This window comes from Microcoleus sp. B3-D2, from assembly GCF_036705345.1.
Classification (GTDB): Bacteria; Cyanobacteriota; Cyanobacteriia; order Cyanobacteriales; family Microcoleaceae; genus Microcoleus.
The window spans coordinates 57,672-115,342 of sequence record NZ_JAUBUG010000005.1; the positions used below are offsets into that span (position 1 = coordinate 57,672).

45 protein-coding genes and 1 riboswitch (2 of these 46 cut by a window edge) are annotated in these 57,671 nt (G+C 45.9%); of the genes, 32 read left to right on the forward strand and 13 right to left on the reverse strand.

The window, feature by feature from the left end; all coding sequences use genetic code 11:
• Positions 1-226: the beginning of a magnesium transporter gene (mgtE, locus tag QUB14_RS03360; RefSeq protein WP_333215185.1), read on the reverse strand. 1,175 nt of this gene lie to the left of the window's left edge; 226 of the gene's 1,401 nt are visible here — the first part of the coding sequence; the start codon lies at positions 224-226; the stop codon falls past the left edge of the window.
• A gap of 400 nt (positions 227-626) precedes the next feature.
• A complete protein-coding gene (locus QUB14_RS03365) occupies positions 627-857 on the reverse strand; it encodes a hypothetical protein (RefSeq protein ID WP_333215183.1) in 231 nt (76 codons plus the stop codon).
• A 569-nt stretch (positions 858-1,426) separates the two neighbouring features.
• Between QUB14_RS03365 and QUB14_RS03370 the strand changes: the two genes are divergently transcribed.
• From QUB14_RS03370 to QUB14_RS03385, 4 genes are all read left to right on the forward strand, one after another.
• A complete protein-coding gene (locus tag QUB14_RS03370) occupies positions 1,427-6,913 on the forward strand; it encodes a PAS domain S-box protein (RefSeq protein WP_333215181.1) in 5,487 nt (1,828 codons plus the stop codon).
• 126 nt (positions 6,914-7,039) lie between these two features.
• Entirely contained in the window at positions 7,040-10,135 is a 3,096-nt protein-coding gene (locus QUB14_RS03375) for a response regulator (RefSeq protein ID WP_333215180.1), read from the forward strand.
• Between the two features lie 9 nt (positions 10,136-10,144).
• A complete protein-coding gene (locus tag QUB14_RS03380; protein WP_333215178.1) occupies positions 10,145-11,119 on the forward strand; it encodes a diguanylate cyclase in 975 nt (324 codons plus the stop codon).
• Positions 11,120-11,468: 349 nt separating this feature from the next.
• Positions 11,469-12,098: a macro domain-containing protein gene (locus QUB14_RS03385; protein ID WP_333215176.1), complete on the forward strand. Its 630-nt coding sequence runs from the start codon at positions 11,469-11,471 to the stop codon at positions 12,096-12,098.
• Positions 12,099-12,203: 105 nt separating this feature from the next.
• Here the strand turns inward: QUB14_RS03385 and QUB14_RS03390 are convergent, their stop codons facing one another.
• Positions 12,204-13,433, reverse strand: a complete 1,230-nt coding sequence (locus QUB14_RS03390; RefSeq protein WP_333215174.1) for a transposase — start codon at positions 13,431-13,433, stop codon at positions 12,204-12,206.
• Positions 13,434-13,513: 80 nt separating this feature from the next.
• Here QUB14_RS03390 and tnpA point away from each other — a divergent pair, with 80 nt between their 5' ends.
• From tnpA to QUB14_RS03425, 7 genes are all read left to right on the forward strand, one after another.
• Entirely contained in the window at positions 13,514-13,927 is a 414-nt protein-coding gene (gene tnpA, locus QUB14_RS03395; RefSeq protein ID WP_333215172.1) for an IS200/IS605 family transposase, read from the forward strand.
• A gap of 428 nt (positions 13,928-14,355) precedes the next feature.
• Entirely contained in the window at positions 14,356-14,943 is a 588-nt protein-coding gene (locus tag QUB14_RS03400) for a hypothetical protein (RefSeq protein WP_333215170.1), read from the forward strand.
• A gap of 300 nt (positions 14,944-15,243) precedes the next feature.
• A complete protein-coding gene (aspS, locus tag QUB14_RS03405) occupies positions 15,244-17,037 on the forward strand; it encodes an aspartate--tRNA ligase (RefSeq protein ID WP_333215168.1) in 1,794 nt (597 codons plus the stop codon).
• Positions 17,038-17,154: 117 nt separating this feature from the next.
• Positions 17,155-17,442 carry a hypothetical protein gene (locus QUB14_RS03410; RefSeq protein ID WP_333215166.1) on the forward strand — a complete coding sequence of 96 codons (288 nt, stop codon included), beginning with the start codon at positions 17,155-17,157 and terminating at the stop codon, positions 17,440-17,442.
• Positions 17,432-17,842, forward strand: a complete 411-nt coding sequence (locus QUB14_RS03415) for a putative toxin-antitoxin system toxin component, PIN family (RefSeq protein WP_333215164.1) — start codon at positions 17,432-17,434, stop codon at positions 17,840-17,842. Before QUB14_RS03410 ends, QUB14_RS03415 begins: the two co-directional genes overlap by 11 nt.
• Before the next feature lie 176 nt (positions 17,843-18,018).
• Positions 18,019-19,131 carry an AAA family ATPase gene (locus QUB14_RS03420; RefSeq protein ID WP_333215162.1) on the forward strand — a complete coding sequence of 371 codons (1,113 nt, stop codon included), beginning with the start codon at positions 18,019-18,021 and terminating at the stop codon, positions 19,129-19,131.
• A complete protein-coding gene (locus QUB14_RS03425; RefSeq protein WP_333215160.1) occupies positions 19,128-19,934 on the forward strand; it encodes a DUF3226 domain-containing protein in 807 nt (268 codons plus the stop codon). Before QUB14_RS03420 ends, QUB14_RS03425 begins: the two co-directional genes overlap by 4 nt.
• Positions 19,935-19,977: 43 nt before the next feature.
• Here QUB14_RS03425 and QUB14_RS03430 read toward each other — a convergent pair whose 3' ends face one another.
• Positions 19,978-20,211 carry a hypothetical protein gene (locus QUB14_RS03430; RefSeq protein WP_190733091.1) on the reverse strand — a complete coding sequence of 78 codons (234 nt, stop codon included), beginning with the start codon at positions 20,209-20,211 and terminating at the stop codon, positions 19,978-19,980.
• A 140-nt stretch (positions 20,212-20,351) separates the two neighbouring features.
• Between QUB14_RS03430 and QUB14_RS03435 the strand changes: the two genes are divergently transcribed.
• From QUB14_RS03435 to QUB14_RS03455, 5 genes are all read left to right on the forward strand, one after another.
• The gene (locus QUB14_RS03435) at positions 20,352-20,564 is read left to right on the forward strand and encodes a ribbon-helix-helix domain-containing protein (RefSeq protein ID WP_242719200.1); all 213 of its coding nucleotides are present in this window, start codon (positions 20,352-20,354) and stop codon (positions 20,562-20,564) included.
• 525 nt (positions 20,565-21,089) lie between these two features.
• Positions 21,090-22,280, forward strand: coding sequence for a M20 family metallopeptidase (locus QUB14_RS03440; RefSeq protein ID WP_333215158.1), 1,191 nt, complete (start codon positions 21,090-21,092; stop codon positions 22,278-22,280).
• 131 nt (positions 22,281-22,411) lie between these two features.
• Positions 22,412-23,791 carry an ATP-binding protein gene (locus tag QUB14_RS03445; RefSeq protein WP_333215156.1) on the forward strand — a complete coding sequence of 460 codons (1,380 nt, stop codon included), beginning with the start codon at positions 22,412-22,414 and terminating at the stop codon, positions 23,789-23,791.
• Positions 23,792-23,795: 4 nt separating this feature from the next.
• Positions 23,796-28,613, forward strand: coding sequence for an eIF2A-related protein (locus QUB14_RS03450; RefSeq protein ID WP_333215154.1), 4,818 nt, complete (start codon positions 23,796-23,798; stop codon positions 28,611-28,613).
• A gap of 432 nt (positions 28,614-29,045) precedes the next feature.
• The gene (locus QUB14_RS03455; protein ID WP_333215152.1) at positions 29,046-30,701 is read left to right on the forward strand and encodes a SpoIID/LytB domain-containing protein; all 1,656 of its coding nucleotides are present in this window, start codon (positions 29,046-29,048) and stop codon (positions 30,699-30,701) included.
• A 348-nt stretch (positions 30,702-31,049) separates the two neighbouring features.
• Here QUB14_RS03455 and QUB14_RS03460 read toward each other — a convergent pair whose 3' ends face one another.
• Complete coding sequence (locus tag QUB14_RS03460) at positions 31,050-31,349, reverse strand: ferredoxin (protein ID WP_190663602.1); 300 nt, start codon at positions 31,347-31,349, stop codon at positions 31,050-31,052.
• 525 nt (positions 31,350-31,874) lie between these two features.
• Between QUB14_RS03460 and QUB14_RS03465 the strand changes: the two genes are divergently transcribed.
• The 7 genes from QUB14_RS03465 to QUB14_RS03495 all read left to right on the forward strand — a co-directional run bounded on the left by QUB14_RS03465 (position 31,875) and on the right by QUB14_RS03495 (position 37,815).
• Positions 31,875-32,888 carry a Gfo/Idh/MocA family oxidoreductase gene (locus tag QUB14_RS03465; protein ID WP_333215151.1) on the forward strand — a complete coding sequence of 338 codons (1,014 nt, stop codon included), beginning with the start codon at positions 31,875-31,877 and terminating at the stop codon, positions 32,886-32,888.
• Between the two features lie 128 nt (positions 32,889-33,016).
• Positions 33,017-33,925 (forward strand): DMT family transporter, encoded by a 909-nt coding sequence (locus QUB14_RS03470; RefSeq protein ID WP_333215149.1) that lies wholly within the window; start codon positions 33,017-33,019, stop codon positions 33,923-33,925.
• Between the two features lie 152 nt (positions 33,926-34,077).
• Positions 34,078-34,509 carry a pyridoxamine 5'-phosphate oxidase family protein gene (locus tag QUB14_RS03475; RefSeq protein ID WP_333215148.1) on the forward strand — a complete coding sequence of 144 codons (432 nt, stop codon included), beginning with the start codon at positions 34,078-34,080 and terminating at the stop codon, positions 34,507-34,509.
• A gap of 155 nt (positions 34,510-34,664) precedes the next feature.
• Positions 34,665-35,648: an aldo/keto reductase gene (locus QUB14_RS03480; protein WP_333215145.1), complete on the forward strand. Its 984-nt coding sequence runs from the start codon at positions 34,665-34,667 to the stop codon at positions 35,646-35,648.
• Between the two features lie 62 nt (positions 35,649-35,710).
• The gene (locus QUB14_RS03485) at positions 35,711-36,343 is read left to right on the forward strand and encodes a glutathione S-transferase family protein (protein WP_333215143.1); all 633 of its coding nucleotides are present in this window, start codon (positions 35,711-35,713) and stop codon (positions 36,341-36,343) included.
• A gap of 141 nt (positions 36,344-36,484) precedes the next feature.
• Positions 36,485-36,616 carry a hypothetical protein gene (locus tag QUB14_RS03490; protein ID WP_333215141.1) on the forward strand — a complete coding sequence of 44 codons (132 nt, stop codon included), beginning with the start codon at positions 36,485-36,487 and terminating at the stop codon, positions 36,614-36,616.
• Positions 36,617-36,921: 305 nt separating this feature from the next.
• Positions 36,922-37,815, forward strand: a complete 894-nt coding sequence (locus QUB14_RS03495; RefSeq protein WP_333215139.1) for a hypothetical protein — start codon at positions 36,922-36,924, stop codon at positions 37,813-37,815.
• A gap of 156 nt (positions 37,816-37,971) precedes the next feature.
• Here the strand turns inward: QUB14_RS03495 and psbA (QUB14_RS03500) are convergent, their stop codons facing one another.
• From psbA (QUB14_RS03500) to cobG, 4 genes are all read right to left on the reverse strand, one after another.
• The gene (gene psbA, locus QUB14_RS03500) at positions 37,972-39,054 is read right to left on the reverse strand and encodes a photosystem II q(b) protein (RefSeq protein ID WP_006631664.1); all 1,083 of its coding nucleotides are present in this window, start codon (positions 39,052-39,054) and stop codon (positions 37,972-37,974) included.
• A 228-nt stretch (positions 39,055-39,282) separates the two neighbouring features.
• Positions 39,283-39,993, reverse strand: coding sequence for a precorrin-2 C(20)-methyltransferase (locus tag QUB14_RS03505; protein WP_333215137.1), 711 nt, complete (start codon positions 39,991-39,993; stop codon positions 39,283-39,285).
• Entirely contained in the window at positions 39,990-40,619 is a 630-nt protein-coding gene (locus QUB14_RS03510; protein ID WP_333215135.1) for a precorrin-8X methylmutase, read from the reverse strand. Before QUB14_RS03510 ends, QUB14_RS03505 begins: the two co-directional genes overlap by 4 nt.
• Positions 40,620-40,773: 154 nt before the next feature.
• A complete protein-coding gene (gene cobG / locus QUB14_RS03515; protein WP_333215133.1) occupies positions 40,774-42,291 on the reverse strand; it encodes a precorrin-3B synthase in 1,518 nt (505 codons plus the stop codon).
• 8 nt (positions 42,292-42,299) lie between these two features.
• Positions 42,300-42,379, reverse strand: a riboswitch (adenosylcobalamin-variant (AdoCbl-variant) riboswitch).
• 209 nt (positions 42,380-42,588) lie between these two features.
• On the opposite strand from cobG, the gene psbA (QUB14_RS03520) reads away from it, so the two are divergent.
• The 4 genes from psbA (QUB14_RS03520) (at position 42,589) to QUB14_RS03535 (ending at position 46,141) form a co-directional block, all read left to right on the forward strand.
• Complete coding sequence (psbA, locus tag QUB14_RS03520; protein ID WP_006631664.1) at positions 42,589-43,671, forward strand: photosystem II q(b) protein; 1,083 nt, start codon at positions 42,589-42,591, stop codon at positions 43,669-43,671.
• A 399-nt stretch (positions 43,672-44,070) separates the two neighbouring features.
• Entirely contained in the window at positions 44,071-45,339 is a 1,269-nt protein-coding gene (cbiE, locus tag QUB14_RS03525) for a precorrin-6y C5,15-methyltransferase (decarboxylating) subunit CbiE (RefSeq protein ID WP_333215131.1), read from the forward strand.
• A gap of 63 nt (positions 45,340-45,402) precedes the next feature.
• Entirely contained in the window at positions 45,403-45,747 is a 345-nt protein-coding gene (locus tag QUB14_RS03530; protein WP_333215129.1) for a hypothetical protein, read from the forward strand.
• Between the two features lie 4 nt (positions 45,748-45,751).
• A complete protein-coding gene (locus QUB14_RS03535) occupies positions 45,752-46,141 on the forward strand; it encodes a hypothetical protein (protein ID WP_333215127.1) in 390 nt (129 codons plus the stop codon).
• Between the two features lie 28 nt (positions 46,142-46,169).
• On the opposite strand, the gene QUB14_RS03540 is transcribed toward QUB14_RS03535, so the two are convergent.
• From QUB14_RS03540 to QUB14_RS03550, 3 genes are all read right to left on the reverse strand, one after another.
• Positions 46,170-49,595 (reverse strand): DNA methyltransferase, encoded by a 3,426-nt coding sequence (locus QUB14_RS03540; protein ID WP_333215125.1) that lies wholly within the window; start codon positions 49,593-49,595, stop codon positions 46,170-46,172.
• 312 nt (positions 49,596-49,907) lie between these two features.
• Positions 49,908-52,628 (reverse strand): cyanophycin synthetase, encoded by a 2,721-nt coding sequence (cphA, locus tag QUB14_RS03545; RefSeq protein ID WP_333215123.1) that lies wholly within the window; start codon positions 52,626-52,628, stop codon positions 49,908-49,910.
• A 338-nt stretch (positions 52,629-52,966) separates the two neighbouring features.
• Positions 52,967-53,860 carry a cyanophycinase gene (locus QUB14_RS03550; protein ID WP_006635870.1) on the reverse strand — a complete coding sequence of 298 codons (894 nt, stop codon included), beginning with the start codon at positions 53,858-53,860 and terminating at the stop codon, positions 52,967-52,969.
• Between the two features lie 333 nt (positions 53,861-54,193).
• On the opposite strand from QUB14_RS03550, the gene trmD reads away from it, so the two are divergent.
• Positions 54,194-54,889, forward strand: coding sequence for a tRNA (guanosine(37)-N1)-methyltransferase TrmD (trmD, locus tag QUB14_RS03555; protein WP_333215121.1), 696 nt, complete (start codon positions 54,194-54,196; stop codon positions 54,887-54,889).
• A 33-nt stretch (positions 54,890-54,922) separates the two neighbouring features.
• Here the strand turns inward: trmD and QUB14_RS03560 are convergent, their stop codons facing one another.
• Complete coding sequence (locus tag QUB14_RS03560) at positions 54,923-55,150, reverse strand: hypothetical protein (protein ID WP_333215119.1); 228 nt, start codon at positions 55,148-55,150, stop codon at positions 54,923-54,925.
• A gap of 280 nt (positions 55,151-55,430) precedes the next feature.
• Between QUB14_RS03560 and ispF the strand changes: the two genes are divergently transcribed.
• From ispF to QUB14_RS03580, 4 genes are all read left to right on the forward strand, one after another.
• Positions 55,431-55,910: a 2-C-methyl-D-erythritol 2,4-cyclodiphosphate synthase gene (gene ispF, locus QUB14_RS03565; RefSeq protein ID WP_333215266.1), complete on the forward strand. Its 480-nt coding sequence runs from the start codon at positions 55,431-55,433 to the stop codon at positions 55,908-55,910.
• A gap of 68 nt (positions 55,911-55,978) precedes the next feature.
• Positions 55,979-56,527, forward strand: coding sequence for a hypothetical protein (locus tag QUB14_RS03570; RefSeq protein ID WP_333215117.1), 549 nt, complete (start codon positions 55,979-55,981; stop codon positions 56,525-56,527).
• Positions 56,505-57,077: a PIN domain-containing protein gene (locus tag QUB14_RS03575; protein ID WP_333215116.1), complete on the forward strand. Its 573-nt coding sequence runs from the start codon at positions 56,505-56,507 to the stop codon at positions 57,075-57,077. Before QUB14_RS03570 ends, QUB14_RS03575 begins: the two co-directional genes overlap by 23 nt.
• Before the next feature lie 40 nt (positions 57,078-57,117).
• Positions 57,118-57,671: the beginning of an ABC transporter substrate-binding protein gene (locus QUB14_RS03580; RefSeq protein ID WP_333215113.1), read on the forward strand. The gene runs 1,207 nt beyond the window's last position; the window shows 554 of its 1,761 coding nt (coding positions 1-554); the start codon lies at positions 57,118-57,120; its stop codon lies off the right edge, out of view.

A 57,671-nucleotide genomic window follows, 5' to 3' on the forward strand; every position in this document is an offset into this window, starting at 1 on the left:
CTTCGTCTTTGGAAAGCAAGCGGAAAGCTATTACTTGCATGGTTTCTGGCAGGCCTTCGATAGCTTCAGCTATGTCTGCTTCCTGCACCGGGTGCAAAATCGCTTTTGCTCCTTTAAAGTCTCCTTCTTCCAACAGGGCCCTTAACTGCGATCGAACTAATTCCCGGAGTTCTTTTCGCGCGTAGGTGGGTAGAGAAGACGATTGATAATTTTTTTCTGTTGTCACTGATGACCCTCCTAAACCTGTGCTGCGCGCCTTCCTGAATCCAGTTTAGAGCCTATTGACGCCACTGGTTGCAGTGGCGATCGCACTTGCCCTGACAATATCCGCAGCTTATATGAAATCCGGCTTAAATACCCCTTTGTTTCTTAGTCGCTCTCAGCGAGGACGAAAGTTTGACTCTTGAGCGATTTCCATCGTCGAGTCGGAGCAAAGGGTTTTTAACGCGGATTTAGTATTACCCCTCTCCATCGGGTGCGCGCGAAGCACCTTAGCCGAGTGGGTATTAAATACATTTATCTCGATCGGCGACACTCCTTGGTAGGAAAGGAGAATTGCGCCCGCTCACTTTTTCCAACAGGTTCGTCGAACTTTGATTGCGAATAAAATTATTGACTGTTTCTTTCTATTCAGTGTCGCTTACTGGCAAGATTATGCCGTAGGAAATGCAGGTTAAAGGCTGCTGCTGTATAATAGAATATTGGCTTTGAGTTACACCCTGTCTCAGCGCTTCTGGGACTAACAGCATCCTGTCGCTGGCGAAGGCATCGGTTGTTCCGGATACCGCATCTTTTACACCCGACTGTCGGCCCGTGATACCTTCATAAATTGCCTCCGAATAGTGTAGAATTTTCAAAAAACAGAGGTGACATTACAAGGTTTGTAACAATGTGCCTATTGTGGGATAAACATTCTTGGCGCTCTTAGTTTTATTACGGAATGTTTAAATTTGTATCTTTTTCTTAACCCTTTTATATTATTTACCAAATATTTATTTTTTTCTCTAGGGTCTTGTTATGGTTGCTTCAAGCGAACTTACAGCACTTTGCAACAAGAGTGAAATACCCTTAGTTATAAAAATAGCTCTGTATGACCCACTGCCCCTGCTGCTCGAATCAAATGCTGCGTCACGTTGGCCAGCATCAAATCTACTGGTTTTGTCGCCAATGTTGGCAAACAATACCTATTTACAATCTGAACAGATCTAGCTCATCGCCCTATATAAATATAGTTAAAGGGCTAGGGGTTAAGAAACAACATTCTTTACCGATGCAATTTAACAGCTCAACTTAGGGGGTATAAAGTTTAGAGATGGCCTTATTATTAACTGGATTTCCGGTAAAACCTTAGTTTTATTGCATCATTAAATTACCCAAGTATATCCCAAAAAATTGAAGAGATCTCTATTCATTTCTCGCTTAATTTATGGTAATCCCTCGACGCAACGTAATTATAAGTTTAGGCCAAACACCACTTAAACGATTGCTACCTCTTTTGCTGGGTGTGGTGGCCTCTGTTGCTGTTTTATTTACGTGGCAACAGCTAACCATCAACGGACAAATCCACATCGAGCAGTTAATTCAGCAGGAAGCCAATGCGATTCAGTCCCAACTGAGCGAAGGATTATCAATTCGGGTGTTGACACTTCGGCAAATGGCGAATCGCTGGGAAGCTAATGGCGGTACACCAAAGGCTCTTTGGGAAGCCGATGCTGAGGCTTATGTAAAGGATTTCTACGGTTATCAGGCGATCGCATTAGTCGATCCATCATTTAAAGTGCGATGGGTTGCGCCCCTGGCAGGGAATGAGGCAGCGCAAAACCTAGATTTTAATCGGGAACTGCGTTGCAAAATTACTTTGCAAGTAGCTCGTGATTTGCGTCAGCCTATCTTAAGTCGCAATATTTCACTTGTTCAAGGGGGTGAAGGGTTTCTAGCAAGTTTTCCTTTATTTGTAGGTAATCAATTTGAGGGGTTTATTGTCGGAGTTTTTCAGTTTCAAACTCTATTTGACAGTATTTTAAAAGTGTCACACGGGTACAAGGTGGCTATCTATGCTGGCACAAATTTGATCTACGGTCAAGAGATTTTATCTCACTATTTACAGCCTAAAACAGTTGTAGTGAAAGCCTATAGTGTAGACTGGCGAATAGATGTTTATCCAACTTTAGAGTTACTAGAAAGAAACTTTTATTTGCCAATAGTTGTGTTAATAGGTGGCTTAATTTTAGTTGGGTTGCTTATGTTGGTCGTGTATCTCGCACAAGTTAGTTATTCCGAAGTCGATAACTTCAAAAAATCCAATCGCCAGTTGCAATGGGAAATTCACCAGCGACAACAGGCAGAAATGGCGATCGCTCGACTAGCTGCGATCGTTGAATCTTCGGAAGATGCCATTCTCAGTAAAGATTTAGAGGGTGTAGTTACAAGTTGGAATGTAGGAGCAGAAACAATTTTTGGCTATACAGCCGTCGAAATAGTAGGGCAATCAGGGACAAAACTGATTCCCGCAGACTATCGAGATGAGGAAAACGAAGTTCTCACCAAAATCCAGCGAGGAGAACGCATCGAACACTACGATACAAAGAGGCTGAGGAAAGATGGAACATTAATCGATGTCTCGATGAGTGTCTCCCCCATTAAAGATAAAACAGGGAATATCATTGGAGCCTCAAAGATTGCTCGGAATATTGCTGACCGCAAACAAGCAGAAGCAGCACTACGTCAAAGTGAAGAACGCTGGGAACTGGCTGTACGCGGTAATAACGACGGCATTTGGGATTGGAATGTTCAAACCAACGAAGTCTTCTTCTCTAGTCGCTCGAAGGAAATATTGGGCTATGAAGAGAAGGAAATTCAAAATAGTGTAGATGAATGGAGAAATCGGGTACATCCCGATGATTTGGGATGGGTAATGCAAGCCGTTCAAGACCATTTTGCCAAGAAAACTCCTTTCTATCTCACAGAACATCGTATTCGCTGCAAAGATGGTTCCTACAAATGGATTCTCGATCGCGGTCAGGCACTTTGGGATAATGCAGGTAAGGTAATTCGGATGGCTGGGTCTCACAGCGACATTACGGAGCGCAAGCAAGCTGAAGTTGCTTTACAGGTAAGCGAAGCCAGATATCGGCAATTGATCGATAACTTAAATGCGGGTTTTGTGATTCATGCGACAGATACCAGCATCCAATTATGTAATGAAACGGCGGGTGAATTACTAGGGCTTTCAATGGATCAAATGCTGGGAAAAACCGCGATATCTCCGGCCTGGCATTTTGTGCGGGAAGATGGCAGCGTTCTGCCCCTACAGGAATATCCGGTCAATCAGGTTTTATCCACTGGAAGTTCCCGGAAAAATTATCTATTAGGAATTAAAAAAGACATTGATAGTTGTGTTTGGGTATTAGTTAATGCCTACCCCGAGATCGATAAAAACGGTCAAATTACACAAGTTGTAGTTACCTTTATTGATATTACTAAGCGCAAAAAAGTAGAGCAGGAAATCCAAACAACTCGCAATTTCTTACAAGCACTGTTGGATCATCTACCGGTGGCAATTTTTGTTAAGGACGCAGAGCCTAAACGATTTGGCAGATTTCAGTTTTGGAATAAAACCAGCGAACGGTTATTTGGCATCTCATCCGAACAAGCGATCGGCAAAAGCTGTTATGATTTTTTCCCAATAGAACAGGCTATATTTTTTGACCAAAAGGATAGAGAAGCCTTTGAGAAAGGTAAAACTGAGGATATTCTCGAAGAAGTTATTGACAGTCATAGTCTGGGTCAACGTTGGCTGCATACTGTGAAGATTCCCATTTACGACGAGCAGCATCAGCCCCAGTACCTACTTTGTTTTTCAGAAGATATCACCGATCGCAAACACGCAGAAGCAGAGCGTAAAGAAATGAGTGAGGTGATGCAAAATGCGGTGTCCGGCATTTCCAAACTGGATGTACAAGGGCGTTATCTCTATGTGAATAAAGCTTATGCTGACATGACAGGCTATCACCCAGAAGAAATGATCGGGATGTCCTGGGAAAATACGATACATCCCGAGGACTTGAAAAAACTGATGACCCTCTATTGGCAGATGGTGAAAGAGGGCAGAGTGGAAGTTGAAATGAAAGGAATTCGTAAAGACGGTTCGGTTTTTTACAAACAAATGGTGATGATTTCAACTTACGACGAACAGCAGCAATTTTTGGGGCATTACTGCTTCATGAAAGATATTAGCGATCGCAAAAAAGCCGAAGTTGCACTCGAACAGGAACTTCGGCGAAGTAAAGGCTTTTTCAACACTTCCCTGGACGGTGTTGTTATCATGGATCGGCTCGGAAAAATAGTCGATTTTAGCCCGAGTTTTGCGCGGATGCTGGGCTACACCCTGGAAGAAACCATGAATCTTAATGTCTTTGATTGGGATGCTCAATGGACGAAGGAAGAACTACAAGTTATGTTAACAAAAGAGAAAAATCTTCCTCTGTTTGAGACGCGACATCGGCGTAAGGATGGTTCGGAGTATGACGTGGAAATTAGCTGGAGCCGGGTGGAATTAGAAGGTGAGATGATGCACTTGTGTATTTGCCGGGATATCAGCGATCGCAAACGGAACGAAGCCGAACGCCAACAAGCAGAACAGGCACTCCGAGAGAGTGAAACTCGCTTCCAAGCCTTTATGAATCACAGCCCTGCCCCTGCCTGGATTACCGATGGAAATGGTGTAATGCTCTATGCCAGCCAGACTTATCTCAATACCTTCGAGTTACCCACTGAGGATCTGATTGGAAAATCGATTTTTGAACTTTACCCCGTCGCCATTGCCCAACAATTTTTAGACAATATCCAAACGGTTGCTCAAACCAACGAGCTAATGGAAACGATTGAGATTGCGTCCCGTCGAGATGGAACCCTGGGTGAGTTTCTGGTTTACAAATTTCTCATCCCCGACTTATCTGGGCAAATGCTAGTAGGTGGTGTGGCGATCGATGTGACGCGACAGCATCAAGCGGAAACCGCTTTACAACGGAGTGAGGAACGCTTAATGCTGGCACTAGAAGCCTCTGGAGATGGACTATGGGATTGGAAAATTGAAACTGGAGAAGTTTACATTAATTCCTACTACCAGGAAATGCTGGGTTACAAGCCGGGTGAATTGGTGATGGATGTGAACGTCTGGAACCAGATCATTCATCCTGATGATAAATTCTGGGTTTTGGAGTCTCTGAATAGTCACTTGCAAGATAGCTCAGTTAAGTATGCCTTTGACTATCGTGTGCGTTGCAAGTCAGGTGAGTGGAAGTGGATCGCTAACTACGGGAAAGTCGTTGCCTACAATGAAGATGGTAAGCCTTTACGAATGATTGGAACGCACAAAGACATCAGCAATCGCAAACGGAAAGAACTGGCACTGCTGCACGCAATGGAAGCAGCAGAAGCAGCGAACTTGGCAAAAAGTACCTTCCTAGCCAATATGAGCCATGAATTACGCACTCCTCTCAACGTAATTCTAGGATTTGCCCAGGTGATGACCCATGACCCCTCTTTAACTTGCAAGCAAAAAGAAGACCTGCAAACAATTCGGCGGAGTGGGGAGCACCTCTTGAGTTTGATTAACGATGTGTTGGATCTTTCCAAAATTGAATCGGGACACTTCACAGTGGAAGAAAGCGGATTTGACTTAATTTCGCTGCTGCATTCCCTCCGAAATATGTTGGCGGAACGAGCAAGTTCTAAAGGACTTGACCTTTGTTTCGAGATTGCGCCAGAAGTTCCCCAATTTATTATTGCCGATGCTCAAAAACTGCGCCAAGTTTTGCTCAATCTCCTGAGTAATGCCATCAAATTTACCGATCGGGGAAGCATTAGTTTGCAAGTCAGCATTAAGGCGGACGGTACAGGGGCATTAACCACTACTCGGCCGATTCTCCAGTTTGTAGTCGCTGACACAGGTGTAGGGATTGCATCGGTCGAACTCAATACTATCTTCGATGCGTTTGTGCAAGCCCAAGCTGGGAAGCGATCGATCGGCGGTACCGGGTTAGGTCTAACCATCAGCCGCAAATTGTTGGAACTCATGGGCGGAAAAATTTCTGTCAGCAGCACTGTGGGACAGGGGAGTACCTTCACCTTTACCCTTCCCGTCAGCCCCATCAGTGGAGTTAATGTTACACCCGAAGAGAATAATCGCCTGGTGATTGGGCTGGCTCCCAGTCAACTGGATCATCGCATTTTGGTGGTTGACGATCAAGCAGAAAATCGCTTGCTAATGGTCAGATTACTGACACAATTAGGATTAGAGGTAAAAGAAGCTACCAACGGACAACAAGCGGTGCAGATTTGGCAACAATGGCAACCCGACCTAACCTGGATGGACATTCGGATGCCCGTGTTAGATGGATACGAGGCTACGAAGCAAATTCGGGCAATGGAAGACGGACACAACAGTATCATTATTGCACTTACGGCCCAGGCGTCGCAGAGCGATCGCGCCCTCGCCTTAGCTGCTGGCTGCAACGACTACATCAGCAAGCCCTTCCGGGAACAGACCCTATTTCTTAAGATGGCGGAATACCTAAGTTTAGAGTATGTATATGAGGAAGAGGAAACAAAAAAGGGGGAACGGGGAACAGATTGTTTTCCTTCTTACCTCTGTTCTGTTTCCCCTGGGGTTTCAGATTCCCTCGATCCAACGCTTCTGGCGACATTACCAAAAGTATGGGTGGTTCAGTTGGAAGATGCTGCTTTATGTGGGGATGATGTTGCGATCGTTGAACTGGTAGCTCAACTTTCCTCAGACCTCGCTCAATTCGGTACTCATCTGACGGAACTCGCCAATCAGTATCAATTTGAGAAAATCATTAATCTAATTCAAGGTAATTTCCCCAGTGGAATTCCTCCATTGGATTTATAAGCTGTTGTGCAGTTAAACGTTTGATTAGGACTAGGGAATTAGGAACAGCACACAAGAATACAATCGAGTTATTCGTAATTCTTGAACAAAACCTCCTTAATTTATATTGAAAATTACTGCTCTAAAATGCCTCATAAAATTACCAAAGTCTCCGAAATCACTCCTTTAAATTTAACAAATTTAGAGGAATGCACTGAAGAATCAGTGTATGCTCCCGGTCATATTCAGCCCCACGGAATCGTTTTATTGCTGCAAGAAAACAGCCTCAATATTTTACAAGCTAGCGAAAATGTAGAACTGTTTTTTGGCATTTGTGCCCAAGAATTGCTAGGTCAGCCATTGCCAGATTTATGGGGTCACGATCGAGTACAAGAAATTGTCAGGCATCTCAATGAAGAACAACTCAACATTCATAATACTTTTGATATAAAAATATGTCTAAAAGATGGCAAAATTCAAACATTTAGAAGCACACTGCATCAACTACCAGATGAGTTGATTCTGGAGCTAGAACCCCAATTGACTATTGAAAATGATCGTTCAATCGATTTTTATCATCATCTGCAAACAGTTATCCTCAACTTTCGCAGTGCGATCGATATTTCGGATTTAGCTCAAACCATTGCTAGAGAAGTGAAAGCCATGACCGGGTTCGATCGCGTGATGATCTATCGTTTTGAAGCAGATGAGCATGGGGTGGTGATTGCTGAAGAGAAAGAAAGCTATCTAGAAAGCTACCTGGGATTGCATTACCCGGCGAGCGATATTCCCGTACCCGCCCGCAAATTGTTTTACCGCAATTGGATACGCCAAATTCCCAATATCAATTACACTCCGGCCAGCCTAATTCCTACCAACCATCCCGTAACCGATACACCCCAGGATCTAAGTGCTTGTGTGTTAAGGGGAGTATCTCCCTACCACATTGAATATTTGCAGAATATGGGAGTTGCTGGGACACTGACGATTTCGTTAATTGACGATCGGCGCCTGTGGGGATTAATTGCCTGTCACCATTACAGCCCGCGATTGGTCGATTACGAAACTCGCAAAACCTGTGAATTTTTAGGACAATTTGCCTCGATCGAACTGGTACATCAGCAAGAGCGAGAATTGAACGTTTACCGAGCGCAGGCGAAAACTATTCAGGATCAACTTCAGCAGGCATTCCGGCGAGATTCTAATTTTATCGAACAAGTATTGACCGAAAATGCTTCTCAACTGCTAGATTTAGTTCATGCTCAGGGAGCTGCTATTCTGCTCGATGGTGGTCTGACATTGGTGGGTAAAACACCATCTGAAGCTGAGGTTGGCGAGCTCGTGCAGTGGTTGCTGCAACAGAACAAAGAACGAGTGTTTGCAACAGCTTCTTTGTCTCAGTTGTATCCCCAAGCCAAGCAATTTAAGGATCGAGCTAGCGGTGTTTTAGCAATCTCAATCTTGCTATGCTACGCCATACAAAAGTCATACCACATCCTGTGGTTCCGACCCGAACAAATTCAAACCGTAAACTGGGCGGGTAATCCACATGATGCTGTGTCGATCGACGAAATTGGAAAAATGCACCTGTGTCCCCGCAAATCCTTTGAACTGTGGCAAGAGACAGTGCGGGAGATGTCTTCTCCGTGGCAGATTGCAGAGTTAGAAGCGGCCGCCGAAATGAGACATATCCTCATGCTGGCGGTGTTAGAATTTTCGCAAGCTGCCCTAGAACACGCTGCAGAAAGGGCAGCAATAGCCAACCGTGCCAAAAGCCAGTTCCTTGCCAACATGAGCCACGAGCTCAGAACGCCACTCAACGCCATTCTGGGATTTACCCAGCTTATGAACCACAGCCCCTATATCCCAGAAGAATTTCAAGAGCATTTAGGGATTATTACCCGTAGTGGAGAACACTTGCTGACATTGATCGACGATGTTTTGCAAATGTCTAGGATTGAAGCAGGGCAAATGGTACTGAGTCGAAGCTGTTTTAATCTGCATCGACTGCTAGGTTCTATTAACGAGATGTTCACCATCAAAGCGCCTGAGAAAGGGTTACATTTGAGCAGCGAGTGGGATGCTACTGTCCCCCGTTATGTCTGTGGCGATCAAGCAAAACTTCGCCAAATTTTGATTAATCTGCTTGGGAACGCGATCAAATTTACAACAACAGGAAGCATAGTGCTGCGCGGACGAGCTTTTTCATCAGATGATATATCATCCGGTACAAATCGCGATCGCGCCACTAATCAACCCGATATTCAACGAACTATTACCCTGTGTCTCGAAGTTGAGGATACCGGATCTGGCATTTCTCCCTCAGATTTAGAATCAATTTTTGACGCTTTCAGGCAAAGCAATCGCGATCGTCACGATCGAGGAACAGGTTTAGGACTGTCTATCAGTCGTGAGTTTGCGCGTCTGATGGGAGGCGATATCACCGTGGGAAGCACCCTAGATCAAGGCTCGACTTTTACCTGCCAAGTCGTTTTGGAACTACCAGAGTCCGTTGATTTAGAGGAACCTGAAATTAGCGATCGGATTATCGGGCTCGAACCTGGACAAGCTATCTCCCGAATTCTAGTAGTAGAAGACGTTCTAGAAAATCGGCAACTGCTGGTGACACTGCTGAAGTCAGTTGGGTTTGATGTGTGTGCGGTGGAAAATGGGGTAGAGGCGATCGCTCGTTGGCAAACATGGCACCCTGACCTGATTTTGATGGACATTCAAATGCCTGTCATGGATGGTTATGAAGCGACGAGACAGATTCGAGCGCAACAGTCATTAGTCATTAGTCATGAGTCATCAGCAGACAACTCAGGGCAAATGTCACAGGACAAAAGACAAATTACACGCATCATTGCCCTCACTGCCTATGCTTTTGAAGACGATCGTATCGCCAGCCTGCAAGTCGGTTGCGATGACTACATTGCCAAGCCGTTTAATGAAGACACACTTTTCGACAAAATAGCTCATCACTTGGGCGTCCGCTACTGCTACGCCGAAAAAGTTCCGCCAGACTCATCAGCTTCGCCACCAAAGATATTTACTCCAGACTTGAAAACCATGCCAACCACGTGGATTGCAGAAGTTCATGAAGCAGCACTAGATCTTAGTGATAATAAGCTTTATGAACTTATCGCTCAAATTCCCAAGGAGAAACAAGATTTCATCGCGGCGATGACATCTCTGGTCGATAACTTTCAGCTTGAAGCGATCGCAACTCTCACCCAGATTTAGGAAGAAGACATGACAACTCTATTCAAACTTGCGGCCCAAACGAATATTCTCATCGTGGACGATACCCCAGACAATCTGCGCTTGTTAGCCAAAATTCTAGAGTCACAGGGCTATATTGTCCGTAAAGCGCTCAACGGCAGAATGGCACTCCAAGGTATTCATCGCGAGCCACCGAGTCTGATTTTACTGGACATCAATATGCCGGAGATGAATGGGTACGAAGTCTGCCAAAAGTTAAAAGCATCGGAAGCGAGTGCTCAGATCCCGGTTATTTTTATCAGTGCGCTTGAACGAGTGGAAAACAAGGTACTAGCCTTTGAACTGGGTGGTGTAGACTATATTACCAAACCGTTTCAAGACCAGGAAGTGCTGATGCGAGTAAAAAATCAATTACTCATCCAACAGCAACGCCAACAACTGCTCGAACAAAACCAACGTTTAGAACACGAAATCCAAGAACGTCTGAGAGCAGAAGCAGAAGTAAGGCAGCTATCTGTGACCGATGAATTAACTGGATTATATAACCGACGAGGCTTCTTTTTACTAGCCAATCAACAATTAAGAATTGCTCGACGCACGCAAACATCCTATTTTATTTTGTTCGCTGATTTAGATGGTTTGAAAAAGATTAACGACACTTTAGGACACGAAATGGGAGATAGAGTAATCGTTGACGCAGCTCAAATATTGAAGCAAACCTTTCGTGAGGCGGATATTGTGGCTCGACTGGGAGGAGATGAATTTGCTTTATTTATTCCTAACTTTTCGGGTGATTCATCTAGTAATTTTCATGGTCGGCTGCAAGAAAATATAGATCGCTTTAATCAACAGTCCGAGCGAGCTTATATATCAATAAGTCTTGGTGTGGAGTTTGGGGATTTAAACAATGAAGTTTTATTAGAACAATTGCTGGCAAAGGCTGACAAACTAATGTACGAGCATAAACGCACCAAACGCTGTTTAAATCCTCAACCGTTCTTTTGAGAACAGCGATATAGGAGCGCCATAAGCATTATTTATTAAACGTGAGTTCAAGCGAGAAAGAGTAAACTGAAAACAAGATAGGGAAACAGCTTGCAGACTTTAGCCCCTCAGCCGGAAAACACGATGCAGTACACATCATCACACCTAAACCTGACAGGGTAGCAACCCCGTTAAAAGCTCTGCCTGTATTAGCTTAAGGGTGTGTGCGCTCAAAAAATGTCGTAGCTATTGAACATTTGCTAGTTGAAATCGAGATGAATTTTAAATTCAGCCGACTTATGTAAAGTATTGTAGGATTAAATTGGCGATCGCTCTAGCTGTTGGCAATTAAAATTAAGAGAGAGTATTTATGCAAATTGTGCTGGCTACCTTAGACGATGGTTTAGTTAGAGCGTGGCAAAGCACTTGCGGCAATATGGAAAATGTAAAGATACATCACGGTTCAATATTTGATGTGAAATGCGATGCTATTGTTAGTCCGGGGAATAGTTTTGGTTTCATGGACGACGGCTTAGAGTTAGAAATTTCGGAATATTTTGGAGGGCAGGTTCTTGAACGCTTGCAAAAACTAATTCAGGCTCGACATCACGGCGAACTCTTAGTAGGAAGGGCAGAAATTGTAGACACCGATCATGATGAAATTCCCTATTTAATAGCTGCACCCATTATGCGCGTCCCCACAGTTTTAAGAGAAACAGTAAATGTTTATCTAGCAACCCGCGCTATTTTGACGCTGGTAAAATTTGGCTCAGTCCCCGATGGAACGCCAGTCAAACATATCATTGAAACTATCGCTATTCCCGGCATGGGTACGGGAATTGGCAAAGTGCCGCCGCATATCTGTGCCAATCAAATGAAAGTTGCGCTCGAAGAGGTGCTCTTATCTCAGTACGAATTTCCTCAATCTTTACTGCACGCTCAAAGATGTCACCACTTGTTATATACGGACGAGAGCGAAGATTTGCAGTTGGAAAAGTGAAACTATTAAAGTGACCCGTTTTATTGTGTTGAGAAACCAAGTTTATGGGTGTGTGTTTTTTTAGGTAGAGAGACTTATCACAAATTTAAGTGCGGTGACATACTCCTACACCAACTGAGTACAGTATCGTGTAGGCTTCTCAGCGACTCCAGCTATTGCTTCGGACATTGACTGAGCTTTAATGACGGGATGACCCACCGCCTTATTCTTGATTACGATAGCTGCATTATGATCGCGGTCAAGACTACACCCACAATGGGGGCAGTCATGCCATCTTTCATGCAGCTTTTTCGGTACTTTTTCGCCGCAACTAGAGCAATATTGTGAAGTATTGTAGGCACTTACTGGGATTACCAACAAACCAGCATTTACAGCTTTATTTGTTAGAATCGACAGAAAGCTTGACCACCCAGCATCCAACACAGATTTAGCTAATTTTGTACGAGCAAGTCCTTTAACATTCAAGTCTTCAACCGCAACAAGATCATATTTTTTCAACAGCTCGTTAGCGGTCTTGAAGTGAAAGTCTTTACGCTTGTCTGCTACTTTCTTGTGACATCTTCCCAGTTGCTTAACTGCTTTCTGTCTTCGGTTGCTGCTTTTCTTGCGACGCGAGACTCGCTTCTGAATAGTTCGCAGACGTTTCCCCGCATTGCGGTAATGTTGAGGAATTGCCACAGTCTCGCCTTCTGATGTTGTCAAAAAATTCTTCAGCCCAACATCAATTCCAGTAATCTTGTTTGAATTAAAATCCGGTTTAACTTCAGGGACTGTTGAATCTTCCAAGCTGAGAGTTACATAATACCCATCAGCTTTTTTGGTAATAGAGACGGTTTTGATCTTGAATCCATCAGGTATGCAACGGTGCAAAACAACTTTAACTTTTCCGAGCATCGGCAAGTTGATTAAGTTTTTCTGTAAACAGCCATCTTTAACTTGAGGATAAGTAAACGTGCGATAACGACTGCGTGGTTTAAATCGAGGTCTACCGCTACGCTTTCCACTGCTGTCACCTTTTAGAAAACGATCAAAAGTTACCTTGACTCGCTTAACTACATCTTGAAGGACTTGAGAGTAAATCTCAGCATACCAAGGGTGAGTTTTTTTGAGTTGAGGTAACGTCTTTTTTTGATCGTAGTATTGTGGGTTGTCGCGCAGTTGAGGTAAGTGGCAAACTAGCGGACACGCATTGATGGGAGAACGGTTTTGCTCGTACCAATTGAATCGATCAGCCAACAAATAATTGTACTGTGCACATAACATTGACAGCCATCTGTCAATTTCAATGGCTTGTAACTTTGTTGGACGTAATCGATACTGGTAAGAAGTTCTCATTCCTTTGTCAATATTAGAGCGTAGTCAGTACATATCAATTAGTGTTACTGTACCAGAACACGTTATTTAGTGTCAATGGTATGAGTCAAGATTTTATCCATAAAGCCAGAGGTGTTTCCGACCTCAAGTGTCATTTAGTGTTGACCACCAAGTATCGGCGGAAAGTTCTGACGGATTTAATGCTGACAAGACTTGAGGAGATTTTTAAGGATCTCATGGAAAAGTGGGAAGGAAGATTGGTAGAATTCAATGGTGAACGCGACCACGTACATTTACTACTTCAGTACACTCCGCAAACTGAGCCAAGCAAACTTATAAACAACCTCAAGACTGTATCTAGTCGGTACTTGCGGAAAGAGTTTGTGACTGAAGTTGAAAAAGTCTACTGGAAGGATGTTTTCTGGACGAATGGATATTTTATTGTCTCCTGTGGTGGCGTGACTGGGGAGCAATTAAAAAAGTATATTGAAGGACAAAATAGACCCGTTGAATAAAGAATTTGGTTGTCTCGTCATCCACCCGCCCACCGCTCAAAACATAGTTTTGAATTGCTTGACGGGTGGAATCCTCACCTCACGCGCCTTTCATCCCACACTAATCGAAGCGATATAGTGTGGGGATTCCCGTCTGTTTAGCTAAACCGTACCTGCAACTTGGCGGTACCCTACACACGAGAGCAACTTTGGTAGATATAATATAATAAAACTGAGGTCATTCCAACTAGGTAAGCGCGGATACAAAAGTTGATAAAGCTGGAACAAGAATTGCCTAGTTTTTATTAAATGCCAGAAGTCTTTCTGGCGCTACACCTACAAAGTCTGTATAAAAGACCACAATTCCTTCTGGTGCTACACCTACAAAGTCTGCATCCAGGGACTGTGAGATTTTTTGAAAATGTTTACTACCACAGGAGAAGATTGATATGACAGATCCAAAAGTAACCGAGGAACCAATTTTAGAGGCAACTCTCGAAACGACGGCGATCGTCAAAAAAGAGATGCCAGACGCGACTGATGAGGCGATCGCAGAAACTGCGGCGCTGTTTGAAGCAATTAAAAAACGCGCCACCGCCGAAGTGCAAGCAGCGGGCGAACTCACCCGCGAAGCTTATTTAAAAGCTGTGAATAAGGCCTCCGGGGCGATCGAAGAAAATAAGGATCTCGCCCACGAGAGATTCACAGAAGCAGTCAGGCTGATTAAGAAAGAAACTGAGAAAAATTGGCTGGTGGTAGATGCGATTAAAACGCGGGCGCAAGCGCAGGTGCAAGATGCAGGCGAAGTCAGTCGCGAAGCTTATTTGAAAGCAGTGCGACAAGCGCGAGAAGCGGTGGAACAAAATAAATTGATCGAACGCGATCGCATCGAACAAGCTGTTGACCACATTCACACGGAAGCTGAAAAGAATTGGCACCTTATTGTGAAGCAAATTGAGTCGATCGGCACTCGCTTGACGGATGCGGCTAAGTCTGCATGGAACGCGCTGACGGCGTTTTTTGACAAGAAGGATTAAACTTAGATATGACACCATTTTAAAGAACAGGCAAGATGCCTGTTCCACAAAGATTGAATTTTCTTGTGGAACAGGCATCTTGCCTGTTGATATTTAAAGAACAGGCATCTTGCCTGTTCCACAAAGATTGAATTTTCTTGTGAAACAGGCATCTTGGCTGTTGATATTTAAAGAACAGGCAAGATGCCTGTTCCACAAAGGTTGAATTTTCTTGTGGAACAGGCATCTTGCGTTCATAAAAGGTTTTGACACTAAGCGCTATAATCAAAAAGCTTTATTTTTAGTCCATAACCCCCAACCATGAGAACTTACTACTGCGGCGAACTGCGAAGCAAACACATCGGAGAGACTGTCACCCTTTACGGCTGGGTGGATCGCCGCCGCGATCATGGCGGGGTGATTTTTCTGGATGTGCGCGATCGATCGGGTATTGTGCAAATTGTCAGCGATCCTGAACGCACCCCCGATTCATATCACGGGGCTGAGGCTTTACGCAGCGAATACGTGCTTAAAATTACGGGTAGAGTCAGCAGCCGCCCCGAAGACTCCCTCAACCCGAAATTGCCTACGGGTGAGGTGGAAATTTACGCTGACGAAATTGAATTGTTGAATGCGGTTCGCAAACAGTTACCGTTTCAGGTGGCGACGGCGGAAAATGAAAGCGTGCGGGAAGATTTGCGGCTGAAATATCGCTATTTGGACTTGCGGCGCGATCGTATGAGTCGCAATTTGCAGCTTCGCCACCAAGTTGTGAAAGCTATGCGCCGCCATTTGGAAGATGTGGGAGGTTTTATTGAAGTTGAAACACCGATTTTAACGCGATCGACTCCTGAAGGTGCGAGAGATTATTTAGTGCCCAGCCGCGTCAACTTGGGCGATTGGTACGCTTTGCCGCAGTCGCCGCAGTTGTTCAAACAATTGTTAATGGTTTCGGGTTTGGACAGATATTATCAAATTGCCCGCTGTTTCCGCGATGAAGATTTGCGCGCAGACAGACAGCCAGAATTCACACAATTAGACATGGAAATGAGTTTCATGTCTTTAGAAGAAATTATCGAATTAAACGAAGGTTTAGTCTCCCAGATTTTCCAAAGTGTCAAAGGCGTAGAAGTGCCTCGTCCTTTTCCGCGCTTGACTTACGCGGAAGCAATGGATCGCTATGGTAGCGACAAACCAGACACTCGCTTCGGTATGGAATTAGTTGATGTTTCCGATTTGATGAAAGATTCGGGATTTAAGGTATTTTCCGGGGCGGTTGCTGCGGGCGGAATTGTGAAAGTTTTGCCGATTCCGGGCGGGAATGATGCGATTTCTAACGTGCGGATTAAACCGGGTCCAAAAGGCGATTTGTTTAAGGAAGCCAGCGACGCCGGTGCGAAGGGATTGGCTTACATTCGGGTGCGGGATAATGGCGAAATTGATACGATCGGCGCAATTAAGGATAATCTGACGGAAGCGCAAAAACAGGAATTGCTCGATCGCACGGGCGCGCAACCAGGTCATTTGTTGTTATTCGCAGCGGCTGATGTGACAACTGTCAATAAGACTTTGGATAGATTGCGTTTGTTTGTCGGTAACGAATTGGGATTGATTGACAAAGACAAGATGAATCTGCTGTGGGTGACAGATTTCCCGATGTTTGAATGGAACGCTGACGAGAAGCGTTTGGAAGCATTGCATCACCCGTTTACTGCGCCGCATCCCGACGATATTAACGATTTGAAAACTGCGAGAGCTCAAGCTTACGATTTGGTGTTAAACGGTACAGAAATCGGTGGTGGTTCTCTGCGGATTTATCAGCGGGAAGTTCAGGAAAAGGTGTTTGACGCGATCGGCTTATCGACTGAGGAAGCTTACAATAAGTTTGGCTTTTTGTTGGATGCGTTTGAGTATGGAACTCCGCCCCACGGAGGCATTGCTTACGGTTTGGATCGGTTGGTGATGCTGTTGGCTGGTGAGGAATCTATTCGCGATGTGATTGCGTTTCCGAAGACGCAGCAGGCGGGTTGTTTGCTGACGAATGCGCCGGCTGGGGTGGATGAGAAGCAGTTGAAGGAGTTGCAAGTGCGATCGACTTATACGCCGAAGTCATAAGTATGTAGAATACCTTGACCATTCTCAATAATCCTTTCAGGGCGGGCTCGCGTGCCCACCGCGAAAATTCATCTGTTGTGGAACAGGCATCTTGCCTGTTCTTGAGAATGGTGCAAGATGTGTGATAAAATAGAGTTAGAAAAAAATGTTTTCGTATTAACACTTTTTTTAACGGCTATGGCAATAATTACGATTCAAGTTGATGAAAATATTAAGACAGCGTTTGAAGAAGCTAGTCCTAAGACTCAGCAAGAGTTAAGTTTGATTATTCAATTGTTTTTTAGAGAAAATTTACACAATAAAACTTTAACGCAGGTTATGGCAGAAATTTCGGATCGGGCCATGCAGCGAGGCTTAACGCCTGAAATTTTACAAGACATTTTAGCAGATAATAATGACGAATAGATTTGTCATTGATACGAATGTTTTAATCAGTGCTTTACTGTTTAAAACCTCAGTCCCATTTCGGGCGATTGAGTTGGCAGAAACAAAAGGAATAATTTTATATTCTGAAACGACTTTAAATGAATTAGAGCAAGTTTTAAATCGTAAAAAGTTTAAGAAGTATCTTTCTTTGGAAGATCGCCAAGTATTTTTACTGAAATTTATCAGTTCATCCCAATTAGTTTCTATTACAGAAAACATCACTGTTTGTCGAGATGAAAAAGATAATAAGTTTTTAGAGTTGGCTGTTAGTGGTAATGCCAATGTAATTGTTACGGGTGATTTGGATTTATTGGTATTAACTCCTTTTCAAGCAGTCGAAATTGTTACTCCCGATATGTTTATTGAGAGATTTAGTTAATGCCATAATTACATGGCACGTCTTTAGACTAAAAACACTATAATTATCATAGATGTCATTGCGTTTCCGAAGACGCAGCAAGTGTGCTGTTTATTGGCGAATGCGCCGTCTGATGTGGATGAGAAGCAGTTGAAGGAGTTGCAAGTGCGATCGACTTATACGCCCAAGTCATAATTATGAAACACCTTGACAATTTAACCATTCATCGGTTCCGAGGCCTGCGAGATTTGCACTTGCACGACTTGGGCCAAATCAACATATTGGTTGGTGGGAATAACTCAGGTAAAACCAGCGTTTTAGAGGCGATATCAACCTATTGTCGCCCCTTAGATCCGCTGGAATGGCTAAACACATCGTGGCGCAGAGAGATTAAATCTTCCCGCAAACCCCAGCTAGATGCTCTTAGATGGCTGTTTCCTCAAAACAGTGAAGTCTCTCATGTCCATGTCTACGAAGGAGAAACTTATGTTTCAAGTACTGGCGATTTTCCTGTAACAGAATTGAGAGCAATTTACCGAGAGTTTGAAGGAGTTTCGGAGTTAGGCGAGGGAGAAAATAGCTCAGAATCTCAACTAGAAATTGAGGAAATAGAATTTGACAATATTCTCCGAGGTGCTGAGTTAGAACTCAAAGTAGCAACAACTTTTAGCCCTGATGAATTATCACTAAGTTTTGAAATTTGGGAAAATCAGCGTTTTGTTAACAGAAAAAATCGCTCGACGGCGGTACTACCAATTGATACAGTAACACCGTTTTCTCACAGAATAGAACAGTTACAAATTAGCTTGCTGTCAGAAGTTATTTTGTTGGGTATTAAGCCCGAAGTAATAAAATTACTGCAACAGATGGATTCAGAAATTACTGATTTAGTAATTTTGTCGCAAACTGGCAAACGTCCCAGCCTCTACATCGATCACAAACGTGTAGGTATTTCGCCGCTTAGTGCTTTTGGTGATGGAGTGCGGCGTTTGCTGTTCATTGCTTTAACACTGGTAAAAGTGGAGGGTGGCGTTTTATTAATTGACGAGATAGAAACAGCAATTCATACGGTCGCACTTGGCAGTTCCTTTGCTTGGATTGTGGATTGGTGTCAGCGATTAGACGTGCAGTTATTTGCAACTACCCACAGTTTAGAAGCAATTGATGCGATGTTGGAGGCTAGCAATTCCGAGACAGATTTAGTTCTTTATCGTTTGGAAAAAAAGGAGTCACAAACTAAAGCAATCAGACTTGAACGGGAAAGACTGCACAGATTGCGGGAGGATTTAGGTCTGGAGGTTCGCGTGTGAGATATGCCATTATTGGAGTAGAAGGCCCACACGATCAGGCCTTTGTCGGCAAGGTTCTCAAGCTTTTGGGTTTTAAAGATTTTCGGGAAGAGTGGGATAAATTGGATAAGTTGACAAGATTGGATATGTCAAAAGAATTGGAGAGTAAATTCGATAAATTCTGGCACAAATTTATTCCTAAGTATCCCAAACAAGGAAGCTTGTACAAACGTCTTAATATGCCTTCTATTCTGTTCACAGAGAGCCTATCGGTAGCAATTTATGAAGGCGAAGGAAGCAATATTGTGACTAATTTGGATGACATTTTGTCTGCTAATTCTGAGTATCAAACAAACTTGGCAGCCTTCGGGATAGTTGCCGATTGTGACAAATCAACTCCCGATCGCATTGTCGCAACATATTCTAACAAATTCCGCAGTTATTTTCCTAATTTTCCAGTTAACCCTGGTGTTGTAGATACTAATAGCCCGCGTACAGGAATATATATTTTGCCAGACAATCAGCAGCAAGGTGTTTTAGATACTTTACTGTGCGAGTGCGGACAGATAGCTTATCCCGCGTACATGGAGAAAGCTAGTTCATATCTAAATCAGTTCTCACAATCAGATATAAAAGCTTTAAAATGGAAAAATTTCGATCGAGAAAAAGCTTTACTTGCTACTGTTGTCAGCGTTCTCAAACCTGGGAAGACTAATACAACAAGTATTGCTGATAATAATTGGGTCAGCGAACAGACAAAGAAGCAGGTTCCTGCTTTGGCAAATTTTATTGAGTTTTTGAGACAACTTTTGGAAGTGAGTTAATGGACGATCGCACTTTTTCAATTCATACGATCGCCCTCAACAATTACTCTTTCCAGTAACGGGTTAAAATCCGAATCACCTCACCCGCTAGAGGCGATGGTAGAGGCGGGCTCCATTCCCCAACTTCTGCAAAACCTAAAACGTGCAACAGATTAACGATGCTGTCTACCGCTTTGGGAACGCCACACAACAGCAAACGAATCGGTTGCTTACCTTGAGGTACATCAGGAATTTCTTCCCGGAGCAGTTCTGGAACTGATTTCGGCGGTGATATCATAGAGTTTCCTCCTAAATATGGGAGTTGAAGCCCCCACCGAACGATTGCAACTCTGACCGGTGGGGGTTTTGTGTTTGACTATTTACACGGTATCACACCGAGTGTCACCGTGCAAGAGGCGTACAAAGAAAGTACGATCGATGTATGAAGTAAATTCCCAGTTGCCTAACTTGCCAGCAAAAAACCTAAAACGAGTCACCAGCTACGTTCCTCCAAACGCCTACAACGTCTTGGAAGATTGGGCCAAGAAAGAAGACCGGACAGTCAGCAATCTCGTCAGTCGGATTGTCTCTCAAGCTGTAGATGCTTACTTGGCTAAAAAGACTACAGAAGATGAACCCAGCAGCAATTAACCTTTGAGCTCTACGCTAATGGGTCATTCTCAACTGCCAACCTGTCGGGCAGTTTATTTTGTGTTGGAGTTGGGTTTTCTTTTTCCTCTAACCCGAAACCCGATCCAAAGGGTCAAATTCAGCAACCTGTTTTTGACCAAGAGAGGTAATTGCTAAGACTAAAACACTTAACGTAAAGCCTAAAATCGCATAACTCGGTAGTGAAAAAATAGTTACTTTAAACAAATAAGGCAATTCCCCCCCTTCCAGTTCCACCGCTTTCCTAGAAACACGAAAATGAGATTACAACCAGAGATTCTCTACTGAAAATCAGCATTTGAACCTAAAATTTTGAGTTTTGTTCGCGGTTTCTGCCTCTCTTTTATCTCTTTTATATGCGAATATAAAAAAATATTATTCACAAACGGAATAGGATTGCTATCTAAAAGCCCGATCGCACTTTTGCGCCTTGTAACCCTGTTCACCCCCAAACATATGCGTTACCCTAGTTGACTACAACTTGTACCGCACTCCCCAACTAAATTCATGCTTTCCCGCATCAAAGAAGTAGCCGCCACCCTAGCACCCCGCTTAATCGAAATTCGCCGCCACATCCACTCCCACCCCGAACTCAGCGGCCAAGAATATCAAACCGCCGCCTACGTAGCCGGAGTTCTCGCATCCAGCGGAGTCCGCGCCATCGAAGGAATCGGCAAAACAGGAGTTATCGGCGAACTCAAAGGCACCAGCAGCGAGTCCCGGTGGCTGGCAATTCGCACCGATATGGACGCTTTGCCGATTCAAGAACGCACAAACTTAGATTTTGCCTCCCGCAACGAGGGAGTCATGCACGCCTGCGGCCACGACATCCACACCACCGTCGGTTTGGGCGCAGCCATGATATTGTCTCAGCTAGAGGAAAAAATGCCCGGTCACGTCCGCTTCTTGTTTCAGCCGGCGGAAGAGATTGCCCAAGGTGCTCAATGGATGATTAAAGACGGGGCGATGCAAGATGTTGACGGCATCCTCGGAGTGCACGTTTTCCCGACGATTCCCGGCGGTTGCATCGGTATCCGCCACGGGGCCCTGACGGCGGCGGCAGATGACATAGAATTGATTGTGATGGGCGAATCCGGCCACGGTGCGCGCCCCCACGAGGCGATCGACGCAATTTGGATTGCTTCTCAGATAATTACCACTTTGCAGCAGGCAATTAGCCGCACGCAAAATCCTTTGAGGCCGCTGGTTTTGACGATCGGGCAAATTAACGGCGGACGAGCGCCGAACGTGATTGCCGATCGAGTAAAATTGCTGGGAACCGTGCGATCGCTGCATCCGGAAACCCACGAAAAACTGCCGGCTTGGATCGAACAAATTGTTTCTAGCGTCTGCGCGACTTACGGCGCTAAGTACGAACTCACCTACAAGCGCGGCGTGCCCGGAGTCCAAAACGACCCAAAACTCACGCAATTAGTCGAAACTGCGGCTTTAGAAGCTTTAGGTCGATCGCGCGTCCAGATTTTACCAGAACCATCCCTCGGCGCGGAAGATTTTTCGATGTACTTAGAACACGCACCGGGAACCATGTTTCGCTTAGGAGTGGGACTGACTGACAAACCGAACTATCCCCTCCATCACCCGCAATTTGAGGTCGATGAAGCCTCCATTGTGACCGGCGCTGTCACCTTAGCCTATGCCGCCTACCAATATTGGAAACAGCATCCAGGTTCACACTAATAGTCTTCGACGTATGGGTGGTCAGCTAACTAACCGTAGGGTGCTTAGCCGGAAAATTGTTTTGTCTCTGGTAATAACATTCAGCCCTGACCCACCCTACAATAACTACAAAAACTAATTTATAAAATTTTATGAATCTAGATTTCGATCGATTCTGCGACGCCTGCAACCCCAGTCACTCCCTGATATTGGGCAATGCCGAAGATCAGCGCTACTACATTGATTTTGCTGAGGTGCGCGGCGGAAAAGTTATTAACATACTCAAACGGACAATTACCCGTCTGGCACGAGATAAACCGACTTGCCAATTGTTTACCGGACATATTGGTTGTGGCAAGTCTACTGAATTGTCGCGACTGGAAAAAGAGTTGACAGATGAGGGGTTTCATGTAGTTTACTTCGAGTCAACACAAGATCTCGATGAAATGGATCTCGATTTGACGGATATCATGTTAGCGATCGCACGGCGAGTCACGCAAAGCTTGGAAGAGGGCAAAATTTCCTTGCAGCCCCAGCGCTTTAAAGAATTCTTAAAAAATAGTTGGAATTTTTTACAAACCCCTGTGACTTTAGAAGCTGAAGGAGAACTTTTTGGTAGCAAATATAAGGGCAATACAGACGGGAATCTGGAAGTTTCTCTGCCTTTAGGTATCGCCAAAATTACTGCCAAAACCAAAAGTGATCCCGACTTGCGCTCTAAACTGAGACAGTACATGGAACCGCAAGCTAATAAAATGTTAGAACTGATTAATCAAGAAATAATTGATGTAGCAATTAATCAGCTAAAGCAGCGGGGTAAAAAAGGATTGGTGGTGATTGTTGACAACTTAGACAGGATAGTCTCTCGACCCAATGCAGCGGGGCGACTGTTGCCAGAATATATTTTTATTGACCGGGGCGATCAGTTGCGGCAACTGAATTGCCATTTAGTTTATACCCTGCCGTTGGGATTGATTTTTGGTAATGAAAGTGAAATTTTGAAAAATCGCTTGGGGGGCGGAGTTGACCCAAAAATTTTGCCAATGGTACCAGTAAAGAAGAGAGACGGCAGCGAATGTGTTGAGGGGATGAATTTGCTGCGGCGCATGGTGATGTCGCGGGCTTTCCCTGATGTGTCGCCAGAGAAATATATCACATTAATTGCCGAAGTTTTTGACAGTCCTGAAACTTTAGATGAATTGTGCCGAGTCAGCGGAGGTCATCTGCGAAACTTGATGGGGATGCTGTTTGGTTGCTTGCAGCAAGATGACCCTCCTATTTCGCAAGATGTGTTGAAATCAGTGATTCGCAGTTCCCGCGACAGTCTGAGGAATGGCATTGATAATGATGAGTGGGAGTTACTCTTTAAGGTGGTGAAAGAACAAAGCATTAATGGAGATAAAGAATACCAAGATTTGCTGCGAAACCTGTGGGCTTTTGAATATGTAGACACTCAAGGAAATTGGTTTGCGTTGAATCCGCTGTTGATGGAAACTGACAAATTCAAGCTGTGGCAGCAGCAAAATTCGTGAGATCATGGTAAACTCAAATCTAGCGGAAGATATTGCAGCAGAAAATGAGCGCTCGCTATCTACTTTGGTACGGACTATCTCCCGCTTTCAAGGAAAGTTTTCTTTAACTATAGTGCGCTGCAATTATGCTAGCTTGCGTTATGCAATGCTGGAAAAACTGCGCGATCGCTCGACTGTTCAATATCAAGAATTAGTCCTCGAACCTGCTACCCAAACACTTTATCAAACCATTCTCAATGCCGTCCAAGAGCAACCGCCGAAAGCTTTAATAATTGTCGGTATCGAATCGGTGGTTGCTCTTGATGACCTGTTAGCGGGGGCTAATAGAGCGCGAGATCAATTCAAGCAAGATTTTGCTTTTCCTTTAATATTATGGGTTACGGATTTCGTACTGTCTAAATTCAGTCGATCGGCGAATGATTTGAAGTCTTGGGCTCCTCCTCCAATTCAGTTTACCATGCCGCCCTATGATTTGATGATTTTTTTGCGACAAAAAGCAGGTCAAGCTTTTGGTGATGTTGAGAATTTCAAATTAGATGACTGTGAAATTGAGTCGTTGGAGAATGATTTGCTAAATGTAGCATTAGGCCAGGAATTGCAAGCGAGTTGGCAATTTATTCAGGGTTTAGTTGAATATCTGAAAAATAAAATAGATTCAGCACTCCAATATTATCATCAAAGTTTGACATTTTGGCAGCAAAATCACCCGTTAGAAAGACAAGGAATTGTCTGCCAGAAAATTGCTCAAGCTTACAACCGCAAAGCTGAATTGCACCGGGCAGGAAATCAAGGTTATTGGCAAGAAGCTAGAAAGTATTTACAGCAATCTCAGGAGAGCTTTGAGCAAGCACAGCGACATGATTTAGCTGCGAAATGTATTAGCCAACTTGGCGAAGTGCTGCGACTTTTACAAGCTTGGGAAGAGTTGCAAAGTTTAGCTGAAAAAGCCTTAGAAATTCACGAAATTTACGGCACTCCGAGTCAAGTAGCTGAAGATTACGGCTTTTTGGCTGAGGTGGCGCTGCAACAATCTCAGTGGGAAAAAGCTTGCGAATCGGCTAACTTAGCATTGTCGGTTTTGGCAGAAGCAGGAATCAATAAAAAAGAGACTGGTTTGTATCTGCTACTTTTGGCAAAAGGGCAGCGAAATCTTATCCCCTGTTCGACAGTTAACCCCCCCCAGCCCGCCCTTGCTAAGGGGGGGAGTGAGTCTGTATTTTCCCCTCTTGAGATTATAGAAACTTTAACACAAGCGAAAGTAATTACCCAGCCTCAAGATGATGTGCAGCTTTATCTGAGGATTTTAGAAGAGTTGAGAACTCTGTATTTTGAGCAAGGCGAATATTTAAAAGCCTTTTACATTAAACTCGAACAACAAGCAGTTAAGAGCAAATATGGATTGCAAGCTTTTATTGGTGCAGGTCGCTTGCAGTCGCCGCAACAAACAATTGATATCGGTTTAGAATCCGGTCTGTCAAAAGCTGAAATTGTTGAGGAAATTGAAGCCGCTTCCGGGCGGGCGCAGGATATTAAACGGATAATTCAACGGATAGGTAGAGATGATTGCAAGCTGACAATTATTCACGGACAGTCTGGAGTAGGAAAAAGTTCGATTATTCAAGCGGGGTTAGTTCCGGCACTGCAATTCACCACTTTTAAAGCGCGGGACTTATTGCCTGTTTTATTGCACTCTTATCACGATTGGGCGAGGAATTGCGGTCAGTGTTTGCGATCGGGAATTAAAAAAATAAAAGGTGAGAGTTTATCTACTCCTATTGATACGCCGACAGCTATTCTGGAACAGTTACGACTGAATCAAAATCGCAATTTATTGACGGTACTAATCTTTGACCAGTTTGAGGAATTTTTCTTTGCTTATCCAGACCAAACTAGCCGGAGAGAGTTATATAATTTTTTGGCTGAGTGTTTAAATATTTTTAATCTAAAAATTATCCTGTCGCTGCGAGAAGATTATCTTTTCTACTTGTTCGAGTTCAATCGCGCCACCAATTTATTAATTATCAATAACGATATTCTTACGCAAAATATCTGCTATTACTTGGGTAATTTTTCGCTCCCCGATGCTAAAACTGTTCTCCAAACTTTAACAAAACGCTCTCAACTTGACTTATCCGAAGATTTGGTAAACGCGCTGGTAGAAGATTTAGCAGGTGAAGTGCGCGAAGTGCGGCCGATTGAGTTGCAAATTGTGGGAACGCAACTAGAAAAACAGCAGATTACTCGACTGAGTGAATATCAGCAACTTGGCAATCAGGCTAAGCTTAAACTGGTTGAGGAATTTTTAGCAGAAGTTATCGCCGACTGCGGGCAGGAAAATAAAGATATTGCCGAACTTGTGTTGTACTTGCTGACGGATGAAAACAACACTCGTCCTCAGAAAAATCTGGCTGAGTTAGCAGCACATTTAGGAACTGAGTCAGAAAGATTAGAGTTAGTTATCGAGATTGTCGTTAAATCTGGATTGGTGTTAGAAGTGCCAGCAACTCCGATTGAACGTTACCAACTTGTCCACGATTATTTAGTGCCTTTTATCCGCAAACAGCGCGGTGCGGAATTACTCGAATTACGCCAAAAACTCAAGCAGACTGAAACTGAAAATCAGATATTAGCAGAGGCGCGGCAGAAAGCAGAACAGTTGTCAGCAGCAGCAAAGCGACAAGTTAAATGGCTAACTACTGGTGCAACGATATTTAGCATTAGCTTAATTGGCGCTGTCACCGCAATGGGAGTAGCTTGGCAGCAAGTGGACAAGGCACAGAAATTGACAAAATTAGAGCGGGCTGCAAGTGATGCTTTGAGAATGTTTGAATCTGGCAATAATCAAATAGATGCTTTAATCTCAGCGGTGAAGACTGGGAAAGAACTTAAATCTACAGTCAAAGACGTTCGTTCCCTTGCAGATTACCCGATATCTACTCCCCAGATGGCCCTCAACCAGATTCTCGACAACATCCGAGAACAAAATCGGTTTAGAGGACATCAAGCAGAGGTATTGAGTGTCAGTTTTAGTCCCGACGGTAAATACATCGCTACGGCATCAAAGGACACAACAGCAAGGTTGTGGGACATCAAAGGTAAGTTGATACAAGAATTTAAAGGACATCAAATTTGGGTATTTAGTGTCAGTTTTAGTCCCGACGGCAAATACATCGCTACGGCATCAGGGGAAAAAACAGTAAGGTTGTGGGATTTGACAGGCAAGCCGATTAAGAAATTTAAAGGATATCCACATGGCGGATTGAATGGGGTAACAAGTGTTAGTTTTAGTCCAGACGGCAAATACATCGCTACGGGATCAGCGGACAAAACAGCAAGGTTATGGGATTTAACAGGCAAGCTGATCAAGGAATTTAAAGGGCATCAGGATTTGGTATGGAGTGTCAGTTTTAGTCCAGACGGCAAATACATCGCTACGGGATCATGGGACAAAACAACAAGGTTGTGGGATTTAACAGGCAAGCTAATACAAGAATTTAAAGGACATCAAGATAGGGTATGGAGTGTCAGTTTTAGTCCAGACGGCAAATACATAGCTACGGGCTCAAGGGACAAAACAGCAAGGTTGTGGGATTTAACAGGCAAGCTAATACAAGAATTTAAAGGGCATCAAAATGGGGTATCAAGTGTCAGTTTTAGTCCAGACAGCAAATACATCGCTACGGCATCAGGGGAAAAAACAGTAAGGTTGTGGGATTTAACAGGCAAGTTGATACAAGAATTTAAAGGACATCAGGATTTGGTATGGGGTGTCAGTTGGAGTCCCGATGGCAAATACATCGCTACCGCATCGTACAATACAGCAAGGTTATGGCATTTAACAGGTAAGCTGATACAAAAATTTAAAGGACATAAAAGTTGGGTATCAAGTGTCAGCTTTAGTCCAGACGGCAAATACATCGCTACGGCATCATACGACAAAACAGCAAGGTTGTGGGATGTCAAACGCAATCTAATACAAGAATTTAAAGGAGATCAAGATTCGGTATCGAGTGTAAGTTTTAGTCCCGACGGCAAATACATTGCTACGGCATCATCGGACAATACAGCCCGGTTGTGGGATTTAACAGGCAAGCTAATACAAGAATTTAAAGGACATCAAGGTTGGGTAAGGAGTGTCAGTTTTAGTCCAGACGGCAAATACATAGCTACGGGATCATGGGATAATACAGCAAGGTTATGGGATTTAACAGGTAAGCTGATACAAAAATTTAAAGGACATCAAGGTTGGGTAACAAGTGTCAGTTTTAGTCCTGATGGCAAATACATCGCTACGGCATCAAATGACAATACAGCAAGGTTATGGGATGTTAAAGGCAAGTTAATCCAAGAATTTAAAGGACACCAAGATCCGGTAACAAGTGTCAGTTTTAGTCCCGACGGCAAATACATCGCTACGGCATCATTAGACAAAACAGCAAGGTTGTGGGATTTAAAAAAAGGCAAGCTAATACAAGAATTTAAAGGACATCAAGGTTGGGTATCAAGTGTCAGTTTTAGTCCAGACGGCAAATACATAGCTACGGCCTCAAGGGACAAAACAGCCCGGTTGTGGGATGTAACAGGCAAGTTGATACAAGAATTTAAAGGACATCAAGATGGGATATTGAGTGTCAGTTTTAGTCCTGACGGCAAATACATCGCTACAGCATCAGAGGACAAAACAGCCCGGTTGTGGCGAATCAGAAGTTTAGATGAAATGCTGGTGCAAGGCTGCGATTGGCTGCACGACTATTTGCAGAATAATGCTGATGAAAGCGAGAAACACCTCTGCGATGGGATTAGTGCTCAGAAAAATGATTAGCCAATCAGTCGGTAGGTGCAAATAAACCTGACCGTGTAACAGAATGTAAAGCGATCGCAACTTTTGCGATTCCTGCGTTTGATATCAAATCCGGTAGCATCGGAATTAATATTACCCACAGCCAGGACACCGCCTCTGCCTTTCGTCGTGTCAACTTAAGCTTTTTGTCCGCCAGTCCTCCCGCCCACCCGGCAGTCCGCCAGGGAATAAATTCCCTGTCTAATAGCGAAAGTCCTCTAAAAGAGGACTAATGAATTATTCAGTCCTCTTTTAGAGGACTTTCGCTTTGAGGCAGGGGTTTCAACCCCTGTCGGACTATCGGTTTAACGAACCAAACCACCTTATCTTCCGGAATCCCGCTCTAGCAGCCGCCAAATGTGCTAACGTACAATCAAAAATCCCCAAATTTCAACTATCGGGAGATAGATAACTGTGTCCGCTCAAGCACCTCCAACTCCCAATTACAAATGGTTTAGCTGCGTTTATAGCACTGTTTTCACCGCCTTGTGCCTGTTGCCCATTTTCAGCGCTGCGGGATACGCCCAAACTCCCCAAAATAGACCGATCAAAATCGGCGTGGTGCAGCGGTTTGGCACAAAAGCAACCGACAAACTGACGCTGAAAGCATTACCGGGCGACAGCTTAACATTGCGTTACAAAACTCCTCAAGGCATAGAAACCAAAACGGCTGCCAGCGTCAAGTTAGAAATAGCCCCGAAACCTCTGGAATCGCCCTTAGTAGAAGAACGAGTTGTTCTGAGCTCCCACCGCAGTTTCGAGAGTGCGGAAGATAGCGCCAATCAGTGGCGCGCCCAGGGAATAGAAGTAGAAATTGCTCAACCTTTGCGCTGGCAAGTTTGGGCAAAAAGAGATGTTTATAACTCTCCTTTGGTGCGGCGCTGGCTGTTGCAAAGTTTGCAAGCTCAAGGGAACAAAACAGCTTTTTTGGATTCCAAAGTTTTAAAACAAATACCCCAGGCATTTTGGGTTTTAAATGGCTTTCGTTTCAACCGCAATGAGTTGGATGTGACGGCGGGGAAAAATGTGATTGAGGTATTGGAACAAACTACCCAAGAGGCGACAGCTACTGAACCAGAAAAAGCAATTCAAGAAACTCACCGTTATGGCGGCAGTTTGCACCTGCAAAAAAATGCTTACGGCACTTATACTTTGGTGAATGAAGTGCTGACGGAAACTTATTTGCGGGGTGTTGTTCCTCACGAAATTGGGGCTTTTTCGCCTTACGCTGCGATTGTCGCTCAAACTATTTTAGCCAGAACTTACGCCCTGAGAAATTTGCGCCGGTTTGCTGTGGATAATTATGAGTTGTGCGCTGATGTTAACTGTCAAGTTTATAAGGGTTTGACCGAGGTTTACCCGCAAAGTGATAAGGCGATCGCCCAAACGAGCGGTTTGGTGCTAACTTACGAAAATCAGCTAGTAGACGCGCTTTATTCCGCGTCTAGCGGCGGCGTGACAGCCTCTTTTAACGATGTGTGGCAGGGCGCGGAACGTCCATATTTGCGATCGATCGTAGATTCGCCTAATAATATTTGGGATTTGTCCAAGCAGAGTTTGTCTGACGAAAACAACCTCCGCCGCTTTCTCAGTTTGGAAAAAGGGTTTAATGAGGAAAAAGAAGATACTTTTCGGTGGCGCGAACCAGCTTCTTTGACAGCGATTGGTGGATTTCTCAAACAGTATCTTCAGAAGAAACAGCACCCGCTGGCTAATCTTAAAACTGTCACTCAAGTGGAAGTGGTGGAAAGGTCGGCCGCAGGTCGAGTTTTGAAAATGAAGGTTCAAACTGACTTGGGCCCCATCGATATCGACAAAGACGAGATTCGCAATGCTTTTTACCCCCCGATCAGCACGCTTTTTTACTTAGAACCAATTTACAATCCAGACCAAACTCTCAACGGTTATGCTTTTGTCGGAGGCGGTTTCGGGCACGGGGTGGGAATGAGTCAGACTGGTTCTTACAATTTGGCTAATTTGGGCTGGAACGGATCTCAAATTCTGGGCTTTTATTTTCCCGGCGCTCAAGTTGTGCCGCTCAGCGATAACATTACATTTTGGCGCGAATAGTCGAGCGCAGTCTGTCTAAGACTCGGCGATTTAAATCATCGCCACTACACAAACTTTCGTCCGCGCAACGCGAGACTAAATATTAGCCGTAAAACTTTTAGATTTTAGACTTGGGATTCTAGATTGGTTTCACAGTTAATCTAAAATCTGCCATCTAAAATCTAAAATTATTTGGTCAGCTATCTGCTCCAACAGCTATGAATTCATAGCTGGGAGTGACAGACTGCTGGCGGCTTGGTTGCAATGTTAGACACAGAAACCCGGTTTCTTAACATAATTGCCGTATTTCAGCTTAATTCTGGAAACGAGAAACCGGGTTTCTTAGGGTATCACGCAGAGCGTCCTTTCTTAGTAGAGCGCTTCTTCTTGGTGAGTTTCGATCGTACAGTCAGACTTGGGATAGGCTACGCAAGTGAGGACAAATCCGGCCTCGATTTGGTCGTCGTCCAAGAAAGATTGGTCGGATTGGTCAACTTCGCCTTTGGTGATTTTGCCGGCGCAGGTGGAGCAAGCTCCAGCGCGGCAAGAGTAGGGGAGGTCGAGTCCTGCTTCTTCAGCAGCATCAAGAATGTAAGTATCGTCATCAACGTCAATGGTCTGGTTAATTCCTTCGGCTTCGCTGATGAGGGTAACTTTGTAAGTTGCCATGCACTAAATCCTCTCAAAAATTCAACAAGATTGATAATTTTTCCTAATACAAACTTCAACGCTCTATTAGCTTTGAGGTTAGGTCTTAGGTTCGTTCCCTCTATGATAGTAGGGGATAGAAGGGAGGTTGACACACTTATTTACAAAACATTTGAATGGGATTAGTTATAACTTTTTCTAATTTCATCTTGATTACTTATACCTATCTTGGGTTCAGCCTTGTGATACTGTTGCGGCAAGACTTGCGCTAAATAATCCGCTTTCTAGGAAAAATCCTGTTTTGAGCCCTACAGCACAAAAACCGGGTTTTTGGTATGCGGTGTGTCGATGGAGTTTCAGCAAAACTTGCTGCAAGGCAAGTCCCAGCAGGCGGTGAAATGTATAGTTAGATCGCATCAAGACTTGGGTGTTGAAGGCTCGATCGAATAAATCGCACCGCAACCACAGCTTAAAATCGGGGCGATAGAACCCTAAAGCCCTGCACGGCAAGTCTGTAACTATCTAAAATCTTAAATCTCAAATCCCATGACTAATATTGATACTCGCTTTGGTTTTTCGGTTAATTCTCCAATTCGCGTGGGCATTGTGGGTACTGGTTTTGCCGCTAAGTTGAGGGTCGAGACAATTCAAGCTGATGGGCGATCGCACTTAGTAGCGGTTGCTGGTCACAGCCCAGAGAAAACCGCAGCATTTTGTCAAGGGTTCGGGGCAGAAGCTGCGGTTTCTTGGCGCAAGCTGGTAGAAAGAGACGATTTAGATTTGGTTATTGTCTGTACGGTGAACCGGGATCACGGGGCGATCGTCCTGGCAGCCCTAGAAAATGACAAGCACGTTGTGGTGGAATATCCTCTATCTTTAGACGTATCTGAAGCAGAAAGGGCGATCGAACTTGCCACCCAAAAGCAAAAACTCCTCCACATCGAACACATCGAACTGTTAGGCGGTTTGCACCAAGCAATCAAAGAATCTTTGCCATTAATCGGTAAAGTTTTTTACGCCCGCTACCTTACTATTACTCCTCAACATCCAGCCGCGCAGCGGTGGACTTATCAACATTCCCTCTTTGGCTTTCCGTTAGTTGGTGCAATTTCGCGACTGCACCGATTTACCGATTTGTTCGGAGAAGTAACAAGCGTTAACTGTCAAGCTCAATTTTGGGACACTCAGCCGGATTTCTACAAAGCTTGTTTGTGCAACGCACAGTTGCGCTTTGCCAATGGCATTGTGGCTGAAGCTGTTTATGGAAAAGGAGAGACTTTTTGGCAGTCGGAAAACATTTTTACCATCTACGGAGAAGCAGGAACGCTGGTTTTTACTCCTGAATCCGGTCAATTAATTCAGGGAGAAAATCGGCAGAACATCAAAGTAGGGACGCGGCGCGGTTTGTTTGCCAAAGACACCGATATGGTGTTGGAATATTTGTCAAACGGTACGCCTTTGTACGTGAATAATGCTAGTAGCTTGTACGCTTTGAAAGTGGGCGATGCTGCGAGGCGATCGAGCGAAACCGGGCAAAATGTGGCGCTAAGGAGTGCGTAAGTCCTCGAATACTTCCTTTATCTATTAGCCGGCGCAGGCGGACGAGAGTTTGACTTGCAGAGCGGTTTCAACCACCTCTTTCATAAAGGAGGTAAAGAACTTTTAACTCGCTCTATATTGGAGAGTCAATGAAATCCTACTGGGAAAATCTTCACTTAAATTCAGAAACTATCGGCTTAATCTACGGTTTTTTGGGTGTAGTTGGATTTAGCTTGACATTACCGGCAACCAGAGCCGCTGTGATAGATTTAGACCCGCTTTTTGTAGGTTTAGGACGCGGATTAGTAGCAGCTATACTAGCAGCCTTTACTCTGCGGATAACGCATCAACCCATTCCATCAAAACAGCAACTTGGGAGTTTATTAGTTGTCGGATTGGGAGTTGTTCTGGGATTTCCGGTACTATCGGCTTGGGCAATGCAGCAAGTACCCGCCGCCCACGGTGCTGTGGTGTTAGGAGTGTTGCCTTTAGCAACAGCGATAGCGGGGTTTTTACGAGCTGGCGAGCGCCCTGATTTCCGCTTTTGGATTGCGAGCTTTGTCGGTAGTACAACCGTTGTTATTTTTGGAATTATTAGTGGCGCTGGCCAGCTTCATCCCGCAGATTTAGCTTTGTTTGGAGCTGTAATTGCTGCTGCTTTGGGCTATGCTGAAGGTGGGCGATTAGCTTTGAGTTTAGGTGGATGGCAAGTGATCTGCTGGGCATTGGTGATTGTAGCTCCTTTTGAGGTTTTGCCAACAATATTTGTGGTATTAAAACAAGGGTTGACAGCTTCACCAATAGCGTGGTTAGGTTTTGCTTATGTGAGTGTTGTTAGTCAATTTATCGCATTTTTTGCCTGGTATCATGGTATGGCAATTGGTGGAGTTGCACGGATAGGTCAAATTCAGTTATTGCAACCATTTTTGACGCTCCTGGCTTCGGCAATTCTGCTTAGTGAGACTTTGGAGCCGATCGCCCTAGTCACTGCCTGTTTGGTTGTTGCTAGCGTAGCTGCGGGTAAAAAAGCATCAATTAAGCGGGCAGAAGATTTGTGAGGCGATCGCCTTCTGAACACGCTGCTGACTCCAATCATTGACTTGCACATATCGATTCCATCTAACGACAGATGTAAAGCGTGGATTATTTGTGTTCAATACTAGCAATCAACTGAATTTTTAAGAGAAAAGTAATGTTAGATATTGATGAAATGAGTTTAAAAGAAATACATGAGCTGCTACACCAAGTAGGATACGGTCATCTGGGCTGCATACACGAAGGCAAACCCTACGTGATGCCAATGAGTTATTATCTCGAAGATTCGGACATCTACCTGTTTACAACCGAAGGAATGAAGACTCATGACATAGAGGCGAATCCAGAAATCTGTCTACAGGTTGAAGAAATAAATGATGCGCTTCATTGGCGCAGCGTGATTGTGAATGGTCGAGCCTCCCGCCTCACAGTTGAGGAAGACATCGATCGGGCAATGCACTTGATCAAAGAGCGCAATCCAACGCTCTCACCTGCTATCAATCGAACCTGGATTGATGCTCAGGGACGTTCAGAAGTGATCGCAATCTACCGCATCGACGTGAGTGAAATGAGCGGACGCACGACTGATGGAGTCAGCAGTCGCTAAGAACCGAGATAGCTCAAACGTTCTAGCAGGAATGAACTTAATGCGATCGTCATTGATGCAGATGCCATTGTTATTGAGCAACCCGGTGATTTTGATGTCAATGAAATGATCGTCCGTCCCCCAAAGCAAGAACTTTAGAGTCATAGGAAAACATCATGAAACAGCGAAAACTTGGCAATCAAGGATTAGTAGTCTCGGAACTAGGACTGGGCTGTATGGGGATGTCCGAGTTCTACGGCATAGCCGATGAGTCAGAATCGATCGCCACCATTCATCGCGCCTTAGAGCTAGGCGTGACTTTCCTCGACACGGCTGATATGTACGGTGTCGGTCACAATGAGGAGTTGGTCGGCAAAGCAATTAAAGGGCATCGAGATCGAGTCATCATCGCCACGAAGTTTGGCAATGTACGCGGTAGCGACGGCAGCTTTAAGGGCGTGAATGGCAAACCCGAATATGTCCGCTCTTGCTGTGATGCCAGTCTCAAGCGTCTGGGCGTAGATACGATCGATCTTTACTATCAGCACCGAGTCGATCCAAACACTCCCATCGAAGAAACCGTAGGTGCAATGGCAGAGCTAGTGCAAGCCGGGAAAGTTCGCTACCTTGGCCTTTCCGAAGCCGCGAGCGCCACGATCCGCCGTGCCCAAGCAGTGCATCCTATTTCAGCACTCCAGACTGAATATTCGCTCTGGAGTCGGGAGCCAGAAGCCGAGATTTTGCCCACCTGCCGAGAGCTAGGGATTGGGTTTGTGCCTTATAGCCCTCTGGGGCGTGGGTTTCTCACAGGCAAAATCAAGAGCCTCGACACATTATCCGAGGGAGACTATCGGGCCCAGCGATATCCTCGCTTTCAAGGCGATAATCTCCAGCAAAATCTGGAATTAGTCGAGCAGATAGAGCAGATGGCAGCCGCTAAGGGTATCAAAGCTGGACAGTTGGCGCTGGCATGGGTGTTAGCCCAAGGCGATGACATTGTGCCAATTCCAGGCACCAAACGCCGCACATATTTAGAAGAAAACATTGCAGCGGCTGCTGTGACGCTGACTCCAGCAGAACTAGACCAGCTCGCCAAAGCCCTGCCATTAGGAATTGCAGTGGGCGATCGCTACCCCGATATGAGTACCGTCAATCGTTAGGAATTGGGGCGAGTAAAGTATTCTTAACTACGGCTAAATTTTTGGTTCAGGAGCGATCAATCATGTCAAAACTTATTGTTTGGGGAACACCCGTCAGTACCTATGTCCGTACCGTCCGGCTGCTGCTTGAGGAAATAGGCGCAGACTATACCCTCCAAAGCGTTGATATCTTCAATGGTGAAAGCCAGTCCCCAGAGTACCTTGCTAAGAATCCCTTTGGTAAAATCCCCACCCTTGAAGTAAATGGGGAACTGCTCTACGAAACGGCGGCTATTACCGAATACCTGGATGCCACTTTAGGCGATCGCAAATTTAGCTTTTCCGATCCAATGCTTCAAGCTCGGATGCGTCAAATCATGGCGATTATTGATAGCTATTTCTATGGCCCTGCGATTACCACCATTGTGATTCAGCGATTGATTGTGCCGAGTCAGGGGGGTAACACAGATGAGGCTAAAGTCAAAAATGCGATCGCGCCTGCACAAAAGGCTATAGAGGCGATCGAGTCGCTAGCTACGGCTAGCCCCTATCTCCTCGGCAGCCAAGCGAGCATTGCTGATTTCTATCTGATTCCTATCTTTATCTACCTTTCCCAAACTCCAGAATTTGAAGTGATTACGGCTCAAACGCCAAAACTACGGACGTGGTGGGATCAGGTTAGCCAGTTGCCCAACGTCAAAAAAGTGTGCGCGTAATTGCAGTCAAGATGAAGCGGTTTTAGGGGAACAAATCAGCGTGTCGGCTCCCGATGGTAGCGTAACAATGAAAATTATGTCAGTCTTGACGGTTTTAATCGGTCAAGAACCGACTTGAGGAAGTTTAATGCAAGCCGATCAATGCAGTGGAGATTGCTGGGCTTGCAATTTGTAGATAATGCCGATGCCGATCCTGGGACTGATGGAGTGGACGTGTTTACCAAGCAGGAACACTTTGTCAGGGACTATAGCAAAAGCATAGGTCAGGAATGAAGTTATAAGGGATATACCGTAGATAAATTTCGCTATCCAGACGAGCTGCGGCTACCAGAAACATTACATGGGGCTACCTCGGTCTTCGTGCGTCGCATTCAGGGAAAGCGTTTTTTTTATCTCACCGGAATGTTTGTCTATTATATCGAGCACTTTGTGTTGAACGTCTAATTGAGATTGTACTTAATATTAATGCCTATATGGGTGTGAATCGGCTTTTCATCCCATGAGGGGCGGTCGAGATTGTTGAAGACGTGCGACGCACTTTGATTGCCAATAAATGTAGTGTTTAAAACGTGATACCCATGTTAAAGGAATTAAAAACCATTACTCTTGCAACTCTGCTGGTATTAGGAACAGCTAAACTGGGTTCTACTGCACCTCTACCAAGTCCTAATAATCAAGGGGATTATATAGGAAGAACTTCTCATACTTATTGGGAAGTAGTAGACTCAGACCCAAAGGGGTTAAATTGTCGCATGAATTCTTCTTTTGAAGAATTTATGCGTGTTGACAACCGCACTCCATTTGAGGTTTTTAATTGGTCTGTAGTTGGTGTTTTAAAACAGGGACAGCGTTTTGAGAGCTTTCCTGGTAATGCTGGTGTTACTTTCCGTGATACCAGGGGTTTACCTTGGCTTTTTGTAGGAAAAACCTACACTGCTGGTGCGGCCCAAGGTTGTTTTATTCGCGCTAATAGTCAATTTGTCAAACCAATACAGATGTCACCAACCCGCGTACAACCCCAAGCGAGTCAACCGCTTACAAGTTCCACAGCGCTGCCGATGAAGCTTGGTTTTGACGAAGGATTTGGATCGATTGTAGTACCAGAAAGCGATACCACAGCATCGGCGTATGGAGGACGCTTAAGGCGATATGACGTTCACATTGCCAAAATGTTTGAAGTCACCCACTTTATGTGTCAGGAGGGGACTTTAACACCCGGTATTACATGGAATTACGAGGCTGGGGGTGGCACGATTAATATGGGAAGTTTTGTAATAACCTGCCGACTTGCTAATCAAATAGCTAGTGCCTATGGTTTAGGTAAATCAGAACCTACGAATGTGACTTTTTCGGCTGGTGAAATCGGTCGCCCTGATGTCAGAAGCTTCAACATTCCCATCCTAGATATTACAGGTGATAAAGTACCACGCTGGGTGAGTTTTGTGCAGGGATTTCAGCCAGTCAGGAGGTAGGGCGAACACAGATAATATGCTCTACTGTCACTTAGAGCAATGTACCTTAATAAAATAGTTGAGAGGAGTTTATGCCGATAAAAATATTTTTATTTTTACCCAAACAAAAAGCGCCCCTATTTCTAGGAGCGCTTTTTATCAATCAAAAACTAAAACTTAGCCGTTGATAGAAGGAGCAACCATTGCTACAGGAGTTGTTTCACCAGCAGCCAAATCGAGAGGGAAGTTGTGAGCATTGCGCTCGTGCATTACTTCCATACCCAAGTTAGCGCGGTTGATGACATCAGCCCAAGTATTGATGACACGACCTTGAGAGTCGATAATCGATTGGTTGAAGTTGAAACCGTTCAAGTTGAAAGCCATCGTGGAGATACCCAAAGCGGTAAACCAGATGCCGACTACTGGCCATGCACCTAACAAGAAGTGCAAGGAACGGCTGTTGTTGAATGAAGCGTATTGGAAAATCAAACGACCGAAGTAGCCGTGGGCTGCAACGATGTTGTAGGTTTCTTCTTCTTGACCGAATTTGTAACCGTAGTTTTGCGATTCGGTTTCGGTTGTTTCACGAACCAAGGAAGAAGTAACGAGAGAACCGTGCATTGCGGAGAACAAAGAACCACCGAAGACACCAGCAACTCCCAACATGTGGAACGGGTGCATCAGGATGTTGTGCTCGGCTTGGAACACGATCATGAAGTTGAATGTGCCGGAGATACCCAAGGGCATACCGTCAGAGAAAGAACCTTGTCCAATTGGGTAGATCAAGAATACTGCGGTGGCTGCTGCAACTGGTGCAGAGTAAGCGACGCAGATCCAAGGACGCATACCTAAGCGGTAGGACAGTTCCCATTCACGACCCATGTAGCAAAATACACCGATCAGGAAGTGGAAAATTACCAATTGGTAAGGGCCGCCGTTGTACAACCACTCATCGAGGGAAGCTGCTTCCCAGATTGGGTAGAAGTGCAAGCCAATGGCGTTAGATGAAGGAACAACAGCACCTGTGATGATGTTGTTACCGTACATCAAGGAACCTGCTACTGGTTCACGGATGCCGTCGATGTCCACTGGAGGGGCAGCGATGAAGGCGATGATGTAGCAGATGGTGGCGCTCAGGAGGGTAGGAATCATCAAGACGCCGAACCAACCTACATAAATGCGGTTGTCTGTGCTTGTTACCCACTCACAAAAGCGTTCCCAGACATTGGCGCTTTCGCGCTGCTGTAAGGTTGTTGTCATTTGTTTATGATTGCTTTATTTGGTTTTCAATGTTCGTGACGGCTTTATGTTCCGCCATGTAAATAAACATAAAGCCTATTCTAAGGTTTGTAAAGTATTTTAACAACAGATTAACTAATGAATAGTATAAGTTGAACTTATCAAACTTAATAAAACTGGATAAACAGGTAAGAATGCACAAAAAAGTATGTAAAGCCTGGAAGCGCGTCGCCTTCAGGCATGGAAATATTAAGATACAGACTTTTGCTGGCTAGGTATCATAATGAGAGCCCAATAGGGAACTTCAGCGGGCTCGACATCTGCGATCGCCCGAATTCGCTGATTCGGCATAGTTGCGCGTTCTATATACAGTGCTCGATCGAACTGTCCCAACTCAATCAGTACGTCCCGGACTTTCGCAAAATGCCGGCCCAGCTTAATAATCACAGCAGCATCAACAACCGCCAGTCGATCGCGCAAAACCTCAGCATCCAGCGTCGCAGGCATAATACTTAACACATCGTTACGATAAGTCAGCGGCACTCCCAACGCAGCCGCACTCGCCATTGTCGAAGAAATTCCCGGCACAACTTCAGTGGTAAATGTCCCCGACAAACGGTTGAATAGATACATAAACGAACCGTAGAGAAAAGGTTCGCCCTCACATAGCACCGCCACATCCCGCCCCTCGCTCAGATGTGCGGCAATTTTCTCGGCAGCAATATCATAATAAGGTTGAGACGATCGCGTCGGACTAAAAGGCAACGGCATCGGAATCTCAATTTGCTCCGGGCGCAGATAATCTGCGACGATCGCCCGCGCCAGCACCTTACCATTTTCCATCGCCGGATAGGCAATCACCGGCACCGATTGCAAAATCCGATAAGCTTTCAAAGTAATCAACTCTGGATCGCCAGGACCAATACCCAAACCGTACAATTTACCATTCGCCTTAGTCATAATTCATCCTTTTTCGCTAACGCATTCACGGCCGCCGTTGCCATTGCACTGCCACCGCGCCGCCCGTGCAACGTAATAAATGGCACTCCCCGACTGTTGGCGGCCAGTTCGGCTTTGGATTCGGCGGCCCCGACAAATCCTACCGGGAAACCCAAAATTAAAGCCGGTTTGGGTGCTCCGGCATCCAGCATTTCCAGTAGTCGGAACAAAGCAGTCGGGGCATTGCCAATTGCCACAACCGCACCCTGCAAGTTGTCCAGCCATAAATCAAGCGCCGCGGCCGATCGAGTATTTCCTATTTGCCGCGCCAACTCTGGGATTTCGGAATGCCAGAGGGTGCAAATCACCGGATTGTCAGCGGGAAGGCGTTTGCGAGTGATGCCTTCGGCCACCATCCGGGCATCGCACAGAATCGGCGCACCTGCAGAGAGGGCTTGGCGTCCGCAGGTGGCTGCACCGGGGGAAGCTGCTAAATCTGCAACAATATCGGTCATGCCGCAACTGTGAATTAGTCGCACGGCTACCGATTCTAAATCGGGCGGCAAGCTTGACAAATCTGCTTCGGCTCGAATTGTGGCGAAGGATTTAATGTAGATTTCTGTTCCGTCTCGAATGTAGTCAATCATTGTTTAAAACTGCTATGGGAATTTTGTGGAATTTGTGAAATAGATTTTTTGAATGAACCGCGAAGGCGCGAAGGACGCGAAGGAAGAAATCTCAAGAGAGATAGAAAGAGAAATGCTTAAAATTTGTCTGTTTTTATGGGATATTTTTTCACTTTCAATTCCGATTTTCGGTACTCCACAACTCCTGCAATTGGTCGATCGCCTGCCGATCGACAAACTCACCAAATGACTCCAAAGGCTCTCGAAACCGCTGATATACCTGCAACATTCGCTCGATCGCACCGGGCATCTCGGCCACACTCACCGCCGGAAAAATTGGTCGCCCGAAGGGCAAATCTTTTCTACCTGCATAAATGTCGTAGCCTTCGAGCATCTCGTGTCCCCGCTCAATCTGAATTCCCACCAGCGTGATATCAATTGGCCGGTGCTGGGCGCAGGACTTTTGGCAACCGCTGAAATGAATGTTAATCGGCAGGTCGAGTGTCAATTTTTGCGCTAAATCCCTCGCCATTGCTAGGGCGTGACTTTGAGTATCTGTCGCCGCCGAGGCACAGCCGCTGCTGCCGGCACAAGCCACCAAGCACGAATCTAGGCGAGTCGCCGACGAGTGCAATCCCAAATCGGCGACTTGCTGTTTTACCTCAAAAAGCTGGGAGTTGGGGATATCAGAAATTAGCAGATTTTGCCACGGCGTAAGTCTCAGGGTACCGCTGGCTAGCTTTTGGGCTAAATTCGCCAAATTCCGCAGTTGCTTTGATTCTAGCCTACCGAGAGGCAGTGCAATTCCCATGTAGGAGAAACCGGACTGTCGTTGAGGATGAATGCCGAGATGTCGGTGATCGGGGAGGGATTTTTCAGATGAGGCATCTTCGCTGTTTTTGGGAAAGGTGCAAGATGGGAATTGCCATAAAAATGGTAAATTCTGCTGTACCCTTTCTAGATAACTTTCAGCGCCCCAATCTGCCAGCAGGTGACGCAAACGCGGCTTTTTGCCATCAATTCGAGGTCGATTTTTGGTATATTCAAGATAGGTGCTAGCGAGGGCGGCTAATACTGAAATACATTGCGATTCTTGGATTAAAATTCCTGTATCGCCGTTTAAATGCAGCCGAAAAACGATTTCTGATTGGGTTGAACGACCGCATGCAGCTAATAAAATATCGTTGCGTAAAGCCTGGATCGAAACCGATTCCCCGCCGTCGAAGCCAATACTGAACTTAGGCGAAAGTTCCGACAACTCGGAATGTGTTTGCAGGTAATCATCCCAAGCTTTCACTAGCGGGCGAGTATCCAGTAACTGCTGGCGATCGATCCCTGCTGTCGGACTTGCCATCATATTGCGAATTGGGTCAACTTCAACGCGGCGAGACGCTATCCCCAATTCCTGCAAGCGGTTCCAGACTTCCGGGGCAATTTCCGAGTTCACTTCTCGGATTTGCAAATTTGCCCGATTCGTGACTTGCAAACAGCCGGTACTGTATTGATCTGCCAAATCGGCGATCGTCCAACACTGCTGCGCGTTTAAAATTCCCCCCGGAATCCGCATTCTCGATAAAACTCCGTCTCGGGCTTGGGAACCGTAAAATAAACCCGGACAAGTCGGCAAATCAGTCAAAGGTAACAAATAATCTCCTCCCCGTGCTACGCAGGGAATCCAAAAGTAAACGCCCACAAAGCGCCCCCGAAATCGGCATTCTGACTTTTACAGTTGCGGCACAGCGCCGGAATTGCACCGGACTTTCCCGCTTTCAGGTTTTAGAAAGGTATCACGACCTGACCGACAGAAAGCAAAACCCTCAACTTTCTTAACAAAACCCCGGGCGATCGCCCATCTCTGTCTTTTCATCAGCTTTCCTAATCGCAGTCATCAGTTTAACTGTCGCTCAACCCCTTTACAAACCTTAACAACACCGTTAATAATATAAACATCATCCGAACATTGAAAACCAAATAAAGCAATCATAAACAAATGACAACAACCTTACAGCAGCGCGAAAGCGCCAATGTCTGGGAACGCTTTTGTGAGTGGGTAACAAGCACAGACAACCGCATTTATGTAGGTTGGTTCGGCGTCTTGATGATTCCTACCCTCCTGAGCGCCACCATCTGCTACATCATCGCCTTCATCGCTGCCCCTCCAGTGGACATCGACGGCATCCGCGAACCAGTAGCAGGTTCCTTGATGTACGGTAACAACATCATCACAGGTGCAGTTGTTCCCTCATCCAACGCCATTGGCTTGCACTTCTACCCAATCTGGGAAGCAGCTTCCCTCGATGAGTGGTTGTACAACGGTGGTCCTTACCAATTGGTAATTTTCCACTTCCTGATCGGTGTATTTTGCTACATGGGTCGCGAATGGGAATTGTCCTACCGCTTAGGTATGCGTCCTTGGATCTGCGTCGCTTACTCTGCACCAGTTGCAGCAGCAACCGCAGTATTCTTGATCTACCCAATTGGACAAGGTTCTTTCTCTGACGGTATGCCTTTGGGTATCTCCGGCACATTCAACTTCATGATCGTGTTCCAAGCCGAGCACAACATCCTGATGCACCCGTTCCACATGTTGGGAGTTGCTGGTGTCTTCGGTGGTAGCTTGTTCTCCGCAATGCACGGTTCTCTCGTTACTTCTTCCTTGGTTCGTGAAACAACCGAAACCGAATCGCAAAACTACGGTTACAAATTCGGTCAAGAAGAAGAAACCTACAACATCGTTGCAGCCCACGGCTACTTCGGTCGTTTGATTTTCCAATACGCTTCATTCAACAACAGCCGTTCCTTGCACTTCTTGTTAGGTGCATGGCCAGTAGTCGGCATCTGGTTTACCGCTTTGGGTATCTCCACGATGGCTTTCAACTTGAACGGTTTCAACTTCAACCAATCGATTATCGACTCTCAAGGTCGCGTTATCAATACTTGGGCTGATGTGATCAACCGCGCTAACTTGGGTATGGAAGTAATGCACGAGCGCAATGCTCACAACTTCCCTCTCGATTTGGCTGCTGGCGAAACAACTCCCGTAGCAATGGTTGCTCCTTCTATCAATGGCTAAGTTTTAGCTTTTGATTGATAAAAAGCGCTCCTAGAAATAGGGGCGCTTTTTGTTTGGGGAAAAAAGGTTTTTTTAGAGTTTATTCACATATCTAGTGGGAGCATCTCTGCAGAGAGTAAAAAGCGTTTTTTTGGAGTGCGAGCATCCCGCACAGCACAGTATATACATATAGCGAGGGGACGATCGCACGGAGAGTAAAACCAAAACTGAGATGCTCCCTATCTACTCGGGTAAAATAACCGTTATAACTTTTGTAGTGAGGACTTCAGTGCGAGCGAGTTTTATGAGGACTGAAGTCCTCACTATAAACCAATTTTATTCTGGTTGTTCGATCGGACATAATATGCTTAACGGCTAATAACTAATAACTAATAACTAATAACTAATAACTAATAACTAATGACTATCGAGTTTGATCATTCCGATGCACCCGGAAACGATATTAGCGATAAGGATTTAATGCACAAATGGCTTTCGGTGGTGGGGATTGGCGAAGATGGACTTTCCGGGCTGAGCCCGATCGCCTCTACCCTCCTCTCTCGATCTCAAATCGTTGTTGGTGGCGCCCGTCACCTAGCAATGCTACCAACCGACGACACCCGCGAAAAATTGGTTTGGGCATCGCCTTTGCAAGCAACTGTTGACGACATCCTCCGCCGCCGGGGACAGTCTGTGTGCGTGCTAGCAAGCGGCGATCCGATGTGTCACGGCATCGGCGTCACGCTGTCGCGCCAGATTCCCATTTCGGAAATGACTGTGATTCCGGCGGTATCCGCTTTTAGTCTTGCTTGCGCCCGTTTAGGTTGGCCGCTGGCCCAAGTTGAGACTTTCAGTTTGACAAATCGCCCGATCGCATCGATCGCCCTTGCTTTGTCTCCCGGCGCGCGCTTGCTGGTGTTGAGCGCTGACAGATACACGCCGGGAAAGGTGGCACAATTGTTGACGCAGCGGGGGTTTGGCAGCAGTTTGATGACGGTGTTCGAGCGGATGGGATCGGAATCGGAACGACGGATCGAGGGGGTAGCAGCAGCCTGGAATGCAGCGGATTTGGCGGATTTGAACGCGATCGCGATCGCAGTTGCAGCCGATCGCGAAGCTGTGATTTTCTCTCGTACCTCGGGTTTGCCGGATGCTGCTTATCGCCACGACGGACAACTTACCAAGCGGGAGGTTAGAGCCGTTACTCTGTCAACGTTAGCACCGATTCCCGGAGAGTTGCTTTGGGATGTGGGGGCGGGCTGCGGCTCGATCGCGATCGAATGGATGCGGAGTCATCCTCGGTGCAGGGCGATCGCGATCGAACGCCATGCGACTCGATTGCAATACATCGCTGAAAATGCCTCGACTTTCGGCGTTCCCGAACTCGAAATCGTGGCGGGAGAAGCGCCGGAAGCCCTGACAGATTTGCCTCAACCGAATGCTATTTTCATCGGCGGCGGTGTCACCGCAGAAGCTGTGCTGGAAACTTGCTGGAATGCTTTAGGTGAAGGCGGCCGATTAGTTGTTAATGCGGTGACAGTTGAGAGCGAGTTTAAAGTTTTGCAATGGCACGATCGTTATGGTGGGGAACTAATTAGAATTGGGATTCAGCGAGTAGGGGCGATCGGTTCTTTTCAGGGTTGGAAACCGCTGGCACCGGTGACTCAGTGGGCGGTAGTTAAGAGGTAAAATGCGATCGATCTTTTTCTAATAAAGCTATAATCAATAATATCCTCTGGAATGAGAGTGATAATGCCAGACGAATCATCTGTAGATCCTTATTTAGATCGACTGTTTGAAGACTATTCCAACACTGAAGTTATCGAACTACAGCAATATCTGTCTGAATGGGATAGAGGAACTTATCGAACTGTGGCCCAAAGTGTGTTAGACCATTCACAAAGAAAAGGATTTGATCCACTCAAATATTTGCGTAAAGCACACAACTTCAACACCAGAGGTGCTGTAAGAGTTCCTCGCACGGGATATCGGCAGGATGGAGCCGCTGTTTACCGAAAGGGCAATGAGTTTTTAATTGTGCGACCTGACCAGTATGGTGTTGAGAAAATCGTGACTTATGGCATTAATGAGGAATAGCGATATGGCACAAGTTCAGAACAAATTAGCGCTGGGGCAGGATATTATTGTGCAACTTTTGGCACAGTTGACAGTTGACTATCAAAACACTAAATCAGAGCGCAAAGAGATATCTCAGAGGTATCTTGGTTCCGAGGAAGATTTTTCGTTTCTGGAGGAGCTTGAGTTAGTAACAGTAAGTATTCGCGGTTATGCTAGTCAGATTGAGGAGCGCGCAGAGGTTGAGAATCGCGATCGAGCGATCGCAGAGTTACATCAGCTCAGGGTGTTCGATCGTTCTGCGATCGCTCAGTTTTATGATGAGACGCGATCGGGCTATCTTCAAATGCGAGCCTATATCCGAATGCTGGACTATTTGCGGTTGCTGGTGTTGGAGTATTTGCAGATGGCATAGAGAAAGTAACAGAAACTTACCAATCGCTCTAAAGTTCTGCCAGATGCCAGAAAGTCATCCCATTTTCAGTATGACTGAGCAAAATACCCAAATCTTCCAGGCTTTCTAGACAGTCGAGTATGACTTTTTGTTTGCGATTGGCGCCTTTGAAATGGGCGGTAACTTGGGCGGCTGTCCATTCGCCGCTTTGGGTGCGAAATAAGTCGCGGATGGCGGAAAGTTGCTCTTTGAGGGTTTTGGGGAAAGGTTGTTGTTCCGTGGGAGTAATGGCGGTTTCTGTTTCGGTGGTGATACCTGCAAGGGATGGTTGGATGTAGGTTTCGCCGGGGGCTTGGTAGTCGGGGCGCAGCCAGCGAATGAGTCCGTTGCGTTCTTCTTCGGCGCGTTGGGCGTTGAGGGTGACGAGGTTTTCGAGGATTTGCTCGTCGGTGAGGGTGGGTTCCCAACCATAGGCGGCAAATACGGCGGCATCGAGTTCGTCGTGGATTTGTTTGAGGGTGGAGACTAACGCTTTTTGATTGAAGGCTTTGTCTTTGTCGTCGAGGGGTTCGCCTTGGCGGAGTTTTTCGAGGAGGTTGTACATCCCGGTGATGGTGACTTCGGGGTGAGTGGTCTGGACTCGTTTGCGGTGGCTGTCGAGGCGTTCTCCGAGTTCTCGGATGGTTTGTTTTTGGCTGTCCGTAGGGGTGGGGAAGGGGAAGGGGTCGAAGCAAACAGAGTTGTTGTATCTAGGCGTATTTCCTCCTAAATCTCCACCTGTTGCCAGTGTCCAGATAATATGAATTGTGGAAGATAGAACACCGAAGTGATAAGCATCTCCAAGTGCAATCATAATAACTTCACTTTCTGGAAAAACATCTATCTCTAAAAAGGTGAAAAATCTGTGCTTTGTCGTTCTTGGTGTAGCAATGTACCGTTCTAGTGTATTGATGGCCGGTCTAATTTTGGCTCGCGCCTCAGCAAAAATCCACCAATTATCTCTATATGCCTTTCGGTTATTAGTGATTCTCTCCGGTTTTACCCTTTCAAGTATCCCTTGATAAATGTCTTGATATCGCTCTCTGACCTCTGCTTCTGTTAGTCCAAATAGATCAATTATGAAAATATCGGATTTAGGTTGGATCAAATCTCGTCCATTGCGATAATGTTTAATAACGGATGGTAGATTAGTTAAAGAATAACCCATCAATTCTAGCTGTTGCTGATTGATTAGAAACCCTTGACTAGCTAACATCATGCCTTTGGAAGATAAATTTTGATTGGCTCTAAGTTTCTGAGTGCTCATCACGTTAGCACCAGAATCTAAATTGCTGAGTATTCGATCGACATGAATCAAGTTAATCCTCAGATTCTGGGCGATATCTTCAGGTATTCCCACTTCCGTTTCATGCAAGACATATCCGATTTGGGCTGTGGTATGATGACAAGTCTTGAGTTCAGCGGCTGTCATGGCAATGCGTACGGCGGCACCTTCCTGATCCCAAGGATGATCGGCAATCGCAAAAAATAGGTTGAGTGGATTTTTAGAAGCTTCTAAGTGAACATCAATTATCTTTCTTTGCCAAACCTGTCGAATGCTATTGGTTGTAATTAAACCAAATCTCCTGATGTGTCCTTGGCGAACCATAGTGGCAGCTTTGTGCCACCAATACATCACAAAATCAACAGTATCCGGCACATCTTTATAGACTTTCCTTAACGTTTCTGCATACCCATCCCCCAACCGTTCCCGCATTCTCGCATTCCCAATAAACGGCGGATTCGACACAATATAATCTGCCTCCGGCCACACGGCCACCCTTGGATTCAAATACCGATAAATTGTTACTTGGTTTGTCGGATCGGGAATATCCTCCCCTGTCACCGGACTCTTCATCATCCGTCCGCCCCAGCGAGTTCTCACCTTCCCCGTCGCATCCACATCCGGTTCCATGCCGTCATAGGCCAACACCGCATCCCGGCATTCAATATTGTTGTACTCCCGCAACACGGGTTCGATGGGCGGAATATCGCCAAACCGCCGAAAATGCCACTGCAAATACCCAATCCAAATCACCAAATCTGCGATCGCCGCCGCCCGTGGATTAATCTCAATCCCCAAAAACTGACTGGGATTGACTTGAGCAATATCTAACCGCAACTGCGCCGATCCGGTGACATCTTCCAAGCGGCGCAACACCTCCGATTCCAACCCTTTCAACAAATCCAACGTCACATACAGGAAATTACCCGATCCGCAGGCCGGATCGAGAATCTTCACCCCTTGTAACTCCGTCAGAAATGCCTCTAAAACTGATTGCGCCTTTTTCCTTTGATTTGCAGTCGGTTCCGATTCCCCCGCGTTGAGCAACTGTTTAACCTCCGCTTGTACCGCAATCCAGCGATCGCCCAAAGGCTCCATCACCACGGGTTTTACCAACCGTTCCACATACGATCGCGGCGTATAATGAGCCCCCAACTTACTCCGTTCCCTCGAATCCAGCGCCCTTTCCAACAATGTCCCAAAAATCGCCGGTTCCACATTGCACCAATCCCGCTTCGCCGCCTGCAACAACACCTCCAACTGCGCCTTTGTCAAAGCAAACGCCTGCGACTCGGCAAACAATCCGCCATTAAACCGCAACAGTTTGCCATGAAAACCAAAACTCGTCCCCTCATTCATCGCCTCCCACAGCGCCTCTACCTCCGGCTTAAAAGTCTTCGGGTTGAGAATCCACCGCGTTTCCAGCGCCTGGGTAAACAAATGTTCTTTGAGTAATCCCACATCCTCAGCAAACATGGTGAAAATACAGCGCATCAAAAACTGGGCGACTTGCTGTGGATCGACATTCGCCTCCATCCGCTTTGCCAACTCTGCCAAATCCGCCGCCACTTCCCGCGTCACCCGCGCCGCAATTTTCTCTGGATTGCGCTGCTGCGGATTGCTAAAAATATCGACAAACAAATCGAAAACATCGGCTTTCCCCAACTCGATTAGCCCGATTTCTCGCCGCGCCCCATAGCCGCCATAATCGCCGCTAAAACCCATCCATAATTCAAAATGATCGCCAATATCGCAAGTTAACAAAAACGGCGGTTTGCTGCTGAGACTGCGCGTATAGGCGATCGCCTGTACAAACGCTTTTTCCATCTCCCGCAAATAGGTATTTGTCCCCCGCTTTGCCGTTCCTTTGTTGCTCGTTGTTCCGCCCTGTTTGGCCTCTATCAAAAAATGCTCGGCTTTGTAAAAGTCAATAAACCCCGGAGTCACTTTGCCGCTGGGGTGAAAAATTTTGACATCTTTATCAAAGCAATAGGGATCGTTGGGAATTCTGCCTTTATCAAAAGGGCGATCGACTCCCAGCGCATCGCACATTTCGGCAAAAAACAACTGGTAGTTGGCCCGTTCGTTACCGCTAGAACCTGCCCAGCGCGTGATGAATGTTTCGACACGCGTGCGATCGGCTTCATTCATGCTTCAATCCTGCTGCTTGCTTTTTCCTGATTCTATACTTCGATCGGTTTGAATTCGCGAGCGAGAGAGCGATCTGGCATGAGAGCGATCGCCACCCATCTCAAAAATATTGTATCTTTTTTCGGAGCTAAAAACAGGCTAGTGCATGACAATGATTGAACGCAATCAGCTATTTGGTCAGTAAGTCGATCGCTCTTTCTAGCATTTGTTGAATGTAATGCACAAAAAATAATAAATAGTATTAATTTAAAAAAATAGATTGGGTTTAACACACGTTAAACCCAACCTATTAATTAAATGAAACTTAAGAGTTTAGCCTTGATTCACCACAGTCGGTTTTAAACTTTCCTGTGACTTCGATCGCTCTAAACCATTTTGAACTTCCACAGATTCCTTAATCGGTTTCCGGGTCTCAATTAAAGTCAAAGCTTTGTTGACACTTTCAGGTAAAATCACTACCAAACTGCCGGCCGGCGCCTCGTCTAAAGCTTTGTTAACGGCCGTTGTTTCGTCGAGAATCAACTCGTATTCAACTTGAGATTTCTTTGCGGTTCCTGCAGAAATCGCCTCTGCAATTCCCTGGCAAATTAACTGTGCCACAACACCGGGTTCTCGCCCGCGCCTGTCAATATCTTCCTTGACAAGAATGCGATCGAACATCTCGGCCGAAAGTTTGCCCAGCGTGACAAAATCTTCATCTCGCCGGTCTCCGGGGGCGCCGACTACCCCGATCCGCAGTCCCGGCCAATTCAGCACGAAACTGCCCAAAGCTTTGTAGCTGTGCGGGTTGTGGGCGTAGTCGAGCAAAGCGTGATAGTTGCCCAATTTAAACAAATTCATCCGTCCGGGAGTTTGACCGACGGATGCTTGGAAGCTTGACAAAGCCGATCGAATATCTTCTATTTTCAATCCTTGGGCAAAAGCCGCCAAACAAGCTGCTAAAGCATTAGCAATCATAAACGGCGCGCGCCCGCCCATCGTCAGCGGCACGTTCACAGCCTGCTCAATTCTCAGCGTCCAATCGCCTTTCAAGATCGACAAATACCCATTTTCGTAAATCGCTGCCAGCCCGCCCGCAGCGGTATGTTTGGCAACCAGTTCGTTGTCCGGGTTCATCGAAAAATATGCAATTTGAGCCTTGACACGCTGCGCCATTTTTGATACTAACGGATCGTCTGCATTTAAAACTGCATAGCCCTTGGGCATTACCGCCTCGACGAGGACGCTCTTGAGTTTGGCGAGCTGTTCCACGGTGTCGATGTCGCCAATTCCCAAGTGATCTGCCGCGACGTTCAAGACGACGCCGACATCGCACTGATCGAAGCCGAGGCCCGATCGCAAAATCCCACCCCTGGCAGTTTCCAGCACCGCTACTTCCACCGTTGGGTCAGATAAAATCAACTGAGCGCTCTGCGGCCCGGTATTGTCTCCGGTTTCTACCAAATAATCGCCGATGTAAGTGCCGTCGGTAGTCGTGTAGCCGGTAATCTGACCGGTCTGCTTGACAATGTGGGCAAGCAGGCGAGTGGTTGTAGTTTTGCCGTTGGTTCCCGTTACCGCTAAAATCGGCACTCGGCTGGGTTGAGGCGAGGGGAAAAGCATATCGAAGACGGCGCCGGCGACGTTGCGGGGTAAACCCTGACTCGGGGCGACGTGCATTCTGAAACCCGGTGCTGCGTTGACTTCGACGATGACGCCGTTGACATCGCGCAGTGGTTGGGAGATGTCGGGAGTTACTACGTCAATGCCCGCTATGTCCAAACCGATAATTTTGGCGACTCTGGAAAACAGCCAGACGTTTTCCGGGTGGATTTCGTCGGTGCGATCGACTGCAATTCCACCGGTACTCAAGTTTGCTGTCGCGCGCAAAAATACTCTTTCCCCGGCCGGCACTACGGAGTCCATCGCGTATCCTTGTTTTTGCAGCAAATCCAGGGACAATTTGTCGATCGTGATCCGGGTGAGCACGTTGTCGTGTCCGTCTCCTCGCTGCGGGTCGCGGTTTACTTCTTCAATAAGCTGTTCTACTGTAAACTTGCCGTTACCCACGACGTTAGCGGGGACTCGTTCTGCGACTGCTACGACTTGCCCGTTGACTACCAATACTCTGTGGTCGCGGCCGACGTAATAGCGCTCGACTATCACGCTTTTTGTTTTTGATGCCGCGCTGGCTAAGTCGTAGGCTTCTTCTGCTGCTTCCCAGGAATTGATGTCGATCGTAATGCCGCGGCCGTGGTTGCCGTCTAGGGGTTTGAGGACGATCGGAAAACCGCCGACATCTTCGATCGCCCCGTGCAGTTCATCCAAATAATTAATCACCGTCCCTCTTGGAACTGGCACACCGGCGCTGGCGAGGATATTTTTGGTACCTTCCTTGTCGCAGGCAAGTTCTACCCCCAAAACTCCCGTGCGGTTGCTCAGAGTTGCCTGAATCCGCTTTTGGTGAACCCCATAGCCGAGTTGAATCATAAACCGGGCGTTCAAAGGCATCCAAGGAATGCCGCGAGCTTCTGCTTCCTTGATCAGTGTTTCCGTACTCGGCCCCAGGGCCGCCGACGCAGCAAATTCTCTAAGGTCTCTCAAATCTTGGATTAATTCTGCTGCAGGATAAGAACCAGTAGTGGCAATGCTCTGGCACATCCGCACGCCCGCCCGGGCGGCATAGCGACCTGCTTGTTCGTTTTGATACTCAATTACTACTTGGTAAATGCCTGGGGTCGCAGTCTCGCGGGTACGGCCGAACCCGACCGGCATTCCTGCCATTTCCTGAAGTTCTAGGGCGACGTGTTCGATTACGTGTCCCAACATTGTGCCTTCTCTGACCCGTTGCAGGAATCCTCCCTGATGGCCTGGAGAACAGTGATGGTCGTTCAAACTCGGAAGTGCGGCGATCAGCCCTTCGTAGAAGCCAGGAATTTCAGATGTGGTTTTATCTGCCCACTCCTCTAAATCCAAACGCATCAGGACGAGTTTGTGGCGTCGGATGCTCCAGTAGTTGGGGCCGCGTAAGGTCTGGATTTTAAGTATTTTCATGGTAGTTAGAGGGGTATGGGGCGCGAAATCTTATAGATAATTGGAGCATTTATTCAATTTCGATCTAGATTGCTCGATCGACTGTTCGCTGCGAACAGTTTGGGAGTGAATTTCCAGTTATGGGCTACCCAATTGAAAATTCATGCCCCTACGATCGGCTAAAAACAAGTACAGATCCATGGCTAGCAAAAACTCAAAGCCCGAAGTTAGAATTTTCTGTGATTCTGCCTCCTGGCGTCAGCCCGTGGCTGCTTCGGAATCTATTCTATTGTTGTATCCATGATTCGGCCGGAATGCCGCCTAATTTCTGCCGAATCAATGACAAGAGATGTTCTGCGTTAGTTGGCTGTGCGGCATTCGGGGGGCCAGCCAGACTCGGAACAGGCTCCCGATGGCATTGGTTTGCCTAGGGGCATATTGTAGCAATCTCCGTGACACAGAACGTGCAAGCGCATATTGAACAGACTTAAGGGTTCTGTCGCTCCTACCAGAGACTCATTGGTATAAAAATTTTCCCTAGAATCAACAATAGTCACAGTGCCTTTACCGAGAACTTTCATAGTATCGTCTCCCTCAAACAAGGCGCAGGTGTCTTCGTCAATACCAATAGCGATGCGATCGGGATGGCAAGCCACAGCCGACAGCAAGCGAGCCATCCGGTTGCGGTTGTGAAAATGCTGGTCTACGATGAGCTCAGGAATAATGTTAAGTCCGTTTGCCATGTCTACTAAAGATCGGTTCGGTGACGCCCCACTCCCGCCGCCTGCAATCATGTGATATCCCATCACCGCAGCACCCGCGCTCGTACCGGCGAGGGTAATTTTGCCTTCGAGAGTTTCTTTGCGAATTTTCTCCATCAGCGGGGTGTCCGCCAGCAGCCCGCAGAGCCTCAGTTGGTCGCCGCCTGTGATGAATACGCCCGTACAATCTTCTAAGTAATCTTTCCAGACGGGGTTTTCGGCTTGTTCGCGTTCGCGGATGTCCACTACTTTGACGGCACTAACGCCCATTTCGTCAAATATGGTGCGGTAACGGTTGCTAATTCCTTCAGGATCTCGCGAAGCACACGGAATGATCGCCAGCCGAGCATTTGCACCCCCAGCACGGCAAAAAAAGGTGTTTAGGATCTCTCGCCCGTGAACTTTGTCTTCGGCTCCCCCGATGACCATAATCGAGGTTTTTGTGCGCTGGGGAATATTGTGTTCGAGGGCTTGAGATGTCAACTGCTGCATGGTGTGTCTTCCTCTGTTGGATGTGAAATTCAATTTTGCCGTTGCTGTGCGTACAATAGGGCTTTTTAAGAATAAATTTTTGTTTGTGCGAGTGAGGTGCGATCGCCGATCGCGCTATCCCGCAATTGTTTGGCGGCGAGTTTGCTTGCAGTCGCTGTCATGAAAAACTGATTTATTGTTGTACAAAACGGGCCCGCCGACAAAGGAAGAGAATTCAACTTGCAAAAATTTTCAGAAATTATAAGAAATTATAAAGAATAAAGCAATTACTGAAAACTGAACTCCCCCTAAGGGTCAAACTAGAGATGATGTATCAATAAAATTCCAATAATTGTGCGCTTTGACGTAGTTACCTTATTTCCAGAATTTTTCCGGGCTCCCCTAGAGTCGGGACTGATGGGCAAAGCCTTAGCTAAAAAGATTGCTGAGGTGAATTTTGTCAATCCCCGCGATTTTACCACAGACAAGCACCAGCGAGTTGATGATGAGCCTTACGGGGGCGGAGTGGGGATGCTGATGAAACCGGAACCGATTTTTGCTGCGGTGGAGTCGCTGCCGGTTTTGCCGCGGCGGGAGGTGATTTTGCTGACTCCCCAGGGGGAACCGATGCAGCAGGGGATGTTTCGGGAGTTGGCGGCCGATCGCGATCAGTTGGTGTTGATTTGCGGCCATTATGAGGGTGTGGACGATCGAGTCTTGCATTTGGTAACTCGCGAGGTATCTTTGGGGGATTTTGTACTCACGGGGGGCGAAATTCCGGCTTTGGCTTTGATTAATGGAGTTTTGCGATTGCTGCGGGGAACAGTGGCGAAGGAAGATTCGCTGAAGTTTGAGAGTTTTGAAGACGGACTTTTAGATTATCCGCAGTACACTCGACCGGCGGATTTTCGGGGATTGAAGGTGCCCGACGTGTTGCTGTCTGGTAATCACGCAGAAATTGCTCGCTGGCGCAGGGAACAGCAAATTGAAAGAACTCGATCGCGCCGGCTGGATTTGTACGATCGGTGGTTGGAGGACAGGGGAGAATAGGAGAAGTTATCCCATATGATTTATCGGGCAAACTCATAGCCCAATTTGAGCGACAACGGCGATTGTTGTAACACTTCTGCTGATTGAAGCTTTCAAACCTTCAGCAGCTAAAAGCTGTTTTAGTCGAGCAGTCTCAGATTTAGTTCCGATAAAAACAGAACCAGGTCTCTTCTTTTTTAGCTTCCTAGCTTCAGGTAAGGACAACGACATAGCCTCACGCAGAATTGTTGTTACAACTGTTGCACGTTGTTCTTTTTCCAATACAATCACGTTCCAAGTCCCTTCTTTTGCTAGAATCTCTTCTCTTATTTCGTCAGGTATAGTATGAGTATCATCTAACTCGATTGCCTCCCCACAATGAGAGCAGCTATAAGATAGATGGCAAACAAGTTTTTTGCAAAGAGAGACTGACCAACCAACATCTGTATGTCTTGGTCACAATTCCCACACCGTCCGTAAATCAAGACCATACTTTTTCACCTATCTCCCCGCAAATATGAAATAATTGTTTTTTGCTATACTTCCCAAACCTCAATTTTACATGAACATCCGCATCGGCAACGGCTACGACATTCACTGCTTAGTTCCAGAACGCCCCCTCATCCTAGGCGGCGTGCACATTCCCCACGAATTAGGCTTATTAGGACACAGCGACGCCGACGTACTTACCCACGCTATCATGGATGCCATGCTCGGAGCTCTCAGCTTAGGAGATATCGGGCTGTATTTCCCGCCAACTGACCCGAAATGGAAAGGTGCTGATAGTCTCGTACTGCTGGCACAAGTGAATCAGTTAATATTAGATAAAGGCTGGGAAATCGGCAATATTGATTCGGTGGTGGTGGCCGAACGTCCAAAGCTGAAACCGCATATTGAGCAAATGCGCGATCGGCTTTCTGCTGTCCTACAATTAAAACCCGACCAAATCGGCATCAAAGCTACTACAAACGAAAAGTTAGGGCCGGTGGGAAGAGAAGAAGGAATTGCAGCCTATGCTGTAGTTTTGGTGGGCAAAAAATAGAACTCTACAATCTAAAATTGATAGTGGAGTCAATTCTTTAATCCAAAATCGCTAGGAAGCCTGAAATCATGGACACTGACACCTGGGAATTACAATTTCCTGTAGACGCGGATGTCATCGCGTTGGATAAGGACGATCGCATAGTCGTGCTAATCGAGGTTAAAATTATTCAAGCTCAAGAAGCAGACGCAAAACAGAAAATTGTCTATCGGGCGATCGATTGGCTGAAAGCTGTGTTAGCTAAGCTGTCTGAAAGAAACGCGATCGTTCCCTATGCTATGTTTATTGACGCGGAAAAAATTTTGATTTTCAAATGGGATGGTGTGAATTTATCGGAGCCTGTTTGCACTCTAAATAGTGGTGAAATATGTCGCTATTATATGCCGACTTTTGGCAGTCAATGGCTCTCTGAACGTACCCTTGGGGGGCTGATAGAATCGTGGCTGCATGACTTAGATTATAACTGGAAATCAGAAATTCCTCCAGCATCAGAACAGATATCAGCCATCGGTTTGCTGCCATTACTCGCAGGTGGAACAACAAAATCAGGAGTGGAATTAGGTGGCAATTATATATATCGAGACCAATTTTCTGATGAGTATTGCTACAGGGCGTGAGGCTGAAGCAATTATGTTGCTCAGAGATTTGTCCTCATCAGTTCAGTTAGTCATACCCAGCGTTTGTTATATGGAGGCTTGGTCAGCTTTCGAGGACGAGTTGAAGCGACAAAACTCTTTTAAGGAACAGCTAAGCCGTCAAATTAGCGAAACAAAGCGAGATGTTACCTCTGAAAAGGTCGCATCTCTATCTTTTAACCTAGAAGAGTCATTAGTTTACTATCTCGAACGAATAGATGAAATTGAATTACGGTTGCGTGAAGCAATTTCTCTGATGTCATACCATGCCGAAATGATTGCATTAAATCCAGAGATTATTCAAGCAACTTTAAACACACCTATAATCAAAAAAGACCCAACAGACAATTTGATTCTACACAGTATCCTCAGTCATGCCCGATCGCATTCTACAGAAACCAAAGTATTTCTCAGCGGTAACGTCAAAGAATTTGGTCTACCGGAAGTTCAAGATGTTTTGCGAGAAGCCGGGATTACAAAGTATTTCGCTGTCACTAAAAACTTTCTAGGTTGGCTACAATCTCAGTCATAGTTGCACGCAGGTGGTAAACTAAAAAATTATGAAAATTTCTATGATGCTACATTCAAGACTGCGCTGGCTGGCGATTTTACTGGCGGCAATTGCCACTATAACTCTGTCTGCGTGCACTCCAGCCCGATCGAACTTAGTAAACAGACTCGTCGTTCCCACCCCCAGCGGCCCAGCAACCTTTAACTACCCCCTAAATCAATCTGCATACAGCGTTTTTGGCTATATGTACGAGGGACTGATCACCGAAAACGGCTTGACCTCTGAGTTAGAACCCGGTTTAGCTGAGTCGTGGGAAGTTTCTAAAGATGGCAAAAAGATTGTCTTCACCCTGCGAGAGGGATTGAAATGGTCGGACGGCGAACCGATGACTACTGATGACATTATCTTCAGCTATGAAAAGATTTATTTCAATGACAAAATTCCTAGCGGTTTGAAAGATACTTTGAGAGTTGGCATGAGTCGCGAATTCCCAAAAGTTAAAAAAATAGACAACCGCCGCGTTGAATTTTCCGTTGCAGAACCCTTTGCTCCATTTATTAGATATGCTGGGGGAATCCCTATTTTACCCGCTCATATTTTACAGGAATCTATCGA

Coding starts and splice junctions, on each gene's coding strand:
- QUB14_RS03370 (WP_333215181.1), top strand. CDS start 1,427: ATGGTAATCCCTCGACGCAACGTAATTATAAGTTTAGGCCAAACACCA.
- QUB14_RS03375 (WP_333215180.1), top strand. CDS start 7,040: ATGCCTCATAAAATTACCAAAGTCTCCGAAATCACTCCTTTAAATTTA.
- QUB14_RS03380 (WP_333215178.1), top strand. CDS start 10,145: ATGACAACTCTATTCAAACTTGCGGCCCAAACGAATATTCTCATCGTG.
- QUB14_RS03385 (WP_333215176.1), top strand. CDS start 11,469: ATGCAAATTGTGCTGGCTACCTTAGACGATGGTTTAGTTAGAGCGTGG.
- QUB14_RS03390 (WP_333215174.1), bottom strand. CDS start 13,433: ATGAGAACTTCTTACCAGTATCGATTACGTCCAACAAAGTTACAAGCC.
- tnpA (WP_333215172.1), top strand. CDS start 13,514: ATGAGTCAAGATTTTATCCATAAAGCCAGAGGTGTTTCCGACCTCAAG.
- QUB14_RS03400 (WP_333215170.1), top strand. CDS start 14,356: ATGACAGATCCAAAAGTAACCGAGGAACCAATTTTAGAGGCAACTCTC.
- aspS (WP_333215168.1), top strand. CDS start 15,244: ATGAGAACTTACTACTGCGGCGAACTGCGAAGCAAACACATCGGAGAG.
- QUB14_RS03410 (WP_333215166.1), top strand. CDS start 17,155: ATGTGTGATAAAATAGAGTTAGAAAAAAATGTTTTCGTATTAACACTT.
- QUB14_RS03415 (WP_333215164.1), top strand. CDS start 17,432: ATGACGAATAGATTTGTCATTGATACGAATGTTTTAATCAGTGCTTTA.
- QUB14_RS03420 (WP_333215162.1), top strand. CDS start 18,019: ATGAAACACCTTGACAATTTAACCATTCATCGGTTCCGAGGCCTGCGA.
- QUB14_RS03430 (WP_190733091.1), bottom strand. CDS start 20,211: ATGATATCACCGCCGAAATCAGTTCCAGAACTGCTCCGGGAAGAAATT.
- QUB14_RS03435 (WP_242719200.1), top strand. CDS start 20,352: ATGTATGAAGTAAATTCCCAGTTGCCTAACTTGCCAGCAAAAAACCTA.
- QUB14_RS03440 (WP_333215158.1), top strand. CDS start 21,090: ATGCTTTCCCGCATCAAAGAAGTAGCCGCCACCCTAGCACCCCGCTTA.
- QUB14_RS03445 (WP_333215156.1), top strand. CDS start 22,412: ATGAATCTAGATTTCGATCGATTCTGCGACGCCTGCAACCCCAGTCAC.
- QUB14_RS03450 (WP_333215154.1), top strand. CDS start 23,796: ATGGTAAACTCAAATCTAGCGGAAGATATTGCAGCAGAAAATGAGCGC.
- QUB14_RS03460 (WP_190663602.1), bottom strand. CDS start 31,349: ATGGCAACTTACAAAGTTACCCTCATCAGCGAAGCCGAAGGAATTAAC.
- QUB14_RS03465 (WP_333215151.1), top strand. CDS start 31,875: ATGACTAATATTGATACTCGCTTTGGTTTTTCGGTTAATTCTCCAATT.
- QUB14_RS03470 (WP_333215149.1), top strand. CDS start 33,017: ATGAAATCCTACTGGGAAAATCTTCACTTAAATTCAGAAACTATCGGC.
- QUB14_RS03475 (WP_333215148.1), top strand. CDS start 34,078: ATGAGTTTAAAAGAAATACATGAGCTGCTACACCAAGTAGGATACGGT.
- QUB14_RS03480 (WP_333215145.1), top strand. CDS start 34,665: ATGAAACAGCGAAAACTTGGCAATCAAGGATTAGTAGTCTCGGAACTA.
- QUB14_RS03485 (WP_333215143.1), top strand. CDS start 35,711: ATGTCAAAACTTATTGTTTGGGGAACACCCGTCAGTACCTATGTCCGT.
- QUB14_RS03490 (WP_333215141.1), top strand. CDS start 36,485: ATGCAGTGGAGATTGCTGGGCTTGCAATTTGTAGATAATGCCGATGCC.
- QUB14_RS03495 (WP_333215139.1), top strand. CDS start 36,922: ATGTTAAAGGAATTAAAAACCATTACTCTTGCAACTCTGCTGGTATTA.
- psbA (WP_006631664.1), bottom strand. CDS start 39,054: ATGACAACAACCTTACAGCAGCGCGAAAGCGCCAATGTCTGGGAACGC.
- QUB14_RS03505 (WP_333215137.1), bottom strand. CDS start 39,993: ATGACTAAGGCGAATGGTAAATTGTACGGTTTGGGTATTGGTCCTGGC.
- QUB14_RS03510 (WP_333215135.1), bottom strand. CDS start 40,619: ATGATTGACTACATTCGAGACGGAACAGAAATCTACATTAAATCCTTC.
- psbA (WP_006631664.1), top strand. CDS start 42,589: ATGACAACAACCTTACAGCAGCGCGAAAGCGCCAATGTCTGGGAACGC.
- cbiE (WP_333215131.1), top strand. CDS start 44,071: ATGACTATCGAGTTTGATCATTCCGATGCACCCGGAAACGATATTAGC.
- QUB14_RS03530 (WP_333215129.1), top strand. CDS start 45,403: ATGCCAGACGAATCATCTGTAGATCCTTATTTAGATCGACTGTTTGAA.
- QUB14_RS03535 (WP_333215127.1), top strand. CDS start 45,752: ATGGCACAAGTTCAGAACAAATTAGCGCTGGGGCAGGATATTATTGTG.
- QUB14_RS03540 (WP_333215125.1), bottom strand. CDS start 49,595: ATGAATGAAGCCGATCGCACGCGTGTCGAAACATTCATCACGCGCTGG.
- cphA (WP_333215123.1), bottom strand. CDS start 52,628: ATGAAAATACTTAAAATCCAGACCTTACGCGGCCCCAACTACTGGAGC.
- QUB14_RS03550 (WP_006635870.1), bottom strand. CDS start 53,860: ATGCAGCAGTTGACATCTCAAGCCCTCGAACACAATATTCCCCAGCGC.
- ispF (WP_333215266.1), top strand. CDS start 55,431: ATGAACATCCGCATCGGCAACGGCTACGACATTCACTGCTTAGTTCCA.
- QUB14_RS03570 (WP_333215117.1), top strand. CDS start 55,979: ATGGACACTGACACCTGGGAATTACAATTTCCTGTAGACGCGGATGTC.
- QUB14_RS03575 (WP_333215116.1), top strand. CDS start 56,505: ATGAGTATTGCTACAGGGCGTGAGGCTGAAGCAATTATGTTGCTCAGA.